General features: G+C 29.8%; 63 protein-coding genes (2 of these 63 cut by a window edge). 13 read left to right on the top strand and 50 right to left on the bottom strand.

What is annotated here, in order from left to right; all coding sequences use genetic code 11:
- The 28 genes from B3B03_RS13125 to B3B03_RS12990 form a co-directional block, all read right to left on the bottom strand.
- Positions 1 to 743 carry the beginning of a phage tail protein gene (locus tag B3B03_RS13125; protein WP_346877551.1) on the bottom strand. 1,411 nt of this gene lie to the left of the window's left edge, so only the first 743 of its 2,154 coding nucleotides appear in the window; the start codon lies at positions 741 to 743; its stop codon lies off the left edge, out of view.
- Positions 744 to 747: 4 nt separating this feature from the next.
- Complete coding sequence (locus tag B3B03_RS13120; RefSeq protein ID WP_346877550.1) at positions 748 to 1,092, bottom strand: hypothetical protein; 345 nt, start codon at positions 1,090 to 1,092, stop codon at positions 748 to 750.
- On the bottom strand, positions 1,050 to 1,382 hold the full coding sequence (locus tag B3B03_RS13115; protein WP_346877549.1) for a hypothetical protein: 333 nt from the start codon (positions 1,380 to 1,382) through the stop codon (positions 1,050 to 1,052). Before B3B03_RS13115 ends, B3B03_RS13120 begins: the two co-directional genes overlap by 43 nt.
- 42 nt (positions 1,383 to 1,424) lie before the next feature.
- A complete protein-coding gene (locus B3B03_RS13110) occupies positions 1,425 to 2,261 on the bottom strand; it encodes a chitobiase/beta-hexosaminidase C-terminal domain-containing protein (RefSeq protein WP_346877548.1) in 837 nt (278 codons plus the stop codon).
- A gap of 4 nt (positions 2,262 to 2,265) precedes the next feature.
- Positions 2,266 to 2,634, bottom strand: a complete 369-nt coding sequence (locus B3B03_RS13105) for a hypothetical protein (RefSeq protein WP_346877547.1) — start codon at positions 2,632 to 2,634, stop codon at positions 2,266 to 2,268.
- On the bottom strand, positions 2,624 to 3,070 hold the full coding sequence (locus B3B03_RS13100; protein WP_346877546.1) for a hypothetical protein: 447 nt from the start codon (positions 3,068 to 3,070) through the stop codon (positions 2,624 to 2,626). Before B3B03_RS13100 ends, B3B03_RS13105 begins: the two co-directional genes overlap by 11 nt.
- The gene (locus tag B3B03_RS13095) at positions 3,057 to 3,368 is read right to left on the bottom strand and encodes a phage head closure protein (RefSeq protein WP_346877545.1); all 312 of its coding nucleotides are present in this window, start codon (positions 3,366 to 3,368) and stop codon (positions 3,057 to 3,059) included. The genes B3B03_RS13100 and B3B03_RS13095 overlap by 14 nt, the downstream gene beginning before the upstream one ends.
- Before the next feature lie 4 nt (positions 3,369 to 3,372).
- Positions 3,373 to 3,645 carry a hypothetical protein gene (locus tag B3B03_RS13090; RefSeq protein WP_346877544.1) on the bottom strand — a complete coding sequence of 91 codons (273 nt, stop codon included), beginning with the start codon at positions 3,643 to 3,645 and terminating at the stop codon, positions 3,373 to 3,375.
- Between the two features lie 13 nt (positions 3,646 to 3,658).
- Entirely contained in the window at positions 3,659 to 4,942 is a 1,284-nt protein-coding gene (locus B3B03_RS13085; protein WP_346877543.1) for a phage major capsid protein, read from the bottom strand.
- Between the two features lie 15 nt (positions 4,943 to 4,957).
- A complete protein-coding gene (locus tag B3B03_RS13080; RefSeq protein WP_346877542.1) occupies positions 4,958 to 5,554 on the bottom strand; it encodes an HK97 family phage prohead protease in 597 nt (198 codons plus the stop codon).
- Entirely contained in the window at positions 5,547 to 6,743 is a 1,197-nt protein-coding gene (locus B3B03_RS13075) for a phage portal protein (protein ID WP_346877541.1), read from the bottom strand. The genes B3B03_RS13080 and B3B03_RS13075 overlap by 8 nt, the downstream gene beginning before the upstream one ends.
- A 56-nt stretch (positions 6,744 to 6,799) precedes the next feature.
- Positions 6,800 to 8,530: a terminase large subunit gene (locus tag B3B03_RS13070; protein ID WP_346877540.1), complete on the bottom strand. Its 1,731-nt coding sequence runs from the start codon at positions 8,528 to 8,530 to the stop codon at positions 6,800 to 6,802.
- Positions 8,517 to 8,831: a zinc-binding protein gene (locus B3B03_RS13065; protein WP_346877539.1), complete on the bottom strand. Its 315-nt coding sequence runs from the start codon at positions 8,829 to 8,831 to the stop codon at positions 8,517 to 8,519. The genes B3B03_RS13070 and B3B03_RS13065 overlap by 14 nt, the downstream gene beginning before the upstream one ends.
- 134 nt (positions 8,832 to 8,965) lie before the next feature.
- Positions 8,966 to 9,673 (bottom strand): HNH endonuclease, encoded by a 708-nt coding sequence (locus B3B03_RS13060; RefSeq protein ID WP_346877538.1) that lies wholly within the window; start codon positions 9,671 to 9,673, stop codon positions 8,966 to 8,968.
- Complete coding sequence (locus tag B3B03_RS13055; protein ID WP_346877537.1) at positions 9,673 to 10,146, bottom strand: transposase; 474 nt, start codon at positions 10,144 to 10,146, stop codon at positions 9,673 to 9,675. Before B3B03_RS13055 ends, B3B03_RS13060 begins: the two co-directional genes overlap by 1 nt.
- Before the next feature lie 291 nt (positions 10,147 to 10,437).
- The gene (locus tag B3B03_RS13050; RefSeq protein WP_346877536.1) at positions 10,438 to 11,019 is read right to left on the bottom strand and encodes a site-specific integrase; all 582 of its coding nucleotides are present in this window, start codon (positions 11,017 to 11,019) and stop codon (positions 10,438 to 10,440) included.
- A gap of 2 nt (positions 11,020 to 11,021) precedes the next feature.
- Entirely contained in the window at positions 11,022 to 11,192 is a 171-nt protein-coding gene (locus tag B3B03_RS13045) for a hypothetical protein (protein ID WP_346877535.1), read from the bottom strand.
- 385 nt (positions 11,193 to 11,577) lie between these two features.
- Positions 11,578 to 13,119, bottom strand: coding sequence for a caspase family protein (locus tag B3B03_RS13040; RefSeq protein WP_346877534.1), 1,542 nt, complete (start codon positions 13,117 to 13,119; stop codon positions 11,578 to 11,580).
- Positions 13,120 to 13,392: 273 nt separating this feature from the next.
- The gene (locus tag B3B03_RS13035) at positions 13,393 to 13,782 is read right to left on the bottom strand and encodes a nitroreductase (protein ID WP_346877533.1); all 390 of its coding nucleotides are present in this window, start codon (positions 13,780 to 13,782) and stop codon (positions 13,393 to 13,395) included.
- A 141-nt stretch (positions 13,783 to 13,923) separates the two neighbouring features.
- The gene (locus B3B03_RS13030; RefSeq protein WP_346877532.1) at positions 13,924 to 15,216 is read right to left on the bottom strand and encodes a hypothetical protein; all 1,293 of its coding nucleotides are present in this window, start codon (positions 15,214 to 15,216) and stop codon (positions 13,924 to 13,926) included.
- Between the two features lie 145 nt (positions 15,217 to 15,361).
- Positions 15,362 to 15,745, bottom strand: a complete 384-nt coding sequence (locus tag B3B03_RS13025) for a hypothetical protein (protein WP_346877531.1) — start codon at positions 15,743 to 15,745, stop codon at positions 15,362 to 15,364.
- A 316-nt stretch (positions 15,746 to 16,061) separates the two neighbouring features.
- Entirely contained in the window at positions 16,062 to 16,271 is a 210-nt protein-coding gene (locus B3B03_RS13020) for a hypothetical protein (RefSeq protein WP_346877530.1), read from the bottom strand.
- Entirely contained in the window at positions 16,271 to 17,572 is a 1,302-nt protein-coding gene (dnaB, locus tag B3B03_RS13015; RefSeq protein WP_346877529.1) for a replicative DNA helicase, read from the bottom strand. The genes B3B03_RS13020 and dnaB overlap by 1 nt, the downstream gene beginning before the upstream one ends.
- A 1-nt stretch (position 17,573) precedes the next feature.
- Positions 17,574 to 18,386 (bottom strand): conserved phage C-terminal domain-containing protein, encoded by an 813-nt coding sequence (locus tag B3B03_RS13010; protein WP_346877528.1) that lies wholly within the window; start codon positions 18,384 to 18,386, stop codon positions 17,574 to 17,576.
- The gene (locus B3B03_RS13005) at positions 18,383 to 18,622 is read right to left on the bottom strand and encodes a hypothetical protein (RefSeq protein WP_346877527.1); all 240 of its coding nucleotides are present in this window, start codon (positions 18,620 to 18,622) and stop codon (positions 18,383 to 18,385) included. The genes B3B03_RS13010 and B3B03_RS13005 overlap by 4 nt, the downstream gene beginning before the upstream one ends.
- 35 nt (positions 18,623 to 18,657) lie before the next feature.
- Positions 18,658 to 18,804 (bottom strand): hypothetical protein, encoded by a 147-nt coding sequence (locus B3B03_RS13000; protein ID WP_346877526.1) that lies wholly within the window; start codon positions 18,802 to 18,804, stop codon positions 18,658 to 18,660.
- A gap of 142 nt (positions 18,805 to 18,946) precedes the next feature.
- Positions 18,947 to 19,381 (bottom strand): helix-turn-helix transcriptional regulator, encoded by a 435-nt coding sequence (locus tag B3B03_RS12995; RefSeq protein WP_346877525.1) that lies wholly within the window; start codon positions 19,379 to 19,381, stop codon positions 18,947 to 18,949.
- A gap of 14 nt (positions 19,382 to 19,395) precedes the next feature.
- Positions 19,396 to 19,584: a hypothetical protein gene (locus tag B3B03_RS12990; RefSeq protein ID WP_346877524.1), complete on the bottom strand. Its 189-nt coding sequence runs from the start codon at positions 19,582 to 19,584 to the stop codon at positions 19,396 to 19,398.
- A 90-nt stretch (positions 19,585 to 19,674) separates the two neighbouring features.
- On the opposite strand from B3B03_RS12990, the gene B3B03_RS12985 reads away from it, so the two are divergent.
- Complete coding sequence (locus tag B3B03_RS12985) at positions 19,675 to 19,875, top strand: hypothetical protein (protein WP_346877523.1); 201 nt, start codon at positions 19,675 to 19,677, stop codon at positions 19,873 to 19,875.
- A 38-nt stretch (positions 19,876 to 19,913) separates the two neighbouring features.
- Here B3B03_RS12985 and B3B03_RS12980 read toward each other — a convergent pair whose 3' ends face one another.
- Positions 19,914 to 20,087: a hypothetical protein gene (locus B3B03_RS12980; protein WP_346877522.1), complete on the bottom strand. Its 174-nt coding sequence runs from the start codon at positions 20,085 to 20,087 to the stop codon at positions 19,914 to 19,916.
- Between the two features lie 147 nt (positions 20,088 to 20,234).
- On the bottom strand, positions 20,235 to 20,453 hold the full coding sequence (locus tag B3B03_RS12975) for a helix-turn-helix transcriptional regulator (RefSeq protein ID WP_346877521.1): 219 nt from the start codon (positions 20,451 to 20,453) through the stop codon (positions 20,235 to 20,237).
- A 154-nt stretch (positions 20,454 to 20,607) separates the two neighbouring features.
- Here B3B03_RS12975 and B3B03_RS12970 point away from each other — a divergent pair, with 154 nt between their 5' ends.
- The 4 genes from B3B03_RS12970 (at position 20,608) to B3B03_RS12955 (ending at position 25,267) form a co-directional block, all read left to right on the top strand.
- Positions 20,608 to 21,006, top strand: coding sequence for a helix-turn-helix transcriptional regulator (locus B3B03_RS12970; protein WP_346877520.1), 399 nt, complete (start codon positions 20,608 to 20,610; stop codon positions 21,004 to 21,006).
- Positions 21,007 to 21,014: 8 nt separating this feature from the next.
- Positions 21,015 to 21,452, top strand: a complete 438-nt coding sequence (locus tag B3B03_RS12965) for an ImmA/IrrE family metallo-endopeptidase (protein ID WP_346877519.1) — start codon at positions 21,015 to 21,017, stop codon at positions 21,450 to 21,452.
- 395 nt (positions 21,453 to 21,847) lie between these two features.
- Complete coding sequence (locus B3B03_RS12960; RefSeq protein WP_346877518.1) at positions 21,848 to 24,040, top strand: KAP family P-loop NTPase fold protein; 2,193 nt, start codon at positions 21,848 to 21,850, stop codon at positions 24,038 to 24,040.
- A 171-nt stretch (positions 24,041 to 24,211) separates the two neighbouring features.
- Positions 24,212 to 25,267: a beta family protein gene (locus B3B03_RS12955; protein ID WP_346877517.1), complete on the top strand. Its 1,056-nt coding sequence runs from the start codon at positions 24,212 to 24,214 to the stop codon at positions 25,265 to 25,267.
- On the opposite strand, the gene B3B03_RS12950 is transcribed toward B3B03_RS12955, so the two are convergent.
- Entirely contained in the window at positions 25,176 to 25,787 is a 612-nt protein-coding gene (locus B3B03_RS12950; RefSeq protein WP_346877516.1) for a sce7726 family protein, read from the bottom strand. The genes B3B03_RS12955 and B3B03_RS12950 overlap by 92 nt on opposite strands.
- Positions 25,788 to 25,908: 121 nt before the next feature.
- Here B3B03_RS12950 and B3B03_RS12945 point away from each other — a divergent pair, with 121 nt between their 5' ends.
- The gene (locus tag B3B03_RS12945) at positions 25,909 to 27,561 is read left to right on the top strand and encodes a recombinase family protein (protein WP_346877515.1); all 1,653 of its coding nucleotides are present in this window, start codon (positions 25,909 to 25,911) and stop codon (positions 27,559 to 27,561) included.
- A gap of 11 nt (positions 27,562 to 27,572) precedes the next feature.
- On the opposite strand, the gene yabG is transcribed toward B3B03_RS12945, so the two are convergent.
- A complete protein-coding gene (yabG, locus tag B3B03_RS12940) occupies positions 27,573 to 28,310 on the bottom strand; it encodes a sporulation peptidase YabG (protein ID WP_346877514.1) in 738 nt (245 codons plus the stop codon).
- Positions 28,311 to 28,516: 206 nt separating this feature from the next.
- Between yabG and adhE the strand changes: the two genes are divergently transcribed.
- Complete coding sequence (gene adhE, locus B3B03_RS12935; RefSeq protein WP_346877513.1) at positions 28,517 to 31,153, top strand: bifunctional acetaldehyde-CoA/alcohol dehydrogenase; 2,637 nt, start codon at positions 28,517 to 28,519, stop codon at positions 31,151 to 31,153.
- A gap of 79 nt (positions 31,154 to 31,232) precedes the next feature.
- Here the strand turns inward: adhE and B3B03_RS12930 are convergent, their stop codons facing one another.
- Positions 31,233 to 32,234, bottom strand: coding sequence for a CotS family spore coat protein (locus B3B03_RS12930; RefSeq protein ID WP_346846977.1), 1,002 nt, complete (start codon positions 32,232 to 32,234; stop codon positions 31,233 to 31,235).
- Positions 32,235 to 32,352: 118 nt separating this feature from the next.
- Here B3B03_RS12930 and B3B03_RS12925 point away from each other — a divergent pair, with 118 nt between their 5' ends.
- Positions 32,353 to 33,492 (top strand): glycosyltransferase family 4 protein, encoded by a 1,140-nt coding sequence (locus B3B03_RS12925; RefSeq protein ID WP_346846976.1) that lies wholly within the window; start codon positions 32,353 to 32,355, stop codon positions 33,490 to 33,492.
- Positions 33,493 to 33,526: 34 nt separating this feature from the next.
- On the opposite strand, the gene B3B03_RS12920 is transcribed toward B3B03_RS12925, so the two are convergent.
- From B3B03_RS12920 to B3B03_RS12905, 4 genes are read right to left on the bottom strand one after another with little or no spacing between them, the layout of a single operon-like run.
- Positions 33,527 to 34,564: a CotS family spore coat protein gene (locus B3B03_RS12920; protein WP_346846975.1), complete on the bottom strand. Its 1,038-nt coding sequence runs from the start codon at positions 34,562 to 34,564 to the stop codon at positions 33,527 to 33,529.
- Positions 34,565 to 34,582: 18 nt separating this feature from the next.
- Positions 34,583 to 35,347 (bottom strand): hypothetical protein, encoded by a 765-nt coding sequence (locus B3B03_RS12915; RefSeq protein WP_346846974.1) that lies wholly within the window; start codon positions 35,345 to 35,347, stop codon positions 34,583 to 34,585.
- 10 nt (positions 35,348 to 35,357) lie between these two features.
- Positions 35,358 to 35,576 carry a hypothetical protein gene (locus B3B03_RS12910; protein WP_346846973.1) on the bottom strand — a complete coding sequence of 73 codons (219 nt, stop codon included), beginning with the start codon at positions 35,574 to 35,576 and terminating at the stop codon, positions 35,358 to 35,360.
- 12 nt (positions 35,577 to 35,588) lie between these two features.
- Positions 35,589 to 36,602, bottom strand: a complete 1,014-nt coding sequence (locus B3B03_RS12905; RefSeq protein WP_346877512.1) for a CotS family spore coat protein — start codon at positions 36,600 to 36,602, stop codon at positions 35,589 to 35,591.
- Positions 36,603 to 36,738: 136 nt separating this feature from the next.
- On the opposite strand from B3B03_RS12905, the gene B3B03_RS12900 reads away from it, so the two are divergent.
- Positions 36,739 to 37,872 (top strand): glycosyltransferase family 4 protein, encoded by a 1,134-nt coding sequence (locus tag B3B03_RS12900; RefSeq protein WP_346877511.1) that lies wholly within the window; start codon positions 36,739 to 36,741, stop codon positions 37,870 to 37,872.
- 170 nt (positions 37,873 to 38,042) lie between these two features.
- Here B3B03_RS12900 and B3B03_RS12895 read toward each other — a convergent pair whose 3' ends face one another.
- Positions 38,043 to 39,110 (bottom strand): mannose-1-phosphate guanylyltransferase, encoded by a 1,068-nt coding sequence (locus B3B03_RS12895; protein ID WP_346846970.1) that lies wholly within the window; start codon positions 39,108 to 39,110, stop codon positions 38,043 to 38,045.
- Between the two features lie 231 nt (positions 39,111 to 39,341).
- Here B3B03_RS12895 and B3B03_RS12890 point away from each other — a divergent pair, with 231 nt between their 5' ends.
- The 3 genes from B3B03_RS12890 to B3B03_RS12880 all read left to right on the top strand — a co-directional run bounded on the left by B3B03_RS12890 (position 39,342) and on the right by B3B03_RS12880 (position 42,943).
- Positions 39,342 to 40,454, top strand: coding sequence for an LCP family protein (locus B3B03_RS12890; protein WP_346846969.1), 1,113 nt, complete (start codon positions 39,342 to 39,344; stop codon positions 40,452 to 40,454).
- Between the two features lie 198 nt (positions 40,455 to 40,652).
- Positions 40,653 to 41,966 carry an LCP family protein gene (locus B3B03_RS12885; protein WP_346877510.1) on the top strand — a complete coding sequence of 438 codons (1,314 nt, stop codon included), beginning with the start codon at positions 40,653 to 40,655 and terminating at the stop codon, positions 41,964 to 41,966.
- Positions 41,967 to 41,980: 14 nt separating this feature from the next.
- Positions 41,981 to 42,943 carry an LCP family protein gene (locus B3B03_RS12880; protein WP_346877509.1) on the top strand — a complete coding sequence of 321 codons (963 nt, stop codon included), beginning with the start codon at positions 41,981 to 41,983 and terminating at the stop codon, positions 42,941 to 42,943.
- Positions 42,944 to 42,982: 39 nt separating this feature from the next.
- On the opposite strand, the gene B3B03_RS12875 is transcribed toward B3B03_RS12880, so the two are convergent.
- The 10 genes from B3B03_RS12875 to B3B03_RS12830 all read right to left on the bottom strand — a co-directional run bounded on the left by B3B03_RS12875 (position 42,983) and on the right by B3B03_RS12830 (position 53,846).
- Positions 42,983 to 44,716, bottom strand: a complete 1,734-nt coding sequence (locus B3B03_RS12875; protein ID WP_346877508.1) for a phospho-sugar mutase — start codon at positions 44,714 to 44,716, stop codon at positions 42,983 to 42,985.
- 32 nt (positions 44,717 to 44,748) lie between these two features.
- A complete protein-coding gene (locus B3B03_RS12870) occupies positions 44,749 to 46,215 on the bottom strand; it encodes a lipopolysaccharide biosynthesis protein (protein ID WP_346877507.1) in 1,467 nt (488 codons plus the stop codon).
- An 11-nt stretch (positions 46,216 to 46,226) separates the two neighbouring features.
- A complete protein-coding gene (locus B3B03_RS12865) occupies positions 46,227 to 46,967 on the bottom strand; it encodes an N-acetyltransferase (protein WP_346846964.1) in 741 nt (246 codons plus the stop codon).
- Positions 46,968 to 47,225: 258 nt separating this feature from the next.
- Positions 47,226 to 47,456 (bottom strand): D-alanine--poly(phosphoribitol) ligase subunit DltC, encoded by a 231-nt coding sequence (dltC, locus tag B3B03_RS12860; protein WP_346846963.1) that lies wholly within the window; start codon positions 47,454 to 47,456, stop codon positions 47,226 to 47,228.
- 87 nt (positions 47,457 to 47,543) lie between these two features.
- Positions 47,544 to 48,704: a D-alanyl-lipoteichoic acid biosynthesis protein DltB gene (gene dltB / locus B3B03_RS12855; protein WP_346877733.1), complete on the bottom strand. Its 1,161-nt coding sequence runs from the start codon at positions 48,702 to 48,704 to the stop codon at positions 47,544 to 47,546.
- Positions 48,704 to 50,218, bottom strand: coding sequence for a D-alanine--poly(phosphoribitol) ligase subunit DltA (gene dltA, locus B3B03_RS12850; protein ID WP_346877506.1), 1,515 nt, complete (start codon positions 50,216 to 50,218; stop codon positions 48,704 to 48,706). The genes dltB and dltA overlap by 1 nt, the downstream gene beginning before the upstream one ends.
- A gap of 19 nt (positions 50,219 to 50,237) precedes the next feature.
- Positions 50,238 to 51,422: a D-alanyl-lipoteichoic acid biosynthesis protein DltD gene (dltD, locus tag B3B03_RS12845; RefSeq protein WP_346846961.1), complete on the bottom strand. Its 1,185-nt coding sequence runs from the start codon at positions 51,420 to 51,422 to the stop codon at positions 50,238 to 50,240.
- Between the two features lie 12 nt (positions 51,423 to 51,434).
- On the bottom strand, positions 51,435 to 51,578 hold the full coding sequence (locus tag B3B03_RS12840) for a hypothetical protein (RefSeq protein ID WP_346846960.1): 144 nt from the start codon (positions 51,576 to 51,578) through the stop codon (positions 51,435 to 51,437).
- A gap of 242 nt (positions 51,579 to 51,820) precedes the next feature.
- Positions 51,821 to 53,374, bottom strand: a complete 1,554-nt coding sequence (locus B3B03_RS12835) for a cell wall-binding repeat-containing protein (RefSeq protein ID WP_346877505.1) — start codon at positions 53,372 to 53,374, stop codon at positions 51,821 to 51,823.
- Between the two features lie 145 nt (positions 53,375 to 53,519).
- Positions 53,520 to 53,846, bottom strand: coding sequence for a hypothetical protein (locus tag B3B03_RS12830; RefSeq protein ID WP_346846958.1), 327 nt, complete (start codon positions 53,844 to 53,846; stop codon positions 53,520 to 53,522).
- Positions 53,847 to 54,222: 376 nt separating this feature from the next.
- Between B3B03_RS12830 and B3B03_RS12825 the strand changes: the two genes are divergently transcribed.
- Positions 54,223 to 55,713 (top strand): 4Fe-4S dicluster domain-containing protein, encoded by a 1,491-nt coding sequence (locus B3B03_RS12825; protein ID WP_346877504.1) that lies wholly within the window; start codon positions 54,223 to 54,225, stop codon positions 55,711 to 55,713.
- A 66-nt stretch (positions 55,714 to 55,779) separates the two neighbouring features.
- On the opposite strand, the gene B3B03_RS12820 is transcribed toward B3B03_RS12825, so the two are convergent.
- Positions 55,780 to 56,775: a LacI family DNA-binding transcriptional regulator gene (locus B3B03_RS12820; protein ID WP_035130868.1), complete on the bottom strand. Its 996-nt coding sequence runs from the start codon at positions 56,773 to 56,775 to the stop codon at positions 55,780 to 55,782.
- Positions 56,776 to 56,932: 157 nt separating this feature from the next.
- Positions 56,933 to 57,671: the end of an isoleucine--tRNA ligase gene (gene ileS / locus B3B03_RS12815; RefSeq protein ID WP_346877503.1), read on the bottom strand. 2,363 nt of this gene lie beyond the right edge of the window; 739 of the gene's 3,102 nt are visible here — the last part of the coding sequence; its start codon lies off the right edge, out of view; the stop codon is at positions 56,933 to 56,935.

The raw sequence follows: 57,671 nt of genomic DNA, 5'->3' as shown, positions 1-57,671 counted from the left end.
CTTTGTATTAGTGGCATAACTTTAACTCCAATTTGAGTTGTTATCATGCTAAAAGATGCTTTTACATCATCTATAGTATCACCAAGAACTACACCTGCATTAACTGCATCATCACCAAGTACAAGACCAAGCTCATGAGCTCTCTTTCTTAAATCTTCAATGCCTTGTGCTCCATTGTTAAGCATTGGCATCATCTCAACTCCAGCTTTACCAAAGAGTTTAGTTGCTAATCTAGCCTTCTCAGTACCATTCTCCATATTAGCTAAAGCCATTATAGCTTCATTCATCATAACCTCTTGGTCTTTTAACTTCCCATTTCCATCATTCCATGATAGGCCTAGTTTATCAAAAGCCTCTGTTGCAGTTTTGCTTCCTCCTGCTGCTGCATCCATCTGCCCAACTAGAGTTTTAACTCCCACTTGCAGCTTTTCAACATCCATTCCATTCTGACCTAAAATGTAATCCCACTCTTGAAAACCTTGCTTTGATATACCTATCTTATTACTAAGCTTATCAATTCTATCTGTAACTTCTGCTGACTTCATTGCCATTCCAAAAAGAGCTGTTCCTCCTGCTACTGCAGCACCAGCAATTGCAGCTCCCCATTTTGCAGCTGTGCCTACACCTTTTAAAAACTTGCCTCCTAACCCTTCTGCCTTTTCATCAGTTTTAGAAATACTTTTATTAGCTTCATCATTATTAACAAGTATAGAGCCCATAAGCTTAAAGATTTCTATTGCCACATTATTAACCTCCTTCCTCTAAAGTTAGTTCTATAATGCCTTTTACCTTATCTTCTATCTGCTCCTTGGTTAACTTCTCACTCTCCCCTGTATTTGAACTTGAACCTCTGCTTTTACTCTTGTATTCTTCAAAGCTTATAAAGGTTTCTTGATCCATTAGTCTATAATCAACTAACCATTGCTGCCATAGTTTTTCTTCTGCATCTTTTTCATAAGCTTTAGATATTAACTCGTAACCTTCTTCAAATTTTAAATTTAATATATAATCTATATTGCTATACCTCTTTAATAAAAGCTCCTCAGTCTCTACCTTATCAACTGTGAAGCTTTGTTGAAAAAAAGTTTCCATTTATCTATACTTGCGACTTCCATAATTTTTTCTGATAAATCAAAAATATCCATAGCGGCAACTTCTTCAACTTTAATTTCTAATGGGCCTGATAGAAATTCATACACTTTATTCTCAGTTTTTTCATCTGTGCATTTACCAAGCACAGTAAAGAACATTTCATATCCAATTGAATTTAAATCAGTTTTCCCATCAACTTTATCTGCAATTTTTTTAAATTCATCTTTAAGATCTAATGACATTATTAATCTAGACATAGCAAATATGTCTTTTGCTTGTAAATTTCTCATAATTAATACCTCCAAATATTAAAATAAGAGGGTAAAACCCTCTTAAACTGTTTCTATTATATAAGTTTCTGTTAATGTTGAACTATCTGGCATACCTTCTTTAAATGCCTTAGCCTTTAATATTGTATTCTTATCTATTGTTATTGAAGTGGAATAAGCAGTATCACTTATAGTTGGTTCAAATCCATTAGTAGTATATCTTATAGTTGCATCTGCTGTAGTTGTTGTAAGAGTTACGGATTTACTTCCTGTATAAGTTCCACCTTTAACATTCGCTACTGGAGTAGCAACAGTTTTCTTCTTAGGGTAATATATCCTATATGGTGGTGTATCCAGGTCATCTTCTGTATAGTGTCCATATACTGTTATCCCTAGCACAGCCTCTTTTTTATCTTCCGTTTTTATATTTAATCCATCTGTACTAAGAGCATTAAACACTTGTATTATTACTGGAATGTCTGAACCAGTTATTGTTCCAATATAAGTTAAATTATCAAGATAATCTTCATCTTTTATTTCACTTCTACCTGAGATAATATAGTACTCTCCGTTTGTAATATCATCTATATCTGCAGCTCCAAGAGCTAGTTTAAGGCTTTCAGGAGTTGTTTCTAATAGGTTCATAGTTTGACTTACTTCCCAACTATCTATTAATTCTAATCCTTGGGCCTTACCAGCAACCCCATCAACTTCTATTTGTCTAACTGTTGCTACTGCTTTAAATTCTCCACCTCCCTGAGTTGCTCCGATTAACTTTCTAGCTACTCTAGCACTCTCATAAGTATCTACTCCAACATAGAAATTTTTAAAGAAGGCTCCTGAACCTGTTAATAAATTTTCTTTTGTCTGTTTACTAAATCCACTTTTAACTTTTCCCATAATATTACTCCTTTCCGTAATATCTTATTTCAAAGCTCTCATTTATTCTTTGAATTGTCTTATCTTCATCATCAATCCACTTTCTATCTTCATTAGAGTATAAAGTGATTGAATGATTTTCATTTGTTAAAGTATACTTATCCAGTAACTCTTCTACTTTATCTACCATAGTTTCAATGTTCCTGGTACTATCGTTTATATCTCTATCCCAGAAATCAATCTCTAAGACCTTAGCTCCGTAGACATCTTTAATTGAATACACAATATATGGGTATGCATCTTTTTGTTTAGCTCGTCTATAAAATACTCTTTCATGTGCTTGTGATAGAATATCTTTGATATCCTTACGTAGTTCTATAGTCTTACTCACCATCAGCACCTCCCTCATATTCATCCTCTTCAATCATTGATAAGGCACTAGCTTCATCTTCCAGTGAACTTAAATACTTTGATTCTATTGAAACTATTTCTGCAATACTCTCGTTTACTGTCTTCTGTAATAATCCATATCTCTGTGATTTACTACTACCTAGCTCCTGAAAGCCTCCATAGAAAGCGTTAGGTTTAATTCCTACTTGTAAGTCACACTCATTTCTCCTTACCCAATACTGAGTATACCTTCCTACATTACCTTTTTTCCTTTTAAACAAGCCATAGTAACCACTCCTAAATTTGTTACAAATAAACTTACCTACATCTCTTAATGCTGCTCTTGTAAGCTCCTCTATAGTATATTGAACTCTATCAACGTTACTTATATACTCAATATTTCCTTTTTTAATTTTAACTACTGACTTAGGAACTGGCATTATTAACAGCTCCTATACAAGTTAATTCTATATTTCCATCTAATCTATCATAGGTCCTTAGTATTCTATACGTTTTATTACCATATTTCACCGATTCTTCCCCTCTATATTCAAAGGCTCTTATTATAAATGTAAACTCAGGTTTTAATCCATTTGCCTGAGCTTGATAAAATTCACTTTGCTTTATGGAAGAAATATCTGCTAATACTTTTCTTTCTATTGGCGTTGAAATTATATCACCAATATCATCTACATTGTTTACATAGGTAATTAGATGTATTGGATTAATAAACTGCATATATTCACCCCCTACATATTTGCATTGCAAGCATATTAAAAGCTGGAGAAAACTTAGTATCTCCAGCCTTATTATTTAATAAATCATTTACACCTGTAGCAATGCAAGCTATTAATTCCTCACTATAATATGAGCCATCTGTAGGCAACTTTGCTCCACCTTTAACAAGATATAATTTTACTGCTTTGCTTTTTAATAATATACCTTTAGTTACCTCTTCATCATCCGTAGTAATACCTAAATAAAGTTTTACATCTTCTACAAGCTTCTCATCCATCTATATCACCTAATTAAGGTGTTGCTACTTTTTTCTTTAAGTAGATTAACCCCTTAGCTCCTACTAGTTTTTTACTCGCAAGCTCTCCAACTTCACCTATGGCCATTTGTCCATCTGCAATCATAAGTGCTTTATGAATCCACTTGTTTTTATCCTCACTCCAGTACTTTTTATAATACATTGCTAAGTTAGAGTTTAATATATAATCCTCTAAATTAATTAATGCTCCGAAAATTTCTCCATCTGATGCATTATCATAACCTGGCAATCTATCTGTTGTTAAAACTTCTCTTCCGTTAAGTATCTTTTGACCTTTTTCATTTATTTTACCTAAACCAATTTTCTGTCCGTTGGTATCAGTCATTCCATTTAAGTACATTTCCCAAGTCTGCTTATTCATCATATATATTTCACTATCCTCATAAGCTTCTGGAATAGCTGCCTCTGCTCTTGCCCATCCTTTAACAGTTCCAATCTCCTTATCAGTAAATTCAATTACTTGATTTGTAGGTAATGAATACTTAGTAAATCCCTTTGGTTGACCTGTACCAGTACCACTAACAATTGCAGTTTCAATAGCCTTAATCATAGCTTTTTTAAGCTGCTTAACTACAGTAGACTCAAATACTCCAAGAGTTACTGTTGATGTTAATAAGCCTATTGCAACCTTAGCCTCTAATGTATGATAAAGAAATTTTATACTTGCTTTCATTTCTGACTTTTGCTCGTCTGAAACTACACTTTCAGATTCAAGCCATGTTGCTGTAGGATTAATATCTGATATTGGAATTTGTACACCACCTTGGAAGGTTGTTTGAGTGATTCTATTAATTAATTTACCCTCTACAGTTAAATCTTCTATTACTTTATTCATAATAGTAGTTGGTATAACTGCTGCAACATCACCTACAACTGTAAGTGCATCTGACCTTTGCTCTTGTCTAAACTTCTCAGGTATTTGTGTTCCATTTACAACATAATTTCTAAATGCCTGTCTATACTCCATTGATCCATAAATATCTTCATCAGAACTTCTTGTATCAGGCTCTGTAGTATTACCTCTATAAGTTGCTAAAGGATTTAATCCACCTACAGGATCAACTTCACCCTTACTTCTTTTTGCTGTATCATCCGATTCAGCTTGAACTTTTTCTTCTAAGTCCTTAATTTCTATATCAAGCTTTCTAAGATCTAACTCTAAACTATCTAATTCCTGTGTTGTTTTTGCTGACCTTATATTAGTACATAAAGCCTCTCTTTTTTCTCTTGCCTTTTGTAACATTTCTAAATAATTCATACTTTCTACCTCACTTTAATTATTATTTTTATAAAGAATTTCTAACTTTCGTTTTTGTAAGTCAAAGCTATCCAGCTGCTTTAAATTATTCTCCAATAGTTCAAAGCTCCTTGCATAAACGGAAGTTGTATCATAAAACGGGGTATCCACCACGCTGACATCATATAATTTTTTAATGTTATTAACTTCTCTAATTGTCTCAAGTTCACCATAGCTCCATACATCACCCTTATCAGCTACAGTAAAAGCAAAAGACATCTTATCAATCAACCCTTCTTGAATTGATTTATAGATGTCTCTGTTACTTTGAGTATCAATTAACTCTGCCCTTATTTTAAGGCCTTTATCATCTTTTATAAGTTGTAAACTATTATTTCTAGTTCTAGCCATAATACACCAAGTATCATTATGATTATATCTTAGAGGTACATCCTTCATATCTGTGTAATCCAATGCACCTTTTTTAATAATCTCTGTAAACTTCCTACTACCATACTCATGTGTTGCTGGTTGGTCGTAGGTTATTGCATAACCTTCAATAATCATCTTGCCTTCTTCATTGTCTATGGCTCTCATTTCAATTAATCTTTGTTCATTTTTTAATTTATTCACTTACCTCACCCTTTCCTGGCTTAGTTTTTGACAATTGATACACATCAGCTATATCTCTATTAATATAGTTAAGGGATTTATTTCTAACATTACCACCTGCAAATGGAGGGTATCCAAATACTGCAAGTATTTGATTATCTGTAAGTGTTCCTATTCTGCTTAAAATATCAATTGCAGCTATTTTATTTTTAGTATTCATAAACATAAGGCCCTGGTTATAAAATATAATTTCATTCCCTACCTCTAGCTCTCTTTGAGTAAATAACTTACTAAAGCATCTGCCTAGACTTATAATCATAGGCTCTAATTTCTTCTCATAAAATGCCTGGTATTCTTCCTCTGTAAAATCTCCATTGAAGATTTTTATTGATACTCCATAATTGGCTAATACTCTTTTATCTATAAATTCTATAGTATCTTTATCTATTAGCTTTGGATCTATTGTAATTGGAGTAAATTCACTCTTTAAATCCACAGGTAGTATACCATTTTTCATATCAGTCATCTTAAGTTCAAATCTTTCTCTTTCTTTCTTTTGTTCATCATCATCCATCATAGTATTTATTTTTAAAATACCTTTAATAGTTAGACCTGCTTTTACACCCTTATCTAAACCTTGAATAATAACATCATTTACCTGTAATAACTTAAGTAATGCTTTATTATTAGGCTGACCATTTGCATCTCCACCTACAAAATCATTGGCAGTAAAATCTTTTCTCCAGTGAATTATGTCGCTATATGGGAATGTGTAAGGCTCTCCATCTGTAAAATAAAATCTTATGAATAGTTTTCCTGTGCTATCTTCTAAATAATTTACTTCAACCGGATTCAATGGCCATAATCCTGTATATTCTCTTTTATAAAATCCATCACCTAAAGGTATCTCTGTAAAAGTAGGATATATATAAGCATTTTTATTAACCTCTCTTAAGTATGTTATTTTCTCTAAAAAGTCACTTGTTGTCATTAATGGATTAGGACCAAATTTAAGTAATCTACCAATAGCACTATTAACTATAGTTTGTAATCCTGTAGCATTATCTGTTCTTATATGTTGAGGATTTAATTTACTCATTTCCGTTGTAATACAGCTAATTGCATTTTGTACTACATCACTTGCAAATATATCTTCACCAAAATTAGTAAAAACAGGAGTATATCCATTCATCATTTTTGCATAAGCCATTGCCCTTTGCTTTTCTTCTCTATTCTTTTTTAATGTACTGAAAATACCTATTTAAATCACCTCCTACTCACAATATCTACATACTCTTTTCTATACCTATCTAAGGTCTCATAACATATAAGCATTGTTACAGCTCCATCTATTTTCTTAGTAACATCACCTTGAACTTTCATTGGCATTCTCTTCGTTCCTGCAGAGTTCCATTTTGCCGTAACATTTTCTAGACAATATTTATCCATTGGATTTTGATTGTAGTTAACTAAGTTTTGCTTTAAATCCATTTCTAAACTATTCATTGCATTTGACAAGTCAAAGCCTTGACTTATTTTCTCTAAATCAAATCCATAGTCTTTCATTTCATTTACAAATCCTTTAGCTTGCCACTTATCGTATCCAGTGTATAAAGTTCTTATTTTATATTTCTTATAGATCATAACAAACCATGCAACCATATCTGATTGATTTACTTCATTATCCTCACATATATATAAATAACTTTCTTTTGCCCACTGCTTAAACTTTTCTCTATCTTCATCATTAACCTCTTCAAGTTTTGACTGAGGAATAAAGTACTTGCTTATAGTGTACTTTATTTTAGTTTTAGGATTATATATAAGCACTCTTCCATTGGTTAAATCTCCTGTCTCGGATAAGTCAGTTCCACCAATAGCAATTGAACCTCTAAGTTCTTCAATATCAAATGTTAACTCATTTTCTATATCCTTAGTTAATAACCATGCTTGTGCATTGTTCTGTTTTACATTGAAATCCTTAGCTAATACAAAGGCTTTTTTACTAGAACTTGTTTTAGCCTCTTCTATCATTCTTCTTAGGAAAGACCACTTTTTTATTTTTCCTAGTCCTGGATTAGATTTACACCAAGATTTTTCATCTTGCCATACTTCCTGTTCATTGTCTTGGGTATACATCCATATTAACCATCTTTCATTTTGCATCTCACCTTTAAGAACTTTTCTTGCATCTCTAAGCCTTCCATCTAAGTAACCATCATTAGTAAATCCTTCTGTAGTAAGTTCAAAATAAAGAGGTTCATCTTGTGTTGATAAAGCCTGTCTTATAGGCATTACTGTACTATCATCTTCCATTTCAAAAACTTCATCTACAGCACCTATTCCAATATTTCTACCTTCCTTAGCTCCTGTTTTTGCACTCAGTTTTTTTATGTTACCTTTATTTTGGTAACTATATTTTCCTTTTTTCTTCTTTTGCTTAGGATTACCAAAGAATATTCCTTTAAGATTTTTTCTTGTCACTTTCTCTAGACTATGACTTTCTTCTCTCATGGCATTTATAGCCTGGAACATTAAATCTGCCTGAGTATCATCATTGGATGCACATAGTACCTTTAATCCTACAGGACCACAAAACCATTCACTTAAACATATAGCACTAATGAGTGGAGTCTTACCATTTTTTCTTCCAACTAAAAAAAGTATATCCTGATACTTTCGGACATACCTCTCTAATTCTTCATCGAAAATTTGTATTGCAAATATTGCCTCTACAAAGGCCTTTTGAAATAGCTCTAATATAAATGGTTTACCTGCATATGGTGCTTCAAAGTGTTTACACTTAGTTTCAATGAACCTTATTCTCTTTGATGATTCTTCAAAGTCAACTTTAATTTTATGAACTCCTTGATATACAGGATCTCTTATTTCTAAGATTAGTTTTTCAAGCTGCATCATAAGTTCATATCCAACTACTATTTCACCTGATTTTATTGCATTGTAATACTCAACTATATAGCTATTATTCAAACTCATTTAAATCATCTTCATCCTCGTCAATGTTTTTACCTAATATGTTAGATAACTTAGATACATAATTTAAATAATTTGCCCTGGCTTTTACTATAAGCTTTGATACTGGTAACTCCTTTTGCATAGTAGGATTATTGGGATTGACCTTTATTAATCCTGTTTCCTTAACTATATCATGGAGATTATTAAGTTCTACTCTGAGCCTGGCACATTCCCAAAGAGCACCATCTAACAAATCAAGTTGATGTTCATCACATCCACTGAATAAAGTTTTAATTCTTTCATATTCTTTTTCAACCTCCATCTATATCACCAACTTTCAAATTTTCTTTCAAAACTTTTCGGAAAAAAGTCAAATTTTTAGTTTGCACGTAAATTTGCTTTCACCTCCAACGGTCCTAGAGGGCATAGTAAAAAAATAATGTGGGGGGATATAAATTATTCCACAAAGTTTTCAAACCACTTGTCGATATAATCTATCCACTCATTTTTATTTTCTTGTCTGTAGTCATTGGAAGCATCTAACCTATTAACACACTCTTCTCTAGTAGCATTGATAAGTATAAGCTCTGCTCCTAGTTCACTGGCTAGTCTCTCTCTATCAATCTTATTAGGATACCCACCAATTATCCAAGCTGTTCTAAATCCTCCGTACCTAGTCCTAACATTATCAATGATATGATTCCTTATAGAGAATACATTGTACTTTAAATTGTCAGGCTTATCATATGGCTGCATAAAGGATACTGCTTCATATAGTTTATCTATATCTACAACTAAATCCCCCTTCTCCATGTGCTCTATAACATAGCTATGCTTACCACTCATTGGTGCACCATACACAATATACACTGCCTTCTCTCTTCTCTTATGTCCTCCACCACAAAATCTCTTATGATGTTTATTGTGACATGTGTGACACCACACCTCTACATTAGCTGGATTAAGGCTTATGTTAGCATATTTATAGTTATCCTCTGTTAGCTCTATCAAATGATGTACTTGCATATGCTTTGATATAACTATCCTCTTCCCACATTTCTCACATATAACTACACCATTCTTTCTTCTGCTTAGAATTATCTGTTGCCTGAATGCTTTCCATATATCTGAGTTATAGAACTTCTTAAGAACTCCTGTACTCATTACCAGTCCCCCTTTTCTGCTTCTTTCTTCTTAAGTTCTAGTAATGCCTTATCTATTTCAACTTTAGTAGGGTTCTCTTTCCATCTACCCTTGTTTCTATTTATCAACCAAAACTTAATTGCAGTTACATCAGGTGGAATCTCTTTTACAACCTCTACAGTATCTAATCTTTCCTTCTGACATTTGTTCCCCTTATCGTCATAGTAAATATCTTTTACTTTAGCAGCTACCGTTTCCTTAGTTTCATATCCAGTAGCCTTTTTATATAATGAATTCTCCACCTTAAAATCGGCTTGATTTTTGCCCCTTTTCAAACTTTCTAAAATGTCTAAATGGTCCCTTTTATAGTTTTCTAAGGTTGCTCTACTAATACCTAAATTAAAAGCAATTTGAGATTCAGATAGTCCCATGGATGCCCACATTTCAACCTCTCTAAGCCTTTTGGATACATCCTCCCATTTACTCTTAGCCACCTAAAAAATACCTCCTTTTTATTTAGACAATCACTTTTTAAAATACTTAATTTTTCTCACTCCTTAACTTTTCCGTTTTCTTTCATTTTTTATTTTAGTATTATTAACGTTGCCTAAGCATTGATTTAACTAGTTTTAACACATGTTCATTAAATTGTGTGACATTTTACATAACTAGATATTCTGTTAAATATAAATGATTTTTTATCTTCTTATATATGCCTCATTTTTTTATACCTTTAATTTGACAACCTTCTATTATGTAAAACAAAGGCTAAAAAAATATAAAAACTATCTTTCCTTATCAGACCTCTTATTAGATCTCTTGAAAGATAGTCCCCTAACCATATCGTCCTTACTGTCCTGTGTAACACCTATATATCTTTTTGTTATAGATATATCTCGGTGATTAAGTAATTCTTGAATAACTACAGCATCTTTGGTATCTTCATAAAGCCAGTAACCAAAAGTCTTTCTTAATGTATGGCATCCTATATTATCCTTATATTCAAATTCCTTTGCTGCATCATTTAATATCTGCCATACTCTTTGCCTTGATATTGGTTTATTTTTTCCTTTTGACCTTTTAAATAAATATTCATAATCTCTTTTACCTTTTATATAATGGTCAAATATCTCTCTTAGGTCTTCATTTACTAATATCCTGGCTTCCTTACCTGTCTTTTCTTCTCTAATATAGATATGACTCTTTCCTCTAACATCTCTTACCTTTAGTGGCAGTAAATCAGATATTCTTCTTCCTAAATAAATTCCTGCCATGAATAAAACATAGTCTCTTTCATTTTTAGATAAAAGATAGTCCTCTATATCCAGGAGTAATTCAAAGTCACGTATAGGCTCAACTGTATTCACACTTACCTCACCTGCCTAATTGCTCCACCATAACCTCGCTTATATGAACTATGAGACATAAGCTCATGTATATCTCTTTCAGTAAGACCTAGTTTTGAGTGTCCCTTATTTTTCTTTTTAATCTTACTAAAAGTTACTGGTTGAGTCTCCTTGATAATATCTTTAATTCTCACACCCTCACCTCTCTTTAAAATAAAAAGAACACCTAATTATGAGTAATTTTCTTACCCTTATAATTAAGTGTTCTATATTTTGCCAACTTCTGCATCTTACATATAATTTAACATTTGTTCTTCAATTTGTCCTCTTATTTATCCCTATTTTGTAATCATTTTTTCATAGATTTTTACCCTGTTTTTTCCTCATTTTATACTCATTTTTGTCCTTATCTTTTCCCTGTTTTGTACTTAAATTAACTCCTAACTTTTCTTAACTAGGATAAAAAATAATATGAACCATCATCCATTGTAACAAATCGTAGAATTAAAAAGTCATTTATTTATCCATTATGAAGGTATATGACTCTTTTGATTATACTCAATAAATCCCAACCTTTACTCAATAAGAAAGTACTTTTTCAGCATTTCTCAAAGCTTCAATATTTTTATAATATTTTTCTACAGTAATATCCATACAAGCAATTCTATTTTCTGGCGTTCTGCTTGCCAAATATTTTTCGTTGTAAAAAAATGAAAAATCATGAATCGTTGCAGCTAATGATGAACAGCATTGACTCCACTCATGAAGTTCTTTAGGTGCTATAGGAAGTGATGTTTCTAGAAAATAATATTTTTCAATAATCGGAAGTATCGGTTCCAATTCATTAATAAGCTCTTTTTCATTTTTGGTATGGTTCAGAAACTCATTATATATCATAATCACTTTTTCAGATAAAGAAATAAGATGAGTTAGTATCTCTTTAGTTCTATTAATTAAGGTATCTACATCAGATGTATTTATTTCGTTAAAGGACTTTAAGAAATCATAATATAAATTTATATTAAAGTGTATATCCTCTATTATAATATCGTTTTCTCCTAACCTGTACCACCATGTTTTATCTTGAGAATTATCTGCCCATGTTGTGCGGCATATATAGTTTGCATTAATAATATCCTCTTCATCAAAGCCAAAATAGCAAAAAATGAGGTTTGCATCATATCCTTGCCATCGTTCTTGAGACCTTATACTTTTATAGACTTCTAAATTTTTGACTTTTTCTACAATTTCATGATTTATTACGGCTATCTCATTAAACTCTAACGGTTTCTTCAAAATAATCTTGACCACATATCTTTTTGCGATACTATTATGTATTGGTTCAACCGCATATATAATGTAATCAGATAGTTCCTCATAAATCTTTGTCCTACAATAAGGTTTATATTCTTCTGCATCAAAAAATATAGTACCACCCATATTTGCTCTAAAAATTGGGGTTTGCTGTATATCTGGATTTCTTCTATTCCAAATATCTAAATACAAAAACAATAACTTTTTTATATCATACAGTGATCGTTTTCCCTTTCGGATAATATATTTATCCATTAAAGCATCACAAAAGAAAGAAGTGAAAAGACTTATTGGTTTTTCTGGGTGTGAATATGAAGATTGATTAGCACTGCTTGAAGCAAATACTGCATAGCCTTTTCCAGCAAAATCATCGACAGTATCATTAATACTGAATACAGAGCATTGATCAACCTTAAACTCACCTGACATGCAAGCGTCCAAACAAATTATTTTATTCTTGGTTGGTGCATTATCTAAAATTGATATGATTTCCTCTGTAGTAATAGGCATGTCACTTAACATAAGATGGTGCTTACCATTACAAGATCCACCATGCCCAGAAAAATAGAAAACAATTGTATCATCAAACGAAACATCAGATAAAAGTTTTATCAATGAACTAACAAACGAATCCCGATAAACCATTCCATTATTTCCACAAACCAATATATTTTCTGGTTCAGCTTTCAGTCCAAAAATCAGCGCACGAGATACAGCCATAATATCATTCTTACAAAATGATAAATTAGTTATATTTTCTGAGATATAATTACTCACACCAACAACTAAAGCATGTAATTTTGCCATTATATCGCCCCTAACATTATAATAATTTTAAGACAATTAAATTATGAAATACTTATAATAAGTTTACTATATTTTACGTTATATTCCAATTCCAATATCCAAAATAGTAATACCTTCCCCCGAATAAAAAATTCATTTACATTCTTTATGAACAGAAATGATTCAACTTGTCGAAAGCACAAAAGTAACTGAGTGGCGTAACTGCATATACTTCATACATATCTAAGAATTTTACGTGCCTATAAATCCACGTCCATTTGATGTCCATGTATACTATAAATATCCTAAAACTATCATAAATTTGTATAAAGCATTTCTCTTTAATTTATAGAATCTATTCTTGTCTATTCTTAATTCTTCTTGAATGTCTTTAACTTCCCAATCATCTCTATAGTAAAATAAATCAATAATCTTTTTGCTTGTATCATCAAGACGATCATAAACATAGTTTATAGCATTAACTACTGTTCTCATATATTCACTTTTAATAATGCTCTTTTCTGTTGGACTACCTAGAGTATTACATTTAACTTTTATCTCATCCCACTTTGTTGCTTCACCAAGACCTGGTAACTCAAGTGATATTAGATAATATGGATAATTTCTAAGCTCTCCCTCTGCTTTATGTTTTAATTTATTGTACTGCTCTTTATCTATCTTCACATGAAATCCCCCTTTAACTTTATAAAATTGTTTTTTATTTGTTTTTAATACATTTGAATTATAAAATAAAAAATACCGAATATTCATTTCTGAATAATACGGTATTTTTTAGTCTATAAAAATTTATTTATAATTTGGAAACTACTTGCATTCCATAACACTAACTAATTTTGAAAATTCTTCTTCTATGCAACTAAAATTATTTTCCTTATTAGAAATATATGTTTCTTCTCTTCTCTTTATTGCTTCATTATTAAAAAACATATTAATATCTAAATCAGGCTCATTCTCTTGGAAGTAATATAAAAAATCTGAACTTAAAATTGGTGTTAGCCTTACATTATCATTATCAAAAATTACTCCTTTAACTTTAAACATTTTAAGTAAGTCTCTTAAATTTTTATCATTACTTAAAAAGAAAGGTATAAAATATCTTCCTTCACCTCTCATCTTAAGAAAAAACTCCATAATTCTCGGTGAAGCAAAATCCCAAGCAAAATTTTCAATACTTTTTAATAGATTCTCTTTAGTCATTCGTTTATTTACCTTATTAATAAGTTGAACATTCTGAGGATTAATAAAATATTTATGGGCTACTACCATTTCTCTTTGAAAATATATTCCTATTGTACTATCCATATATTCAAATAATTCTCTGATTTTATGATGATAACTTTTTTTTGATTGAAATCTAATTCTTAAAACACCAATTAAAAATAGTACAAGATTTTTATGCAAAGTCAAAAAAGTTTCCATTGCTTCTTTACCAATACTAGAATTAAATATATTACTAAAAGTACCATCAACAATTAAATGGGCTTCTTGTTTAGAAATATTATATTTTATATTTCCATTAGTACAATATTCTTTTTTATCAATATTTTTAAACAATTCAAGGCTCACCAAGTTTTGCCAATATCCTGCTTTTAACTCCGTTGTTGATAAAACATTACCTAATCCAGAGTTGTAAAATGTATTCTTATAATTCTCAATTATGTAAAATAAACTATCATAATGGAAATCTTCTCTAATCAATATATCTATAGTACTGAATATATTATTATCTAGACTGGGTAAATCTTTACTATTAACAAATTTATCAATATAACTAGAATAATTCGTATCTAACATTATAGAATAATCAATAGGAAAAACTACATCTTCTCCTCTCTTTTCAAACATTTCTTCTAATAAATCATCATCCATGAAATATAATTTACTAGATTCAAAGTATGGTATAAAAGAACTGTCACTCGAATTTATAATTTTACTTAAAGAGTTAGGATATATGCTTTTATCATACCCCTCTAAAGAAATCATCATATTTTTATCTTTTTTAGCATCTCCCATAGAGCGCCAAATGTTGTAAACTTCACGTGGTAGTTTAGCTGTTGATAATTTTTCTAATCCCACTGTAAATCTCTCGTCATACATATTTATCCCCCATAAATATAATTATTTACCTATAACTAATAGGTATAAGCATATTATAGCCTACTTATACCATCAAAGAATACCGTATTATTCAATTTTCAAAGAACATTTACCATTTTTTCATATATTCTCTACAAATTATAAATTAAAATCTTTTATTTACTATATCTAATGCATTTCTAAATATTAATCCAAAAGCTTTATCTTCTGGTATAGATTTTTTATATTTTTCATAAATATCTTCATATCCACATAACCTCAATGTTAACCAAAATTCATCCCTGCCACATAAGACCTCTCCTGGAATTTCAGTTAAGCAAAACTCACTAAATGCTTTTCTATGATTTATGCCAAAGTATCTAGTTGTTCTATGATATTGAGTTTTATACTTATCGGCTCTCCAAGTTTCACATATAGCAAATGCTAGTGCTCTATTATTCTCCATAATTTCTATCATTTCTATTTTAAATGGCTTCAAAGCCTTATCATATCCTTTGTACACTTTTCTAACTCTATTTTTGCTTCTCACAATTACACTCCTTCACATTTCCTACTAACTTCAACTCCTCATCAAAACAGAGGGAGCGACTTTATTATATATATTTTAGGGGGCTAAAATGCTAACATAATTGTGTGATTAACTACTTTCACCTCACTTTTTTTTAGGTTTTAGTAGTTAATACATCCCTCTGTTTTCATCAAGAGTTGAAGTCTATTTAAAAAATTATTTAAAATGGTTTATCGTCATCATCATCTACTGGAGTTTAATTCAGGATCTCTAGTCAACCTTCCAATGAAAACAACTTTATTCATAATTTATTACTCCTTTGTCCAGTAACCTATTTTTATCTAAATTCATGATTATATACTTTGGCTACATCTTCTTTTTTCACTATTTCTTTAACTGTGTTATGAAGTAGGTGCCTATATTCGCTATAATTAAATTCTCGTGGTTTATACTTAGTTGCCATCTCCATACAAGAGCAATAGTCTAGTAATTCTCTACTCATTTTTAAAAACTCTAAGATATCATTACTTAACTCTTTCATATCCATTACACTGCTAGTTCTCCAAAACGTTGATATTCTCCTCGCCATGCTAGGTTTATAGTCTTAACTTGTCCATTTCTGTTTTTACCAATTATCACTTCTGCAATGCCTTTATCGTCGCTATCTTCGTCATAATACTCATCTCTATATAAAAACATTACTACATCTGCATCTTGCTCTATCGAACCTGATTCTCTAAGATCTGATAGCATCGGTCTTTTATTCGGCCTTTCCTCCGGCTTCCTTGAAAGTTGAGCTAGTGCTACTACTGTTATTTCTAACTTTTTAGCCATATTCTTAAGCTCCCTTGACATCTTTGCTATCTCTTGTTCTCTCGAATAAGTTTTTTTATCTGTACACTCCAAAAGTTGCAAATAATCTATAATAACAACATCTAAGCCATGTTTCTTTTTTAAACTTCTACATCTAGCTTTTATATCTGAAAGTGATGTTGAATTATCATCAATAAAAATATTTCTATTAGCAAGGTCTGCAGCTCCAGTAGATATTCTTTCAAACTCTGCAGGACTTAGTTTTCCTGTTTTAATAGTCTGAAATGGAATTAGGCATCTAGCTGATAAAAATCTTTGCATAAGTTGTTCCTCTGGCATTTCAAGTGAAAATATTCCCACACTGCCTTCCCTTGAAGCAGCCTGTCCAATATTTAGTGCAAATGCAGTTTTCCCCATTGAAGGTCTTGCAGCTATTACTATAAAATCTCCTTTATTCAAACCTGAAATAGTATTATCTAATGATTTAAAGCCTGTGGTTTTACCAAGGATTCTACTTCCATTTTTGAACTTATCTTCAATACTTGTAATTGCATCTTGTAATGCATCTCCAATGCTAACCATTTCTCCATCTTTATTTTTATCAGCTACACTATCTAATGCCATTTCCATAGAAGATGATACCTGGTTTATATCTCCATCATAAGAGTCTTCAATTAACTTCATACCTGCCTTTATAAGTCTCCTTCTCTCTGATTTTTCTCTAACTATGTTTGCATGATTTAATATGTTTTCTCCAAAATTAGATGTTCCACTTAGAGAAGTTAAGTAAGTCATTCCTCCACACTTATTTATCTTTTTATTAGTGTTTAACTCATTTGATAAGGTAACTAAATCAATACTTATTCCCCTATTGCTTAATTCTTTCATTGTGCTATATATTAACTGGTGTTTCTCCATGTAAAAATCACTTTGATTTAATATATCTTCAACCTCATTTAACTTTTCAGAGTTGTTTATAATTCCTCCAAGTACTGTTGACTCTGCTTCTACGCTATATGGCATAACCATTTCCATGCTACATTTCCCCCCAAATAATTTTTAAAGGTTTATTAGGTTCCTTAGGATCTGTGGTTAATTTCTTATTTTCATTTTTTCTTTGGTTTAGATAGGTTTCAAACTTACCTGCAAATAAGGTAGTAGGTACCAAGTACTTTTCCCATTGAGTGCCTGTCCATTCAACAACCATGTTATCAATAACCTTTTTGAAATCCTCTAAGGTAAACCCCTCTTTTAATCTTGCTTTTATTAATTTCTTAGTTGCTTGAGTATTTGTTCTAAAATTTTTATTAGCTTTAGTATTTAAATACTCAATTATTTTTTTTGCATTATCGTCGAGATTTTTATTCTCGACATTATTATTATTAATGGATATAGTAGAAGGATTATTTGTTCCGACTTTCAATCCGACTCCTGTATGTTTTTCATCCGTATGCTCCGGATTATTATCCGTTTGACTCGGATTTCTATCCGTTTGGTTCGGATTTTCATCCGTTTCATTTTTTGATACCAATTCTAAATAATTTTCTGATGTAGTGTAATAAGAATATGTCCCATTGCTCCGTATTGTTACATGCTTTAATACCTTTGCTTCTTCTAGCTTTTTAAGCCTCCTATACATGCTATCTTTTGTTTTTATATTTAAAATTGGATACTCCTCAAGAATGGATTCATACTTTACCCAATAGTATGGCTCTCCATTTATTATTTTCGTTGTCATTTTCTTTGTTTCCCTAAAATCTATAAAATACCTAAGTATTGCTGCATCTACATAGTCTAATCCTAGTTCTATTAACCTTTCTTGGCTAAATCCATGTACTGTATATTTCATATTGCTTCCTCCTCATACTTATACTCATGGATTTTATTAATAGCTAATAAAGAGTCATCAATATAGCTATCTCCTATGTTTGGTGCTTCAATCTGAACTAAATTACCTTTAACTATATCCAATGTATTTATAGCATCAATTGCAAAAGTTAAAGCTGCTGCATCTAATTTAAATCCTTCCCCTTTGCTTATATCTCTAATATGACTTAAGTACACCACTATATCATCTTTACTCATAACACTTTCCCTCCTACACCTTGTCCGTTAATGTTCTATAAAGAATCTGTAGTTTCCAATACTTCTATCAGTTCTTCAACTTCTTTTTTATTCAGTTTTCTTATCAAAATATCAGTTACTACATCTGCAAATTTTTCTTGAAGATATGTTATATCATCAGGTAAAAAAACATTAACTTTCAATATGTTCACCTCATTACAGCATTTCTCGTCTATACATAATATTCAAATTACCTATTCACGTGATAACTCTTATATATGATATAGAATAGATTTCTTACAAATTTATCAACCTGCCAAAATAAATACTTATACTATGATAAGTTTATTTTGCAAATTTCAAGGCCATTATAGCCTCTTCAACATCTTCTAATTCCTTTAATATTGCCTTCCAACGGTCCTGTTCATTTTCACTTATAACTCCATCACAAGTTATATTTATTAATTCGTCCTTGCAATTTACAAAGTCATTTACCTCTTTTAAAAGTCTTAATATCGCAGTTGGTAAATCCTTTAGCTCTATCTTAGGTAAGTATGTTTGTCCAACCTCTGCACTTGTCTTTAAATGCTGATATGCGAGATACCTTGAGTCATATATTTCAATCATCTTGATTACAATTTTATCTGGTGGAACTCTTTTTCCACTTTCATAGCATCTAAGACTTTCAACAGATATATCTGTTAGTTCTGCAGCCTTCTCTTGAGTAAATCCTGAGGACTCTCTTGCTATTTGATAAATGTTTCTATATTCATTTGACATTAACATCACCTACTTTATTTTTTAATAAGTTTATATTCATTTAGCTCCTCAGGTCCAACACCTTTGTATATGAGCTTATAGTTTTCAAATGATATATGTCCCAATGCGCTATTTCTTGCATCACACACATATGCATAATTAGGATCCATCTTTCTCAATATGCATCTTATAGAACCAAATTCCATGTATAATCTAATTTCCATATAAATCCCCTTTCATTTTTCATATAACTAAAATTAATTTGTATACCTCTGTCATATATGGTAAAATTTTGGTGAAAAGAGGTGATATTTATGAATAAAAACGACTTACATTCAAACTTATTAAAATCAATTGAAAACTTTCAATTAGATTATAAAGAAACATTAAATAATTCCAACACAGATGAAAAAACATATAATCTTCTTTATGATCTAGGTGCTGATATCAAACACTGTTTTGATGATTTCAAAGACAATATAATTAATTATGTGTCTGAAAATCAGCATAAATAATTAACCACACCTCTTTGGAAGTCACAATTCCGAAGGGGTTACCATTGTTTTAACTTAACATTTATAGATCTAATCAAATCAACATGTTGTCTTATAGAATTAGAAATTTCTAAAACTAAGCTTGAATCACAAAACATTTCTTCTTGAAGTTTTTCAAGCTTAGTAATTTGGTTTTCAATAACTTCAATCATTTTTTCATTTTTCATTTCCAAATCCCCTTTCATTTTTCACATAATTACCACAAATACCTAATTTTTAGTAGACAAGTAGTCTTGTATGATATTTATGGAATATTTATGTACTTTAAGTACATTCTTATAATTTCACTTTTGATTTAAAATTAAATTATGCCATTCAACTTATACAATTGGTAAGTTGCCATCAAAAAAAATTAAATTTATATCTTTAGGTGAAAGTTTCAATAATTTACTTATATTAATAATTTCACCTATTGTAAAATCAGACATTTTCAACTCTTTTCTATTATAAGTTTTAGTTGAAATACCTATCTTTTTAGCCATGCTTTCTTGTGTAAAACCATTTAATGTTCTTTTACTCTTAAGTAAATTTTCTTTCATTCTTTCACCTCCTCTTACCAATCGGTAATATTATAATAACTTACCAAACGGTAAGTGTCAATATATTTTTTATAATTTTGGTAAGTTTTTATTACGTTAATGTAATATTATTTATAATATTGGTAAGTAGTTAATTTAGAAAGGAGTTGAGTATATGACTATAGGTGATAAAATATTATATTTAAGACAAAAGTTAGATATGAAACAAAAGGAATTAGCTGACAAAGTAGGAATTACAGAAGCGACTTTATCAAGATATGAAAATGGTAAGAGAAATCCTCGAGGTGATATAGCTGCTAAATTAGCTAAAGCATTAGGTGTAACTACAGACTACTTATTAAATGAAAATTCTAATGATGTATCTCGGCATAAAGCTTCAACTCCAACTAAAAGAGAACAAAAGGATCATGATACATTTATGGAAGATGCCAAAGCTCTATTCATGAACGGTGAGCTTGATGAAGATGATAAAGAAAAAATATTTAAGGATATAAGTGATTTATTTTGGGAATCTAAAAAAATTAATAAAGAGAAGTCTAGTAAAAAGAAGTAGGTGGTCTTATGAAAAACATACCATTAAGGGTTAAAAACCTAGTTAAAAAGTATGGAACCAGGGACCCCTTTCTTTTAGCTAGTTGCCTTAATCTAAATGTTAAATTTTTAGAATACTCGGATAACACTAAAGGATATTATATAAAAGTTGGGAAAAATAAATTTATAATTATAAACTCCAATTTAACTGAAGAAGAAAAAAGAGTTGTCTTAGCTCATGAAATTGGACATGCTGTAATGCACTCTTCTAAAGAAATACATTTCTTACGTGAAAACACATTATTTCCTAAAGGAAGGCATGAAAACGAAGCCAATAAGTTTGCTGCAGAGCTACTTATTAATTTAAATAGTATAGATAAATGTTACATACAGGAACTAAGCTTAGAGCAACTTGCTAGATTTATGATGGTTCCTAAGGAGTTAATAGAATTGAAATTTCAAAGATAGGGGTTATTTATTATGTCTATAAACTTTGTTGCAATAGATTTTGAAACTACAAATAGTAATCGCTCAAGTGCCTGCTCTATAGGCTATACAATAGTTTAAAACGGTGAAATAGTTACTACTGATGAGCCCCTAATTAAACCAGTTCCTTTTGAACTCAACCCAATGAACGCAATGATTCATGGCATAAAAAAGAAGATGTTATTAATAGTAAAAATGTTATAGAAATTTCGAATGAAATTTCTCATTTATTTAAGGATAATGTTCTTGTAGCTCATAATGTCTCTTTTAATATGAGTGTTCTTAGATATAGTTTCGAATATTTTAATTTTCCATATCCTGAATATAAATATATATTCACATATAAGCTAGCTGAAGTAATCTATTATATGATAGAAATGTATGATAAAGGAGATAGAAAAGTGTATTTAGAGGATACCCCGATAAAAAAGCAAGAAGATGATTTGCTGCATAGAAGAAATTTTGCAAAACGATTAGGTAAATCATTATTAGAAACAGATACGAAAGACGGATATTGCATAGGGCTATTTGGACCGTGGGGGAGTGGAAAATCCTCGGTTATTAATATGGTTTTAGAAGAAATAGACATTTTGAAAAATGATAAAGAGGAAAAACCTATTGTTATGTATTTTAATCCTTGGAATTTTTCCTCAACAGATCAATTACTACAACAATATTTTCTTATGTTGGCTAATAAGTTTTCTAGCCAAAATGATAAACGCCTAAATGCAATTGGAAATGAAATTCAGACATATTCAGATATGTTGGACTCCATTGGTGGAGTAGGAAAGATTTTAGGTACGGGTGGAAAGATTGCTGTACGCTTATTGAAACGCAAAAGTATTGTTGAAACAAGAGATATTTCAAAACAAAGAGAGATTATTGTAAAAAAACTGATGAACCAAAAACAAAAAATAATTATTATCATCGATGATATAGATCGGTTATCGAACGATGAAATTAAACTTGTTTTCCAATTGGTAAATGCAGTGGCAAAATTTCCTAATACGATATATCTTCTATCGTTTGATAAAGAAATTGTAGCAAGAGCATTGACTGAAGTGCAAAATTATGATGGAGAGAAATATTTAGAAAAAATCATTCAAGTTCCAATAGAAATTCCAAAGGTTACAAATGATTACCTTTGGGAGACACTTTTTATAAGATTAGATCAAGTTTTGAATAGTCATAAAGGTATAATTTGGGAACAAGATTATTGGGGGAGAATTTTTAGTGAATGTATTTCTAACTATATTGACAACATTCGTGATGTTGTACGTTTAATAAATGTATTAAATTTGAAATGTGACATGCTCAATAGTGATGTAAATTTTGTGGATTTAGTTGCTATAACAGTTATTGAAATAAAACTACCAAAACTTTATAGATGGATTAAAACAAATCAATCTAAACTGGTTGGTGGAGAATCTGAGTTAATTCGCTTATACGGAAAAAAATCACAAGAAATTGAAAAAATCAACTTGGAAGAAATGAGGAATTTAGATGAAGGTAATGTAGAAGAATATTATTGTCTTTTGAAGTTATTGTTTCCATACTATGCATCTAAAACAAGTGATAATTCATTTTATGAGGATAACTTATTACGGAAAAATCGAAGAATAGGGCATGAAGAGATGTTTGAAAGATATTTTGCATTAGAAATTGATGAAAAATCAATTTTAAAGCAGGATTTTGAATATGCTATATCAAAGATGGATGAACCCGAACTAGAAGTATACTTAGAAAAAATCAATAGCAATAATGCTGTAATTAGCTTTCTAAAAGAATTGTCTGCTTCTAAAGATGAAATTAAAATAGAAAGAGTTCCAGTATTGATAAAAGTATTATTTAATAGCGCGGTTACTTTTAATGCGAAAGAAACAAAACTTTTTTTTACCTTGTCTGCTTATAGTATGGTTTTATATCGTATAGAAGAGCTGTTTTTAAAAATAGAAAATGATGAAGAGCGTTTTGAGCTATTAAAAAATCTAATTAACGCATCTAATGAAATAAATATTTCTATACTATCAGACTTAATAAATAAAATAGAGTTATCTCATGGAAGATTGGCTGCAGATGTTGAAAAAATAGGGAAAAAAATAATAAATCTTGAACAGTTAGAAGTATGTGAGAAATTATTTTTTCAAAAAATTATCGAAATTAGTAAGAAGAAGTGTTTGTTAGATTTATATAATTCATATATGATTTTGTATTTATATGAGTGTTTTGAAAACGATAGTTATATAAATTATATGAATAAAGTCTTACAGAATGATTTGAATAAACTGAAATTTTTAGGCCTTTCTGTCCAGAAATGGACAAGTGGTTCGGTAGTTAGTTGGAATGTAAATTCAAAGTATACAAAATTTTTAAGTGAAGATGTAATAAAGACAGCCATATATACTTGTCTGAAAAATAATGACATCTGGAAACTAAATGAAGAACAGATACATAAAGTAATCGCGTATATTTTATGGAATGAAAAAGTTTTAGATTGGGATGGTAATGTTGACGATAAAAAAGTGATTGAACGGATTGATGAAATTAAAAATAATTTTGATATTGAGTAAAATTACAACTTTTGACTGTCAAAACCTAAGATTTTATAAGAGTATTTGTGAAAAGAGTCAAAATTAATAAAATAATATATTTCTATATACTTACGACAGATAAAACTAAGCTTACAGTTATATCTGTCTTTTATATATGTATTTATTAAATAATTATAAGAGGTGATATTTATGAAAAAATTTGTTCCTATCCTAAAATGGAAAGCTGGTGAAAGAAGTGGACTCTCAAATCTTAATGAAAATGTCAAAGAAGCAATTACTCCTATTATTGAAATAGTTGATGATTGTTCACCTGAAGTTGTTATTAAACAACTTATTAACTCATTAAATAAATCTGTATATTTTGATACTTGTAAAATCGAAGATTATGGAAAATCACTATTAGAATCTTTAATAACGACTGCCACTTCTCAAGATATAAACTGTATTCCTATTCTTTATCCATATGACCTAGAAGACCATTTTGAAAGATTCTCATCATTCTCTGATACCATAGCTATAAAAATTGAACTTCCTGTAGATATTTCTTCCCCACCTGCTCCATCTATTATTAGAGCTATTAATGCATTGAATGATAATTCAAAAAATTTCGATTTAATTATTGATATTGGTAATGTAGAGAATTCTAGAGAAGCAGCTAGACAATATAGTGAAGTATGCCAAACACTACTTGACTCAATAGATAACTTAGAAATTTTTAACAATATAATAATAGCTTCAACTTCATTTCCTGAAAACATATCTTCAATTGCAAGTGACTCAATTACTGAATTTGAAAGATATGATATACAAATATTTAAAAAAATACTTTTTCTAGAAGAATTGGAACATTTAAGAGGTAAATTAGTATATAGTGACTATGGTGTGACTAAATATCAAGATACTGAGATAGATTTTTCTAAAATGAATAGTCCAATTATAAATAAAATTAGATATACAACTGATGATAAGTATATTTTATTTAAAGGTAAAAATAAAAATCTTACTAATCCAATAGCCGTAAAATTTCCAGAACTTTCAGCTAGATTAGTAAGATCAAAGTACTATTATGGAAAAAATTTTAGTAATGGTGATTTAGAAATATATAATCGTAGTAATGGTAGTCTAGGGCCTGGAAATGGTACCAATTGGGTAGCTACATGTATAAATCATCACATAACTGTTGTAGTGGAACAGCTCTCCAAGATTTACGACTCTTTAGACACTTTCTTATGTAGTTCCGTATAACTTGATTATCAACTGATGATACTACTACATCACAAAGAGCAGATCTGGTTTTGCTCTTTGTTCCTTTTTCTTTACCATTCTCTTTTAATAATTGAATCAATTCATCCTTCCATAGTAATTCTAATGCCACTCTTAAATCTATATTTTTATTAATTTTTTCTTTCCTTTTACGTCTAAGAACTAACTCATTTTTATTTTGATGAACATAATAAATTCCCCACCATTTTGGTACAATATTTATTACTTTATCTAAGTGGTTTTTGCATGTAACTATAGACATAGTGTCAAAAACTTTATTATAAGATTCCATCTGATACTGCAATCTTTCCAATGTATCTCTCTCACTCTTTATCTCAAACCCATGTAACTTACCGTTTATCACTGCAATATCTACCCTTGAAAGTCCTCTACACACTTCCATTTCATCTATAACCTTTGTTGTTTTATCTGTAACAAAATCTTCTCTCTTTAAAAAATTAGAATATAAAACTTCTCTTATATCTGGATCATAAATACTCATTATACACCCTCTCCTATTAATAATTATATTGTCAACCATAGATTAAGTAAACATTTTAATATAAAATGTATTATAAGAATATCTTTAAATTATAATTTATTATTTTAAGGAAGTGAATTTAATGAAAATAGCAATTTACGCACGTAAATCTAAATATAGTCCTACTGGTGAATCAGTAGAGAATCAAATTCAACTATGTAAGGAATACCTTCAAGCTAAATATAAGTCTGAAACTCTTGAAATTAATGAATATAAGGATGAAGGCTACAGTGGAGGTAATACTAATAGGCCAGATTTTAAAAAGCTTATAGCTAAAATTGAAGACTATGACATGCTAATTTGTTATAGACTTGATCGTATAAGTAGAAATGTTGCTGATTTCAGTAGCACCCTTACCCTACTTCAAAATAATAAATGTGATTTTGTCAGCATTAAAGAACAGTTTGATACAACAAGTCCAATGGGAAGAGCAATGATTTATATATCAAGTGTATTTGCCCAGCTTGAAAGAGAAACTATTGCAGAACGTATTCGTGATAACATGATGGAACTTGCAAAAATGGGGAGATGGTTAGGTGGAACAATTCCTATGGGCTTTGACAGTGAGCCTATAACCTTTATTGATGAAAACATGAAGGAAAGGTCTATGACAAAGTTAATCCCTAATGTTGAGGAATTAAAGGTTATAGAACTTATATATGAAAAATATCTACAGTTGGGTTCAATGGGTAAAGTTGTTACGTATTTGCTACAAAATAATATAAAAACTAAAAAAGGTAAAGATTTTACTCTAGGATCTATAAAGCTAATCCTCACAAACCCTATTTATGTTAAAGCCAACAAGGAAGTTGTTAACCATCTAAAGACTCAAGGAATAACTGTTTGTGGTGATGTTGATGGTAAAAAGGCCCTTCTTACTTATAATAAAACTACCGGAATATCTAATGATGTTGGTACCAAAACAATGGTAAAAGATAAATCAGAATGGATTGCAGCTGTTGCAAATCATAAAGGAATTATACCAGCCCATAAGTGGCTCCAGGCACAAAATATAAAAGATAAAAATAAAGACTCCTTTCCTGCTCTCGGAAGAAGTAATACTACTATAGCTTCTAGAGTGTTAAGATGTGATAAATGTGAATCTACTATGGGAGTTTCTCATGGACATGTCAATCCATCTACTGGTAATAAACATTATTACTATAACTGTACATTAAAGAAGCGTAGTAAAGGTGTTAGGTGTGATAATAAACCTGCTAAAGCAGCTGAGGTTGATGAAGCAATTCTTATAACTTTAGAGAATATGTTTAAAACTAAAAGCTCTATCATTGATAATCTAAAAGCTAAAAATAAAACTCGTAGAATTGAAATGATATCTTCAAATAGGGTTGATGTAATTAATAAAATTATTGAAGATAAAACCAAGCAAATTGATAATCTAGTTAATAAGCTATCTTTGGATGATGACCTAACTGATATATTATTTAAAAAAATTAAGGGCTTAAAGGCTGAAATAAAAGAATTAGAAGATGAACTTCTGACTTTAACATCTGAAAATATAAAATTGAATGAAGATGAAGTAGTTCTTGACTTTACAGAAAAGCTTCTTGAAAAATGCTCTATAATAAGAACTTTGGATATATTAGAACAACAACAAATAGTGGATGCTCTTATACCCCTTGTTACGTGGAATGGAGATACTGAGGTATTAAATATATATCCTCTCGGCTCCCCTGAGCTTGAACTTAAAGAGGCAGAGAGTAAAAAAAAATAGGTTTTTTACTCTCATGTCTTCAACCTATGTATCATTTTCATATAGTTAGCACCTGCATCAAGCAATGCTTCGTAGTTTGATTGACAGGCACCTGCAAAAATAACCAAATCATCATAATTTGAATTATAGCTTCTTAATAAAGAAACACATTCTACAAAGTATTTTGAGTTTCTATAGTTTCCAAGATCCATATAATCTGATATATTCTTACTCATTCCATCATGACCCGTAATTACAACTATATCTGGGTTTATTTCCTTTACTAAATCTAGTATCTGGGAGGGCTGATCCTTTTCTGCTATGACTTTACCTACAGCCTCAATGGATAATTGCTTATATGTTTTTAAACAAATATCTAGGTATTGAGGATCACCATCAATATGAAGAATTTTACCTGGTCTTCCAAAGAATAATTCACTATTTTTAAAAGATGTACCTTTCTTTTCTTTTCTGTTTATCTCAGTGTCTATAACTCTTAATGCAGCGGAACTCCCTCTTGTATATGACCTTGATAGTAAAACTTTCTTTAGAGCAGTATTTACTTTTTTATTAAATACTTTATCCTTCTCCCCAACTCCCTCACTGTCAATAACCTCTAAATCATCTTCTATGCTATCTGCCTCAATTCTTATATTTAACCCCTTTAATAAATATTTTTTAACACCCTCATCATCAATTTCTATATCTATTATTTTAAATACTATATCTTTATTATAAGATTTTCTTACTACTCTATCACCTATATTCACCTATATCTCTCCTCATGATTTCCTCTTTATATCATATGAACTTTACTTAATAATTGTGAGATATTAAACCTATGGAACTCGGTAAACAAATATAAAAATATAGTAAAAGATTGATAAAAGTTTAACTAAATATGTTGAAATATTATTTTCATGGGTTATAATATAATTAGTTAAATAAATAACAAAGTTTAGGGGGTATATACTAAATGTCTACTGAAAAAATTGATACAAAATCTGTTAAGGAGTCTAAGAATGATTTCATTTCAAACTCTAGCAATTCAGCTGATAAAGCTATATCATCTGTGGATTCTGAAATTAATAACCTTGTTAAAAATGCTCGTGATGCCTACGAGGAATTTTTAACCTTTGATCAAAATTCCATAGATAATATAGTTAAAAAAATGACAATATCTGCCCTAAGTAAACACCGTGAACTAGCTAAAATGGCTATAGATGAGACAGAAATGGGTGTATATGAAGATAAAATAACTAAAAATATATTTGCCTCTGAGTATGTATACAACAGTATAAAAGATTTAAAAACTGTGGGTATTGTGAATGAAGAAGAAGATTATATGGAAGTTGCAGAACCTATAGGCGTAGTAGCAGGAGTTACTCCAACTACTAATCCTACTTCCACTACAATCTTTAAATCCTTAATAGCTATAAAAACTAAAAATCCTATAATATTTAGCTTTCATCCTAGGGCTCAAAAATGCAGTATAGCTACTGCTAAGTTGCTTTTGGATGCAGCTATTAAAGCAGGTGCTCCTAAGAATTGTATTCAATGGATTAGTAGTCCTTCCATTGAAGGTTCACAAAAACTTATGCTTCATCCTGGAGTAGATATTATTCTTGCAACCGGTGGTCCTGGTATGGTTAAATCAGCTTACTCTACTGGAAAGCCAGCTCTTGGTGTTGGTGCAGGAAATGTTCCTTGCTATATAGAAAAAACAGCCAATATTAAAAGATCTGTTAATGACTTAGTACTATCAAAATCCTTTGATAATGGTACCATTTGTGCCTCAGAACAGGCAGTTATTATAGATAGAGAAATTAGTGATGAAGTAATTTCTCTCTTAAAAGAACGTAACTGTTACTTTCTTAATAAAGAAGAAATGTTAAAACTTCAAAAGGTTGCTATAGATGGAAAAAGGCAATCTATGAATCCAAACATAGTAGGTCAAGGAGCTACAAAAATCGCAGAAATGGCTAATATTAAAGTTCCAAAGGACACAAAGGTTCTAGTATGTGAACCTGGCGGAATCGGTGCAGATTATCCTCTTTCAAGAGAAAAGCTTAGTCCTATCCTTTCAATGTTTATAGTTGATAGTACTGAAGATGGAATAAAAGCCTCTGAAGATATGATTGCTTTTGGTGGTCTAGGTCACTCTGCTGTTCTTCATTCTACCAATGACCAGGTTATTGAGGAATTCTCTAGAAGAGTTAAGGTTGGTAGAATAATAATAAACTCTCCTTCCTCTCAAGGTGCTATAGGAGATATTTATAATGTAAATATTCCTTCATTAACTTTGGGTTGCGGAACCATGGGTAGAAATTCAACAACTCAAAATGTTAGTGCAAACAACTTAATAAATATTAAACGCGTAGCTAAAAGGAGAGTTAATATGCAATGGTTTAGAGTTCCGGAAAGAATTTTCTTTGAACCTGGGTCTCTTTCATACCTTGAAAAACTTAAGGGTAAAAGAGCCTTCATCGTAGCAGATAAATTCATGGATAGACTTGGATATGTATCTAAAGTAATGGGACATCTTAAGAAAGCTAACTTTGATGTAAATGTGTTTTTAGACGTAGAGCCAGACCCATCTACAGAAACTGTCATGAGGGGAACCGCTCAAATGAATAGCTTTGAACCGGATGTTATAATAGCCCTTGGTGGAGGGTCAGCAATGGATGCTGCTAAAGGTATGTGGCTCTTCTACGAAAATCCTGATATAGACTTTAATGGTCTTAAACTTAGATTTATGGATATAAGAAAAAGAGCTTTTAAGTTTCCTTCTCTAGGTAAAAAGTCTAGATTAGTTGCTATTCCTACAACCTCTGGAACTGGGTCTGAGGTTACAGCCTTTGCTGTTATAACTGATAAAGAGAATAATATAAAATATCCATTAGCAGATTATGAGCTAACCCCTGATATTGCTATAATAGATCCGGAGTTAGTTATGACTGTACCACCATCAGTTACAGCAGATACTGGGTTAGATGTTTTAACTCACGCTATAGAAGCTTATGTATCTGTCATGGCTTCCGATTATACGGATGCCTTAGCTCTTAAAGCTATAGAGATTGTTTTTAAATATCTACCTATTGCATATAAAGATGGAAGTAATGCTCTTGCTAGAGAAAAGATGCACAATGCTTCTTGTATTGCAGGTATGGCATTTACCAATGCATTTTTAGGAGTTAATCATAGTATAGCTCATAAATTAGGTTCAGAATTCCATATACCTCACGGAAGAGCAAATGCTATCATGCTTCCACACGTTATAAACTATAATGGAAGTAATCCAAGTAAGTTAGTAGCCTTCCCTAAATATGAATATTATAAAGCTCCTGAAAAGTTCATGGAAATAGCAAAGTTTTTAGGTTTAGCTCACTCTACCTGTGAAGAAGCTGTAAATAATTTGGTGGAAGCTATCAGAAACCTAATGCTAGAGTTAAATGTTCCAACTACCCTTAGTCAATGTGGTGTTACTAAGGAGCATCTAGATTCTGTACTATATTCATTAGCTGATGAAGCTTTTGAAGATCAATGTACTATCTCAAACCCTAGACTACCTCTAGTTTCTGAAATTGCAGAACTAATTAAGGATGCCTTTTAATAAGGATTTAAATTAAAAATGAAAAGTTGTGGTATATCACATATTCCACAACTTTTTTATCTTCTCAAGGATAATCTCCTTAAATATTATAGAATTCTTTAAATTGTCTCATAAAACTTTCAAATTTTTCTCTTTCTTGTATAAGCTCCTCCATTTTCTTATTAAAAGTGTTTTGTACCCAATTTACTTCATTATAATAATACCTATTACATATTCTCCAATATCTTTGAGGGAACATCAAGAATGCATATAGCACCATATATTCATCATCTTCTATTGGAGATATTTCATTATAATTATCAATTATAAGCTTTGCTAACTCAAAATCCCATTCTCGTCTCTTTAAAACTTTAATCATAAAATTAGATAAATCAAAAGCTCTGACCTCTCTTTTACAGTAATCGAAATCTATTATACTTACTTCATTTTTTTCGTCTACTATTATATTGTGATAAGTAAAGTCATGATGACAAAAACTTTTTTCTTCCTCAGATATCCTACAAATATTATAATAATTAGATTGATTTAGAACCTCTAGGGCCTTTTGCCCTAAAACTTTATAATAATCCATTGATTTTATATAATTTAAATCAAACTCCGTCTTATGATTCCTTTTCTTTCTAACCATTTCTTTCATCTTATCAAAGGATTTTATTCTTTTTTCCATTAAATGAGGCCATCTTCCTAAGTCAGATTTTAATTTACTATTCTCAGATGGTTCATATCCCTTTGACGCTAAATGAAAATTAGCTAGAGCTCTAGATGCCAATATTAAATCATCATCACTATGGAAATCACATTCTCTCCCTTCTATCCATTGAGATAAAGTATAAATATCTTCGTTTACTAGAGCATATGGTTTTTCCTCTGTATTAAGATAATATCTATCTATGTTCTTAAACCCATTATTGTATAGATGTTCTTTAGCTCCATATACAAAGAATAATTTTTGAGTACCATAGCTTATTTTCTTTAAGCACCTGACACCTTTATTAGTTTTTAATTGATATACACCCTTATTAGGTTTAATATTTTCAATTTTAATATCAAATTGACGTTCAATTTCAAACTCTCTCATCATAATTTCGCACCCCCTCTATAATTTATATGTATCAACAGCATAATTTAGAATAGCCATAACATATTTGAGTTTAAGTGAATAGTATGGATTATAATACCTATTGTAAAGGAGCATTTATATGAATATTGGTATAGACATTAGAGCTGCCAAGTGGTACAGGGGTACAGGTATAGGAACTTATTCCTATCAGCTCATAAACGCTATTAATAAAATTGATACCTTAAATGAATACACCCTCTTTAGTGATTGTAATTCTACACCCATAAACTTTAACTCTAATTTTAAAATTTGCTCTACTCCTAATATAAATACTAATAATTTTTGGGAAAGTGTAAGTCTTCCTATAAATTTAAACAATGAAGATTTAAACATATATCATGTACCTCAAAATGGTATTGGCTTACCTTTGGATCATAATCTTCCTTTTGTTATCACTCTCCATGATACAATTCCAGCACATATGCCAGAAACAGTTGGTGATAAATATCTTAGTCTTTTTAACAGTTCCATGGAGAATATAGTAAATAGATGTGATGGTATAATTACTGTTTCTAATTTTTCTAAGGAAGATATATCAAAGGATTTTAATTTCCCAAAAGAAAAAATATATGTTACCTATTTAGCTAGTGAAGATATCTATAAACCCCTTGATAAAATTCTATGCAGTACTATAATAAAAAAATACTATTCTTTACCTAAAAATTATATTTTGTATACAGGTGGTTTCAGTCCTCGAAAGAATATTTCTGGCCTTATAGAAGCTTTTAGTAAAATTCATGGTAAACTACCTAATGAAATGAAATTAGTCATAGCAGGAACTAAGGGTAAATCCTATAGTATTTATAAGAATCTTTGTGAAAAGTTAAAAATTACTGACAAAGTCATATTTCCTGGTTTTATAGCAATGGAACATATGCCTTATCTATACAATAATGCAGCCCTTCTAGTTTATCCTTCCTTTTATGAAGGCTTTGGACTTCCTCCTCTAGAGGCTATGGCATGCGGTATTCCTGTAGTTGCATCCAATGTAACTTCTATACCTGAAATTTTAGGTGATAGTGCACTACTATGCTCTCCCTATTCTATAGAGGAACTGGGAGAAAGTATTTTAAAGACACTACTAGATAATGTATTGAGAAATGATTTAATTAATAAGGGTTTTATGAAAGTAAACTCTCTATCCTGGGAGAGAACCGCAATACAAACTCTAGATAGCTATAAAAAAATAACTTCATCAGATAAAAAGGAAGATACATAGAGTATCTTCCTTTTATGCTACATCCTAGGGGGGGCTAGGGTGTAGCCAATTTGTAAATATTTTTGAATGTTTCTACCATATCTTGTCTTTCCTCTATATCTTGCACTTTTTTTTGTATTTTATACAGGTAACTATTGAATTTCCAAAGTTTTTTTCTATAAAAATAATCTCTAGATATAGAGTAAAATCCTTCTGGGAATAATAACATTCCATAAAGCACTTCGTACTCTTCCTTTGATATAGGTGATATGGAATTATATTCTTTTATAATTTGTTTCAACATATTGAAGTCATAGCAACTATTCTTTGTGGTCTTATTTATAAAATTACATATATCATGAACTCTTAAATCTATTATGGAATAGTCAAAATCTATAAAATATCCTTTATTATCCTTTATTAAAATATTGTGATAAGCTAAATCATGATGACAAAGAATAAAATTATTTTTCACCTTACATAGCTCCATGTAAGGTGACTTTTCTAATACTTCTATACTCTTTTTCATTCTTTCAAGGAAATAATCTACGTGAGTAAGAAATATTTCATGAAACTCATTTTTATTCTTATAACTTAAAGCCATAGTCTTCATATTTTCTAAATCCTGAAGCTTTTCCTTATAACTATTTATAAGTTTAAAACCTTTAAATCTGCTACAATCCTTAGAAAATCCTATATCTCTTGATGCTTCATGCATCTCTGCTAGACTCCTAACTGCTATATTAATATCTAAAGGATTATTGTATTCACACTCTCTGCCTTCTATCAAATCCATAACTACATAGGTACTGTCCTTCCACACTGTGGTGATATGTCCCATATTATTTCGATAAAAATTTATGACTCTATCAAATCCATTGTTTGTTAGATAATCTATACCGTATACTATAAAATATAAATCTTCCTTGGTATAATCTATTTTCTTTAATATTTTATTTCCCTTATCTGTTAACAGAATAAATACCTTTCTTAATGGAATTACATCCGTTACTAAAAAATCATAACTATTAAAAAGTTTTATATCTAAGTTGTATTTACTAAGCCATTCCTTATAAGAAAATCTATTTTCCATAATATTTCAGTCACCTCCTTATATTAAAGACATTTCATCCTCTTTAATACCATTTAATAACCTTCTTATATACTCCTCTTCATTCCAACTTTTTTTATTCTTCTTATATTTCTCATATATCTTAATAAATTCATAGGGATAAGATAACAGTGCTCTAATGAATACTTTACTACTTTCACCCAATCCTTCTAACTTACAAAATTCATCTATACACTTATTAAAATCCACCTTAAATCCCTTTCTCTTAAGCTTTACTAAAAAATAATAGCAATCCATCTCTACCATGTTATATGCTATGTCATCGAAATTTACAATTTCTATGGTTTCACTTTTTCCTAGATTATCAAAATCTACATTAGTTAAACATATCTCTACATTATCCATACTTCTTGCAACTAACTCCATATAGTCATTATTCATTATTGTATCAATAACCTTTTCACCCCTAGCTAAAACTCTGTCTCCTCTTTCTAAAACTATCTCTTCTACTCTATCTATTGGTCCATTTTCTTTAATTTTTTCTAGGCTACGCCTAAATTTTTTAAGCTGAATTTTATCATCTTCAATGAGCTTACAAGTGTGATTATTTATTCTTTTTCTTAAATATCCATTAAAGCCACAAGATAACTTATGGACTTCATTTATAATGTTAATTTGGTTTATTACTTTTTCCTCTAATATGCGTCTACTTAAGGTCTCATTGCTTTTCAGCATAAAATTTACTTTTTTAACACCCTTAGTACATAAATATTGCTGAAAGCTATCATAAAAAAATCTATTCATTTTAACACCTCTACTTACGTTTATTTTTTTCTACTTTATTTATCTTCTTCAGTATTTCTTCTTTCTCCATTTCAAGCTCCATCATCTTCTTTTTTCTTTTTTTTATTTTCTTTAATTCTTTAACGTAAGCTTCCATATCCTCTAATCTTTTATCATAATCCTCTATGGTTTTTAGTTCTTCCAGCTCTTCAATAAATTCATCATAATTTTTGTTTTCATTCTTACTCACATAACCCCCTCCTTAAAGATTATCTAACTTAAATTCTCTAAAGCTATTTATAAATTCCTGTCTTTCTTCTCTGTCATCGTCATAGGCTTTTAATTTTCTTAAAAAGAAATCCTCTCCCCACATTTTTTTCTCCCAATAATATTGAATACCTCGTTGCCAATAATCTTGAGGAAATTCCATAAATGCAGCCATGATTTTAATATCATCTTGTTCTAACCTATGGGTTGATTTATAAGCTTTTAATATAATTTTTACTCTTTCTTCATTCCATCTTCCATACTTCATAGCCCTAATTAAAAGGCTAGATAAGTCATGTAAATGTGTATCTAAAATACAATAGTCAAAATCAATGATATTAACCTTATTATCCTTGCCTATTAATACATTGTGGTTGGCATAATCGTGATGACAAAACCCCCCTAGCCTTATCTCATCAAGGATCTTAATTTCATAATTTGTATCACAAAGATTATTAATTGCTCTGTCACATCTCTGAAGCTCCTCTTTCATCATACTTAAATAGTACAAGTCAACATCTGTCTTTTTGTCTCTTCTATCTATAATATCTTTGAAGCTCAATATTTCTCCCTTTCTTGTCCTATACACTTCTATCCACTTAAACCAACCAACTCTAGGTTTCATATCTCTACTTACTATAAATCCTTCACTACATTTATGAAGCTGTCCTAATTTTTTAGCAGCTATAGAAAGTTCAATGGGATTTTCATAAGAACTCTCCCGCCCATTAAGCCATGGCGTTACATAGGCAAAGTTCTCATGGAATTTTATATAATCCATCCCTCTTGTTGTTCTTATTATGTTTGGTACATACTGAAATCCATTGCTATCTAGATGTTTCATAGCTCCTAATATGAATAAAAAATGTGGAAGTTCATATTTTACTACCTTTAGACAATATATCTGTTTACCTGCCTCTACTCTATAAACGCTTTTTATTTTTTCTATAGAAGTTAGTCCAATGTTATATTCTTTTTTCAATATTTCTGATATCTCTAAATCTTTCAAAAAAACCTCCTCCATAAACCTTCTATAGGTAATATATGATAACTCCAATAAATGTGTGTTTAGTTTTCAAGTATTTGTAACACTTATTTATTCCCTGATTAATATGTAATATATGGTTTTAAAAGGAGTGAAATTTATGAAGTTAGCCATAGATGGTAGAGGCATAAACTGGTATAACGGAAGTGGTATAGGAACATATACAGAAAACCTTTTGAAAAACTTACTTAACATAGATAGAAATAATTTTTATCAAATTTATTGGTCTGGTGAAAACTATGAAAGTTATCAAAAGGAAAATACTAATTTAGTTATGTGCTCAAAAAAATATCAAAGATTCTTTCAGGATAATTTTTTCCCTGAAGACTTAAAAAGAGAAAATATAGATTTATATCATATTCCACAAAATGGTATAGGGTTGACTCCTGAAGTTCATTGCAAAACAGTAGTTACAATTCACGATTTAATTCCCTATATAATGCCTGAAACTGTAGGCAGAGGCTACTTATTAAAATTTTTGAAAGAGATGCCTTATATCGCAGAAGCTAGTAACGGAATTATTACAGTATCAGAATACTCAAAACAAGATATATTAAGATTTTTCCCAATAGATGAGAGTAAAGTATTTGTTACTCCCTTAGCTGCCGATAAAAAATATATGCCCTTAGACAAAGAGCTGTGCAAAAATATAATAAAAGAAAAATATGATATAGATAAACCTTTCATTCTTTATGTTGGGGGTTTTAGTAAAAGAAAAAATGTATATTCCCTTATAAGTACCTTTAGTAAGTTAGTAAACCATATGGATAAAGAATATAATTTAGTAATTGTAGGCTCCTATAGAGATGAATCTCAGGAGCTAGTAAAATTAGTTGATAAACTTAATATGAAACGATATATAAAATTTACAGGTTTTGCACCTGATGAAGATTTGCCTATTTATTACAATGCCTGTGAATGCTTTGCATATCCTTCATTATATGAAGGTTTTGGATTACCACCACTTGAAGCAATGAGTTGCGGTACCCCAGTAATTTCTTCAAATACAACCTCTATCCCAGAAGTAGTTGGACATAGTGGTATTCTAATTGATCCACATAGTGATAAAGCTCTTTTAGATGCCATGGAACTTATGCTTGGTAGTGAAACCCTTCGAAATGAATTTAGCAAAATATCACTTTTAAGAGCAAAGGAATTTTCTTGGGGAAATACAGCTATGAAAACTTTAGATATCTATAATGAAATCTATAAGAGAGCCCTGGAAGAAAGGTGATGCTCTTCTAGATGACTTTATTTTAAATATATATTTTCCGTTCTCATTGAAACATATAAAACCCTACAGTCAATATACACTGTAGGGTTTTATATGTTTGAAAAAATTTAATTATTAAGCTTAGTTTTAGTAAGATATTATTCTCCTCTAAAACTAAGCTTAAATTCATATTACAAGAACTCTTCTAATTCCTTTTCTTCCTTCATTTCATTAATCAGATGCTTTAACTCTTGATCCTTATTTTTATCCATTACTAAAATAACATCCCCTGCATCTACAATAACTAAGTCTTTAATTCCAAAACCTATAATTAGATTTTTCTGTCCAAATACTGCACAGTTCTCACTGGAATTTAAGTATGCAGAACCAACTATCCTATTACCATTGTGTTCATCTAAAAATCTAGTTAAGGATGCAAAACTTCCAATATCATCCCACTGAAATTCACTTTTTATTACATATCCTTTTCTAGTTTTCTGCATTATTCCAAAATCAACTGAGATACCATCGATTATCTTATATTCTCTCTCTATAACTTCTTCTTCATCCTCTTCTCCAACATGTTTATAAATTTCACTTACAGAGCTATACATCTTTGGTAAGTACTTTTGCATTTCTCTTAGAAATACATCCGCTCTCCATACAAACATTCCAGAGTTCCATAGATAGGTACCTTTTAAAATAAAATCCTTAGCCACATCTATATTGGGCTTTTCTGTAAATCTAGCTACCTTATAAGTTTTCATAGAGCTTACCACTGGGTCTCCCATTTCAATATATCCATAACCTGTTTCTGGCCTACTAGGCTCAATGCCTATAGTTATAAGCCCTCTTCTTTTTTCTGCAAGCTCTACTGCATTCCTCAAGGTATCTATAAATTCCTTTTCTCCCTCTATATAATGGTCAGATGGTAACACTACCATAACAGCATCCTTATCTCTCTTTAACAGCTTGGCTGCTGCAAGACCTATGCAAGTAGCAGTTTCTTTATTGCTAGGCTCTATAAATATATTTTCTTTATTTAGTTGAGATAATTCTCCATGAATTTTTTCAATATATTCTTTATTAGTAACTACAAATATATTTTCTTTATTTATTAAAGGTTCTATCCTTTTTACTGTATTAGTCAAAAAACTATCTTCATTGAAAACTTTTAAAAACTGCTTGGGATTATTAGAGCGAGACAGTGGATACAACCTTGTACCTTTGCCTCCTGCCAAAATTAACGCGTATAACACAAGTATCACCTTTTATATTGCTTATTTTCATAATATGAACTTTAAAAGAAATTTGTGAAGAATAAAAACTTCTTTTGATATACCATTATAAGAAATTTTATCGTATAATTATAGAATAGTTTATGGAATAAATTTAATTTTGTAATACTTTTGTAATCTCTATATATACCATAGTTGTTAATATATAATTGACATCTAGTATAAAAAATACTTAGAAAGGGTGGTTTTACATTGGGTGATGATAAGACTTCTATTAATAGAAGAACCACTGTCAATAAAACAGCATCTATAGATGCTAAAAAAAATAGCTTAAAGAAAAAAAGAGCAAAGCAACGTAAACGACGAAGAATTATATCCATTACAATAATCTCATTAATTATATTACTTATTATATTCTTAGTAAGTATAAATTCTACTCTAGGTAGAATGAAGCGTACTACAATCAATGATGACAATTTAGAAATTAGTGATAAATTTAAAGAGGGCAATAATAATTATATTCCATTTGAAGGAATTATAAATATAGCACTATTTGGAATAGATAAAGAAGAAGATAATATTCAGCGTTCTGATGCCATAATGGTAGGTACACTAGATACCACAACTAATAAAATTAAAGTTACTTCATTTATGAGAGATACCTATGTTAATATTCCAGAGTATGGTTATGATAAACTTAATCATGCTTATGCCTATGGTGGACCTGAACTTGCTATATCTACTCTAAATAAAAACTTCGATCTTAATATAACAGATTATGTTACTGTAAACTTTGAAGAATTGCAACAAATTATTGATGCTATCGGTGGTATTGATATGAGTCTTGATGCAAGCGAAATTAAAGTTCTAAATGAATATCTAGATTACTTAAATGACTTCTACAAAAAACCTATCAAAAATGTTTATGTTAGTAAAAATGGGAAAGTTCATTTAACTGGATTTGAAGCACTTGCTTACACTCGCAACAGAAGTACAAATGGTGGTGACTTTGATAGAACTGCTAGACAGAGGCACGTTATGGAGGAAATGTTTAATAAAATCTCTAGTTCCGGTGTAGCAAAATTAACTTCTATGATAAATAAACTTCTACCACTTGTTGAAACTAGCTTATCTAACTCTGAAATTGTAAATCTCAGCACGCAAGTACTAACCCTCGGAAACTATAATATTGAACAAGAAAGATTCCCCAGAAATGGATATTGTGAAGATTCTTATATTAATGGTATTTTTTATCTATGTTATAATGAAAATATAACAAAAGAACAAGTTTACGAATATATTTTCCATGACAATAAAATGTGGGATTCACTTAATAATAATAAAGACGCTAATGATAATAACTAATATTATTCTGTAAACTGTTTGACATTAAATCCCACCTACCAATATATACGTTTCATGTAATTTTATTTGAATTATTTCGAACTATCTACTTAATTGTTATTTTTTACAACAATTGAGTGGATGCCAACTTATTTTATTATATATTTAATTTTAATGTTTATATAATTAAATATAAATTCAACTTAGGATGTGATAATTTTGGAAGATTTAAAAAATAAAGAAAAAATGAGAAAAAAAAGAAGAAAAAAGCATTTACCAATAAAGATATTTATCGCTTTGGTAATAGCACTTGTTTTATTATTAGTTACTGGGTGGTTATATGGAAATAATCTACTGTCTAAAATAAAAAGAACTGAAATTAATGAAAATGATCTTGGAATAAAAGATGAAGTTAATGAAAAAATTCAAACTAATAATATTAAAGATATAGTTAATATAGCAATTCTAGGAGTAGATGAATCTGAGAATGATGCAGGTCGTTCTGATGCAACTATGATAGCAACCTTTGACCCTATTCATAAGAAATTAAAGATTACATCCATAATGAGAGACACCTATGCAGATATACCTGGTTATGGAAAAGATAAACTCAATCATGCCTATGCTTACGGTGGTCCTCAACTTTCAATAAAAACTCTAAATCAAGATTTTGGACTTAATATTAAAGATTATGTGAAAATTAATTTTGAAGAGCTCGAAGGACTTATAGATGCTATCGGCGGTATTGATATGAAAATGGAATATATGGAGAAGTACGAAGTTAATAACTATATAGAACGTTACTCTGAAGCCAGAAATATTACAGAGGAAAAACTAGTTATGGATGAGAAAACCGGAAAATATCATCTAACTGGATTCCAAACTCTGGGTTATTGCAGAATTAGAAGTATTGGTAATGGTGACTTTGATAGAACAGAAAGACATCGTAAGATTATGACTGAAATGTTTAATAAAATCTCTAAAGCCGGCACTGCAGAGCTTGCTTCCATGGCAACCAAACTATTGCCTTATGTAGAAACCAGTCTATCTAACAAAGAAATAATTAATCTAGCTACAAATGTACTTAACCTAGGAACTAAAAATATAGAACAAGAAAGATTCCCAAGAGATGAATATACTCATAACTCAAAAATTAATGATATATTCTACTTATGCTATGATGAAGATTATACCGAGGAGCAAATTCATGAATATATTTTTAATGATAGAAAAATGTGGCTAGAACCTAACCCAAAGGTATATAATCACGATGCTGAACACTCACATGGTAATGAAATATCAGATTATCAGAATACAAATACCGAAACTATAGCTCCTAATACCAATGTGGAAACAGAGGCTCCTACTCCGAGTAACAATGGCAATACTATTGAAAATAACACTAATGATACAGGTAACTCCTCAAATGGTGATGGTTCCAATAATGTTGATAACACTGAAGGTGAAAGAACATCTACAGATACCCCAGTGGAACCACCTACAGAAGGTACTGACCAAACAACTAATCCTTAATGGGAGGAAAATTTATGAATAAAGATAAAAAAATAAAGTCTAAAAAAAAATCTAAAGGATTAACCACTGGCAAAAAGGTACTTATTATAATAGCAACGATCTTAATATTTTCCTTATCAGCTTTAGGTAGCTATTTACTATCTATGGTTGGTAAATTAAACAATGTTGGTTTAGATGATTCAGACTTAGGAATAGAAAAATCTAAGAATACATCCTCTAAAATTAAAAATATAGTTTTATTTGGTATTGACCAAACTGAGGGAGATATTGGACGTTCAGATGCAATAATAATTGCTACTGTTGATTCTCTTCATAAAAAATTAAAGTTAACCTCTATATCAAGAGATAGTTATGTTAATATAGAAGGTCATGGATATGATAAATTAAACCACGCTTATGCTTATGGTCAAGAGGAACTTGCTATAAAAACTATTAATAAAACCTTTGGTTTAGATATTACAGACTATGCAAAAGTTAATTTTAACAACCTTAAAGATATTATAGATACTTTAGGTGGCATAGATATTACTGTAGAAGATTCTGAACTAGGGGATTTAAACGGAGTAATTTCAACTTCTGGTAGACAACATGTAAATGGAACTCAAGCCTTAGCATACTCTAGAATAAGAAAAAATAGTGGTGGCGATGATAGTAGAACTGAAAGACAAAGAATGTTACTTACAGAAATATTTAACAAAGTATCTACTGTAGGCATTCTTAAATTACCTTCGATGGTTAATGATATATTACCTCATGTTCAAACTAGTCTTTCAACTTCTGAAGTTTTAAGTCTGGGAACTAAGGTATTAACCTCTGGAATCACTGATATAGAACAACTAAGATTCCCACTTGCAGAACATAGTAAAGGTGATAAAATAAACAATATATATTATACTACCTTTGATGAAGAAATTACAAAAGAACAAATACAAAAATATATATATGAAGATATAAAGCCAGAAACATCTTCTAATTAATAAGAGCTACATGGATTAAATTCCATGTAGCTCTTGCTTTTATTGTGGTAAAAACTCTTTTATACTATTTAAAACAGCATCTTCTAATTTTAATAAATTCCTATCTGAAACTTCATTGTTCTCCCCAGTTACACCTAAGTATATTTTCATCTTAGGTTCTGTTCCTGATGGTCTTACTACAAAATAGCATCCATTGTAGAAGATGAATTTAATAACATTTGACTTTGGTAAATTTATAACTTCTTTACTAGAATCTTCAACATTAATCCTATAACTTAGTTTATAGTCTTCCTTAACAGATATTTCATAATCTCCAAAACTTCTTATATTCTCACTTCTGAAATACTCAATTATCTCTTTAATTTTTTCTTGACCATCCTTACCTTTTAGCTCTATGGATATTAACTTTTCTTTATAATATCCATAACTTTCATATAGTTCTATTAATCCTTCATATAAAGTCTTACCTATGGATTTATAATAAAGAGTCATTTCACATATTAAAGCTGCTGCTATAACTGCATCCTTATCTCTAACGAAATCCCCTGCTAAATATCCATAACTTTCTTCAAATCCTAATAAGAATTTATTATTACATGGAGCTTTTTCAAAGTTTCCAATAAGCTCTCCTATATACTTAAACCCTGTTAGAACTTCCTTAATCTGAACGTGAAATTTCTTGCATATAGGTTTTATCATATCTGTGGAAACTATAGTTTTAATTATAGTGCCTTTAGAATCTAAATTTCTTGTTTCTCTTAAGGATGATACTATATAATTAGTTAATAATACTCCTACTTGATTACCCGTAAGAACTCTATACTCTCCTTTATTATCCTTCACCACAGCCCCTATTCTATCGCAATCAGGGTCTGTACCAAGAATTATATCAGGATCAAAATCCCTTGCCATTTCTAAAGCTAGCTTAAATACTTTACTATCCTCTGGATTTGGATATGGTGCTGTTGGGAAAGCTCCATCTGGTAGTTCTTGTTCCTTAACTACTGCTACATTCTTATAATACAGTTCATCTAGTACTCTTCTTACAGGAATATTGCCAGTACCATGAATAGGAGTATATATTATTTTGAGATCCTTACCATGATTTTTTACTAGCTCTTTTCTTATGGTAAGCTCCTTAACTCTTTCTATATATGAAGTATATATTTCTTCCCCTATATAGTTAACTATTTTTTTTTCAACTGCTTCCTTAGTATCCATTACTGTAACCTGAGCAAAGGAATCAATATTATTTACAAAGGTTATAATTTCATTAGCTGATTCATCTGTAACTTGACATCCATCATCACCATAGACTTTATATCCATTATACTCTTTAGGATTATGTGAAGCTGTTAATACTATACCACCTTGACAGTTTAACTCTCTTACAGCATAAGAAAGCATAGGGGTAGGAGTAAGCCTATCATATAAATATACTTTTATTCCATTACCAGCTAAAACCCTGGCAGCATACTCTGAAAACTCCTTAGACATATGACGAGAATCATACGCTATTGCAACCTTTGGAGAAGTATATTTATCGTTTAAATAATTAGCAAATCCTTGTGTTGCCTTTCCTACAGTATATATATTTAACCTATTACTCCCTGCTCCAATTATTCCTCTTAATCCTCCTGTTCCAAACTCTAGATCTTTATAAAATCTATCTTCTAGTTCAGTTTCATCAATAATGTTTTTTAATTCTGCTCTAGTTTCATCATCAATTTCAGGTGAATTAACCCATAAATTATATTTATCTCTATAATTCAATTATACCCCTCCCTATTATATATTTTACGTTCCTATACTTTTATTTTTTTGTCTTTAAATATCATATCTTTCATACTTTTAATAGTATTTCTATATAAGAATAAAACTATTAATATAACTATAACGCCAATAATTACTGTAATAATAGAAAATTCCATAAAACTTGAATGTAAAGCAAGAATTGATATAGCTAATATAGATTTTGAGGTTCTCCCTATACTATAATCTACCTTATAAAGTCTTCTAGATATTAAAGTTCTTGCATAATAAAATACTATATATGCAATTCCTGTAGAAATACCAGCCCCCTTAACTCCTAACATTGGTACCAAAATACTATTTCCTATAACGTTAAATAGACAAGCTATTGAAGCTATTATTATGTGATATTTAGGTTTCTTTTTAAAATTTATACCTCCTACTGATACCTCTGACATTGTGTATAATACAGGCATAAATACTAAAAATGGCATTATGTAAGATGCAGATCTATACTTATATCCTAAAAGCAATACAATTACATCTTTAAACAATATTAGACCGATTCCCACTCCAAACATAAAAAAACTAACTATATCATTGATATTTGAAAAAAACTTTGTATCCTCTGGAGCTTTTTCGTACTTTTCAAAAGCCACTGGTATCCAAAAGGTTGCAAATGATGTCTGTAATATGTTTAATATGGCTATTATACTATTAGCTGAGCTATATATTCCAACTTCATAATCACCGTAAAAAGCTTTTATTGCCATCTTATCAGCAGATTGGAATAACCATGTAACCAATACTGTAAAAATTAATGGTATTCCGTATTTTAAGATATCTAATTGGGAATTTTTAAGTTTTTTATCTTTAATGTTCTTAAAGTTCCAACTATCTCTCTCAGTAAATATAGATATACCTGCTACTACAACATTAGAAATCAAGGTTGCATAAGCAAGAGTTAAGAAACTATTATTATATATCATAAAGAACAATGCTATAGACATAAGATAACTAAGTTTTTGCATTACCTGTAGCATAGAATATAGTCTTCCCTTTTGCTTCATTCTTACTGTCAAAAGTGAAAATCTGCTTATAGAAGCTAAAGTTATATTTAATATAAGTAATATTATAAAATTTGGATTATATTCAGATATTATATACTTTGATATAGGAATTTTAAATATAATTATTATAATTGATATTAATATATTTAATAAAAAAGGAATCTTTATACTTTCAAATAATAATTTATTTCTATTTACTTCATCCTCTTCATAAAAAAATCTTACATAAGATTGGTCTAATCCACAGGTTATAATTAACATAAGTATACTAGCATATAAATTGAACATTCCAAACTTACCATATTCCACAGGGTCTATTATCCTAGTTATAATTGGAGATGATATAAGTCCTATGATTAATACTAGCCAATTCCCTACAGAGAAAGATATAAACTTTCCAAGTAAAGAATTCTTTTTTATACCACTTAATTTTAAATTTAAATTACTCATAATTTTTAAACCTACTGATTCTCTAGAAGTTGATCCCCTGGTACATCTCTTAAAACTTTTGCTGGACTTCCAACTACTACTTTTCTAGCTGGTACATCCTTTGTAACTAAAGACCCCGCTGCTGCAAATCCTTCCTCTTCTACAATCTTACCTGGAAGTACTACTGCTCCAGCTCCAAGTCTACCACCATTTTTAATTGTAATACCTTTGAACTTTCCAAATCTCTCCTTTGAACGGGCTGCATAATTATCATTCGAAGTTACAACACAAGGTGCTATAAATACATAATCCTCCACAGTAGAATATGCAGTTAAATATACATTAGTTTGAATCTTACAATTTGATCCCACAACGCAGAAGTTTTCTACAGTTGAGCCTCTTCCTATAACTGTTTTTTCTCCTATAGTTACATTTTCTCTTATAGTTGCCATGTCTGCAATTAATGTTTTATCTCCTATGATTGCTCCTCTATAAATTATAGTAGTAGCACCGATTAAACACCCTTCTCCTATGGTGCAGTTTGGTAACTTCTCTTCATCTTTAAATATACTGTTTATTCCCCTCATCGGAGTTTTACCTATAACAGTATTATCATCTATCCTAACATTATCTTTTATTATAGTATCCTCATGAATAACTACATTATGACCAATAATGCAGTTATCTCCTATAGTAACGTTATCTTCAATAACTGTAAATTTTCCTACCTTAACATTGGTACCAATGGTGGCTTTTTCCGATATATAATTCATAAATTACACTTCCTTTTTTTCTTTTAATTGATTTATATTGTCTTATGAATCATAAGCTTTGATACAAATCCATATATAACCTATTATGCACTCTATTTCTTATTCCTATCTAACAGATATATTATATCCTATTTCACAATTATGTTCTATAAAAATAAAACTCATCTCTATTTATATAAATAGAGAATGCTAAGATATTTTAATATACATTAACATTCTCTACTTATAAAACCTTTATATTTATGTTGATATTTTATATTAAACTCTACTACTTAGAAATGCACTCAAATTATTAGTAGTAGCCATATCTTTTCTTTCTAAATCTGTTGGTTGAAGCTTAATACCAAATACCTCTTCTATTTTTAGTAACACTTCTATAATTCCTAATGAATCTAATAATCCAGCCTCAAATAAATCTAAGTCTAAATCCTCTCTTATTTCATCAGTTCCAGTTACTTCTTCAAATATGTCTAATACCTTTTCTTTCATTTAATTTTCCTCCTAAAACTTAATTTATCTAATTTTATTATACATTCTATATATTATATATTTATCAATATTATTAAATTTTTATCTTTATTTATGAGTAAATAAGTACCCTGAGAATAACAATAATCCAAAAGAAGCTACATGGAAATTAATTAAAACCTGAACTCTTTGAAACCATTTCTCTTTTTTATATTTTTTATAAAACTTAGATTTTCTTTGTAATATATCTGTAAGTACCAAAACACTACCTTGATATATTCCATATATTATATAGAATACTTCTAATCCATGCCAAACTCCCATTATAAGCATAGTTATCATTTGAGCAAAATGAGATGCCCTAAATCTATCTTTAAATCTTTTCTTTCTCATAGAGTTTAAAAGAATTCTAGAGTATAGATAATCTCCAAACCACCTTGAAAGAGATATATGCCATCTTGTCCAAAACTCCTTCATATCCTTACTAAGAAATGGTTTGTCAAAATTCTCTGGTGTTTTAATACCAATAATATAGCTTGTACCCACTGCGAAAGAGCTATATCCCGCAAAATCAAAGAATAAATATAAACTATAAGCATACATATAGTTCAAACTATTTAAGAATGTTATATCCGTTGGAATTTTACTCATCCATAGAGTATTTATAATATACGCTATTACAAACTTATATCCTACTCCCCTAATTATTCTTTTCAATCCTTCAAATAAGTAATTATTTATATAATCCTCTTTCTCTATTTTAGTATTTATATTTTCTTCAAACCTTCTATACCTATCAATGGGACCTGAACTTAATGTTGGGAAAAATATAATAAAATATACTAAAGTAGAAAACTTAATTCCTTTTATAGTCCCATCATATATCTCTATAATTATCTGTATAGCCTTAAAGTTCAAATAAGATAATCCAATAAATCCTATAGGCCCATAGATTGATTTAACTGATACCTTTGTTATTATTATTGGTAACATTGATAAAAATAGTACTAAGTAATATATAAATTTATTATCTGTTCTATCCCGTATCTCTAAGTATGAATTGATTAATATGATTTCTCCTAGTAAAAACATTATAAATAATACAATTCCTACTGACTTTACTCCTATAATCACTCCTACCATAAATATGGATAATAATATACCATAGGGTTTTATATTCTTGCCCTTTATACCCAAGACTATAGCTGGAATAAGTGATAATAATAGTATATACAGATAGAAATAATCTCCATACTGTGTTAACTTTATCATTTTATTTCCTCCATAAGTCTTTTTCTATCTATTTTCCCATTAGTATTTATAGGGAATTGTTTTATTATCTTAATATTTCTCGGAATCATATAAGATGGTATATACTGCTTTAATTCATCTTTTATTAATATAGAGTTTCTAAGATTACTTAATCCGTTATCTTCATTTAATGTAACTGCACCCATTACATGAGATATCTTGTCATCCTTATATATAGGAAATACTGCACAGTTATTAACAATATTTACTCTTCTTAAATTATTTTCTATGTCTTCAAGCTCTATTCTAAATCCATTTAGTTTTATTTGGAAATCCTTTCTTCCGCAATAATAAATCATATTACCATCATAGTAAGCTAAATCTCCAGTTCTATAACCTCTAAGTAGTTTACCTTCTATATCTTCGTTGAAAAATACCTTTTTAGTAATTTCCTCATTCTTAAAATATCCCTTACTTATGCTATTTCCAATAGCTAGTAATTCTCCTTTTTCTCCTTCTGTCACAGTATTACCATTTTCATCTACAATTTTAAGAATAGCACCCTCCATTGGATATCCTATTGGTATTTCTCTACTATCTTCAATCATTTCTTCATTTACATCAACTGCTGATAATAATACTGTTCCCTCAGTTGGACCATATCCATTTATTATCCTAGCTCCAGGAAATCTTAACATAAGTTCTCTTACTAGCTTCTTAGATAATACCTCTCCAGCAAATACGAATGTGTTTAGTTTAGGCATTAATTCCTTATTAAAATTACTGTCTTTAATACATATTTCAGCCAATGCAGGTGTAGAAACCCATATCTTTATGTTTGAAGTCTTTAAAGCATTAAATAATCGTTTAAAGTCCTCTAGTGTATCTTTTGATAAGCTAAATAATGTTTTACCACAAATCAACCCTAAATAAATTGGTATTACTGATACATCAAATGAATAAGATACTTGATTCATAATCACATCATTCTCTTTATTTATTTTAAGAAATTTTTCAAACCAATTTGTAAAAGAGTCTATATTATTTTTAGTTATCTGCACTCCTTTTGGTAAGCCTGTACTACCTGATGTAAATAATATATAGGCATTCTCATTTTCTTTTAGCCAATTATCCGGAGATACTATAGCTCCCTTATATCTTTTTATTTCTGTTAACATTTCTTCTTTACTAAAAACATTATCATTATCTATAAGACTATTTGTAAAATTTACTATAACTTTAGGATTCACCTCGTTTATTACCTGATTAACTCTTTCTATAGGAAACGTTACATCCAAAGGAACATATGCTCTACCAGATTTCAATGCTCCTACAATTAATACTAGTATAAGATTATCCTTATTACCGTAAATAACAATAGGTGACTTATCATCTCTATACTTTTCTATCATGTATGCTGCAAATTCATCAGAAAGCTTGTCTAGCTCTTCATATGTAAGTTTTTCTTCATCGCAAATAACTGCCATTTTTTTATCTATTGAATACTCTCTTATTTTAAGTAATAAATTCACTTTTGTTACCACCTTTATATTAATCTTTAAAATGATTACTCATTTCTTCTGATACATTTAGCCAGCCTTTCCATCCTAAATGCATTACATCAGTTAAATAATACTTTTCATATTCATGCTTTTGTAAGTTTAATACATCAAAATTATTATCTTTAGCTATACTTTCTAATTTATTATAAAACTGTGTTCTTTCCTCCTCTAAAATTCCTGTATAATCATAATACCAACCATTTACATTCATTAAAATTATATATGGTTTAATGCCTAAATCCTTACATACACTTAGTAGAAACTTAAAATCTTCAAATTCTGCTGAATCTAAAATATCTATATCTTTATATGCATTTTTAAGACTAGACTCTTTATCTTTTAAATATTTATTGTAATATTCATCAGATGCATTAAACATATTATTAGAAACCTTCTCCATACCCTGGCTCTCAGCAATTTTATACTGCTCCTTAAAGTCTATTGATTTTACAGTATTAACATTAGATTTGTCTGGTAGTGATTTCATCTCTTTTAAAAGAGCAATCTTATCTCTAGTTTCAAGTAACTTCTGTTTTGTTTTAAAATAAGGTAGAAGACAATTATATTTTACTTTATCAATGAAAGTTTCTCCTATAAATAATTCTGCATAGACTCTCTCCTCTTGATATATATCAGAGTCTTTTAACAAAGTAGCAACTCTCTTTGCTAAATATGTTTTATTTTCCTTTGATATTTTAGGATTATTTAGAAACTGATAGAATTGCAAATCAGAAAATAATGGAATAAATTTTTCACTACCTATGCCATCCTTATTCCAAAACCATTGTAGCGAAGCTACCAATGCTACCTTAGAATTATTATAATTGTCACCTCCACCTAGCATAATTGCATGTTGAAGATCTTGAACATGTGCACTTCCAAATATACTTATGTCATATTTACTATCATTAAACGGAAATAAGTTAACAGGATTTTGTGGAACAGGATTGTTTAATTCTGATGATCCCAATAGCATTAAATCATTGTTTTCTAAAGATATATCTCTAAATTCAACTCCATTTTTCTTAATATCTCCACCATAAGCATGCTTAATGGTTGCTAAATCTTTACTACTTTTTAATTGTTCAATTTCTCTGTTTACTATTAAATTAAATATAGAAATAAATATTATTGCTACTATTATTGGTATAACTATAATAAATGATTTTTTCATAACTTCCTCCTACTAGAACTGATTATAAATAAATGGTATTTCCTTAGCTTCTTGAAGTACATAAAGTAAATACGCGCTAATTAAGAATAAAGTTAACATAATCATTGCTAAGATCTCACCTTTATTTAATTTATACTTCTTAAAAAATTTCTTCATATTATCTACCACCTAATTTCCTATTTTATATGAATATATAAAATTATATTTTAATCAAGAATTATAAGTAATGTGTTTATCTAATTCCTTAAAACAATTTTACATACTTAGTATTTTACTACAATATATATAATATAATCAATATAATGTATTATTTTATAACTTTTAATAAATAAGATTTATTAACTTTATTAACAATATAAAAATTGACCTAAGACTAACTATCTTAAGCCAATTCTTAACTATATCCCAGATTCATGAATATATGACGGTACTTTTGGATTAGATGTTAATCTTATAAATAATTTACTTACCGATTTATAACCTATCCCTTCTCTTATCATATCTTTATTATCTAATTTATACTCACTACATGCATTAAGAACTTTTTTCTTTTCTTCATTATTATCTGCAACACTTTCTATTAATTGATGTCTTGAAATTCCTGAGATTTTATCCTCTCTAGCTAAAAATCTACAATCTTTTATAAGTCCATTTACATACAAACTGTTAACTGTATTTCCTGTAGCTATGTGTTGCAGATGGGTTTCATATTTATAACTATGGGTAATGTGTGTTACATTTTTAAAGGTATTTTCAAAATACAATACAGTATCTTTTAAAAGTTCGTTATTTATTTTATCTTCTGGTTGATTTAGAAATACTACATTTTCTAATTTTACCCCTAAGCTACCTATTGCTGCTTTAAATTCATTGTATCTTAAATTTACCTTCTGCTCATGTGTAAGACCCTTGTATCTTTCGTAATTAAATACGTTAGATCCACTTCCATCTGTAACTAGAACCATATAAACATTGTTACTTCCTACAGACTTTATAGCATCTATTACAGTGCTTCCCCCAAAAATAGTTTCATCATCTTGATGTTGCACATAGAATACCACTTTATCTCCGTATAAATAACTCTTAGCACGACTTATAGCAATATCACTTATATTTCCTAAAACAGTAGCACTGTTAGCACCTGCAATTATACTCTTATCCGAATCATCCGAAACTAAAACTACAGGTTCCTTTAATACTGAAGCTGTTAATGCATCAACTAATACATGGGACTTGCTTAAATTAACATGACTTTTATCGTGGAAAAATTGATTAATAACATTCCTATTAGTATCAAATCTATCTATTCCATCAACTCTAGTAGAAAAACTATTAAAATTAGCGCTCATAACTCCAGTACCACCTATAGAGTAAGCTTGTACATTTTTTCTATACTTAGTTGAATTACCATCTGTTAAGATTACAGGATTACCTTTCCTTGCTGCTACTGGTGCTATACTCATAGCATCAGCTTCTCCATTAATTCCATTTACATAATATATTTCTTCTATATCATTTATTTCTTCAATTTTATTTGCTATTAAAATAGATGTATCATATCTATCTTTTCCACCAATCCTTATAGCCTTTTTACCCATCTCGGTTATCTTTGACTCTATATTGGAGGAAATTACGCCCTTTCCACCTACAATGTATACAGTACTTGCTTTTTTCAGCCTGTTAAGCGTTACTTCTGGTAGGCTATTGGATTGAGTCAGTAAGATTGGAGAGTTTACTGCACCACTTAACCCACTAGCAGAAAGTCCGTCTGCTAATGAATTTCCATTAACTAAAATAACAGAAGAATATTGCATTTTAGATGCAATAATAGATGCTGTTTCATACCTATCTATACCACAAATATAGTCCATATCTATTCCATATGCACTCATTATATTGAATGTTAACAATATAAATAAACAACCTAATATCTTTGTCCAACATCTTATCATATCAACTTCCTCCAAATATCGATAAATTATCAGTATAATACTATTATTATATCATATATTTACAAGTTACATCATAATTTTCCTATATTGACTTGTTTCATTTAAACAAAGAGCAAAACATAATAAATATATTTTGCTCTTTCCTTTATGCTATTTCTTCATTACTATATTTATTATTCTCTTCAAATCTGAATTGCCCATAAGCAAATCCTTTAAACATATCAAAAGTTAAATCATTAACTTTCTGATCTTCTTCAATCCAATTAGTAAATAATTTAAATGGTTCTTCACTAAAATATTTTGAATTTACTCTTGGGAATCCTTCTAATAGATTAAATCCTTCTTCCATAGCCCTTTTCACTTCTTCTAGATTATATCTAAAGTAGTATCTATGGTCACTATTTAAAATCTCCCCTATTACAAAACTATTGTTCTCTTCACTTTTCCATATAAGATTAATTTTATTACTCATTATAATCTCCTCCTTCTCTCAGTCTTCTTATAGTTAAAATATTTTCTTCATCATAAAATTTTATTATAATCCTTTTAATACCACGTTAAAATATCTTCTTTATTAATTCTATGTTTTTATTATTATATTTATTTCATTTATTTCTATTTTAAATAAAATAAATTTCATGGGTATAAATACTTAATTTTTTAACCAATAATTAAACCTTTATTAGTATATAACTATGTGACCCTAATTTCAAATATATTTATCATCACTATTATATTTTTACCAAATTTTATTTTTCAATGCTTAACCTATTGCATAAAAATTAAATGATGCTATAATTAGTTTTGGTTAAAAAATTAACAATGTTATGAAATTAGGAGGGATTTTATTGTTTACTTTTGATACATCGTTAAAAAAGATTAAGCATGAGGTTCTAAAACAAATTGTCCTTTTATCTATTAATGATAATCTAAATACCAAAGAAATATTCAATATTCATAAATTTATAGTTGATAAAGATACTCCTGCATATAGATGCTGTATTTTCAAAGAGCGTGCCATAGTAAATCAAAGAGCTAAACTGGCTGCTGGATATATGCCTATAGGGGATGAATATAGTGATCTTATTGATATTAAAAATAACGAACAAATTATGTACGTCATAGAGGCTGCTTGTGATAGATGCCCCATAGACAAATATACAGTTACAGAGGCTTGTAGAGGTTGTATTACTCATAAATGTAAGGAAGTATGTCCTGCTAATGCCATGATGACTGTAGGTGGTAAATCATATATAAATCAAGAGTTATGTAAAGAATGTGGACTTTGTAAGAAAATTTGCCCTTACAATGCTATATCCGAAGTTCGTCGTCCTTGTAAAACTTCATGTCCAACTGGAGCTCTCAAGGTAGATGAAATCACTAGACGTGCTATTATTAATGAAGATGACTGTATTCAATGTGGAGCTTGTATGACAGCTTGTCCTTTTGGTGCTATATCTGATAAAAGTCTTGTAGCTCCTGTATCTAAAAAATTATATCAGAAAAAGCACAACATGATTGCAATCGTTGCCCCATCAATTTCAGGTCAAATGGGCAATAATGTTTCAATAGGTCAAATTAAATCTTCATTGAAAGCTATTGGATTTTCTGATGTGTTTGAAGCATCTTGTGGTGCAGATATGGTAACAATGCACGAAGCTAATGAATTTGTAGAGAGAATGGAAAATGGACAAAATTATATGACTAATTCTTGTTGTCCAGGCTTCTTTAGCTACATTGAGAAAAAGTTTCCTACTGAGGTTTCTCACATCTCCAATACGGTATCTCCAATGATTGCAATGGGACGTGCTATAAAAAATGAAACTCCTGATGCTAAAATAGTATTTATCGGTCCATGTACAGCTAAGAAAGCTGAAGCTAAAAGACCGGATGTAGCTGGAGTTATTGACTACGTGCTAACCTTTGAAGAGCTTTGTGCTATATTAGATGCTTTCAATACCAATCCTGAAAACTGCAGTGAAGAGACCCTTGAAGATGGCTCAACTTTAGGTAGGGGCTTTGGTATGGCTGGTGGACTTACTGCTGCTATAGAAAATTATGTTGGCACAGAAAATATTAATATAGAATTTAAACCAGTAAAAGTTTCAGGTTCTACAGAAATAAAAAAAGCTTTAAACATGGCAAAAACAAATAAACTACAAGGTAATTTTATTGAAGGAATGATGTGTAATGGTGGATGTATAAATGGTGCTGGAGTCTTTTCAGATCCTATGACCACTAAGGGAACCTTTATTAAAGAAGGTAAAAGTTCATCTATAAAAAATGTATCTGATAATAAGGCTAATAAACTTATGGGGAAAGTATCCTTAGATAGATAAACAATAAAAAAGTGGATTTTAAAATCCACTTTTTTATTGTTTAAATTATTTTATATTTAATTCTATTTATTTCTTACAAGAATCTCTTTCAACTATGTTATATGGTAATCTATAATAAGTCTCTTCAACTGGAATTTTATTTACAAGCTTTATAAGAAGTCTCATTCCCACAGAGCCCATATCGTATAGGGGACGAGAAACTGTAGTAAGCTTAGGATAAAATACTCCTGATAATGCTATATTATCAAAGCCTATAACATTTATATCTTCTGGTACCCTAATTCCTTTTTCTCTTAAAGCATTTATAACTCCAAGAGCTGATTGATCACTTCCACATAAAACTGCATCAACCTTATTATCTTTTATAATATGAGTGATTCCTTCAAAGCCGTCCTCATATTTTAAACTTCCAAGATAAACTAGTTTTTCATTGAAACAATTCTCTTCATCCATGGCGTCTTTATAGCCATGATACATCTTTTTATATTCAGTAGCATTCTCTTTAATGTATCCTATATATGCTATGTTTTTATTATTTTTTGAGAATAAATAATTTACAGCATCATAGGCAGCAGTATAACTATCTATACCTACACTAGGAACATCCCCTTCATCATCCATAGCACCTATTGATACTACAGGAGTGCCAACAGATTTTATAGCTGCCTTTATCTCTTTATCTAGACGGTCTCCCATATATATTATACCGTCTACCATCTTCTCTCTTAATATATTAAAACTTTCTTTTTCTCTACTCTTGTCTAGATCAGTATTACATAACATTATATTATAATTATAAATACTTGCTAAGTCCTCTGCCCCTCTTACAATCTCAGGGTAAAGGGAATTTGATATATCTGGTATTATTATACCAATTGTGCTTGACCTTTGAGTCTTTAAGCTTCTTGCTAAAATATTTGGTCTATAATCTAACTTGTCTATTGCATCTAGAACTCTTTGCTTTGTCTCTTGATTAACTACATCTATATCATTTAGTACTCTTGAAACTGTTGCAATAGAAACATTTGCTTCTTTTGCTACATCTTTAATTGACGCTGCCACTATATATCACCTCTCTTATTATTCTGCATATTTTTTAATACATATATACCTTATTTATACTATAAAGTAAAGTATAATTATAAAGTTTAGATGGAGCAATCTATTATCATATTAACTCCATCTAAACTACTTAATATTTTAATTTAACATATTATTACTAAACTCTTTCTACATGTAACAATAACTTTTCACCATTAATTTTAACTTCATTTATAGCCTTATCACTATTATAGGCTACGGTTAATGCTAATGTATCTTTCTTTATTTGATTTTCAAACTTTCTTATTACATTCTCTAAGACTTCATTTCCAGCAAAGTATAAGTTTATCTTGTCTGAAACTTCAAATCCTGTTTCTTTTCTCATGTTTTGTATTTTGCTTAGAACTTCTCTTATGTGACCTTCTTCTCTAAGTTCTTCTGAAATATTTGTATCTAATACTACACCTATTTCACCTTCTCCAGCAAAAGCAAATCCTTCTAAGCCCTGCATTGTTACAAGTAGATTTTCTTTATTTAACTCTATTTCAGTTCCATCTACATTTATTGTAACCACATTACCATTATTTACTCTTTGTGCAAGATCCATTTGATTCATTGAGGCTATACCTTTTCTGATTCCTGGAATCATTTTTCCGTAAGCCTTTCCTAGTACTGGAAGATTAGGTTTTATTTCAAAGTTAACATATTTAGAAAGGTCTGATCCTAGTTCTACTTGTTTAATATTAAGCTCATCCTTAACTATGTCTCCATAATATTCTGGAAGTGAGTCTACAGATACAAGCATTTTTCCAAGTGGCTGTCTATTCTTAATATTAGCCCCATTTCTTGCACTTCTTCCAAGCTTAACTATCTTATACGCCTTATCCATTTCATCTTCTAATACCGCATCTACATCA

Source organism: Clostridium sp. UBA5712 (assembly GCF_002419845.1).
GTDB classification, from domain to species: Bacteria; Bacillota; Clostridia; order Clostridiales; family Clostridiaceae; genus Clostridium_J; species Clostridium_J sulfidigenes.
This window is presented reverse-complemented; position numbering and strand designations above follow the sequence as displayed.

Bases quoted from the DNA above. Each gene is read 5' to 3' on its own strand.
- B3B03_RS12975 (WP_346877521.1), bottom strand. From the start codon at position 20,453: ATGAAAGAAAATTTACTTAAGAGTAAAAGAACATTAAATGGTTTTACA.
- B3B03_RS13095 (WP_346877545.1), bottom strand. From the start codon at position 3,368: ATGCAGTTTATTAATCCAATACATCTAATTACCTATGTAAACAATGTA.
- B3B03_RS12865 (WP_346846964.1), bottom strand. From the start codon at position 46,967: ATGAATTATATATCGGAAAAAGCCACCATTGGTACCAATGTTAAGGTA.
- B3B03_RS13065 (WP_346877539.1), bottom strand. From the start codon at position 8,831: ATGGAGGTTGAAAAAGAATATGAAAGAATTAAAACTTTATTCAGTGGA.
- dnaB (WP_346877529.1), bottom strand. From the start codon at position 17,572: ATGGAAATGGTTATGCCATATAGCGTAGAAGCAGAGTCAACAGTACTT.
- B3B03_RS12920 (WP_346846975.1), bottom strand. From the start codon at position 34,564: ATGGAAAATAGATTTTCTTATAAGGAATGGCTTAGTAAATACAACTTA.
- B3B03_RS13100 (WP_346877546.1), bottom strand. From the start codon at position 3,070: ATGCCAGTTCCTAAGTCAGTAGTTAAAATTAAAAAAGGAAATATTGAG.
- B3B03_RS12965 (WP_346877519.1), top strand. From the start codon at position 21,015: ATGAAAAACATACCATTAAGGGTTAAAAACCTAGTTAAAAAGTATGGA.
- B3B03_RS13040 (WP_346877534.1), bottom strand. From the start codon at position 13,119: ATGGCAAAATTACATGCTTTAGTTGTTGGTGTGAGTAATTATATCTCA.
- B3B03_RS13085 (WP_346877543.1), bottom strand. From the start codon at position 4,942: ATGAATTATTTAGAAATGTTACAAAAGGCAAGAGAAAAAAGAGAGGCT.
- B3B03_RS13110 (WP_346877548.1), bottom strand. From the start codon at position 2,261: ATGGGAAAAGTTAAAAGTGGATTTAGTAAACAGACAAAAGAAAATTTA.
- B3B03_RS13105 (WP_346877547.1), bottom strand. From the start codon at position 2,634: ATGGTGAGTAAGACTATAGAACTACGTAAGGATATCAAAGATATTCTA.
- B3B03_RS12840 (WP_346846960.1), bottom strand. From the start codon at position 51,578: ATGAAGAAATTTTTTAAGAAGTATAAATTAAATAAAGGTGAGATCTTA.
- B3B03_RS12970 (WP_346877520.1), top strand. From the start codon at position 20,608: ATGACTATAGGTGATAAAATATTATATTTAAGACAAAAGTTAGATATG.
- B3B03_RS12985 (WP_346877523.1), top strand. From the start codon at position 19,675: ATGAATAAAAACGACTTACATTCAAACTTATTAAAATCAATTGAAAAC.
- B3B03_RS13120 (WP_346877550.1), bottom strand. From the start codon at position 1,092: ATGGAAACTTTTTTTCAACAAAGCTTCACAGTTGATAAGGTAGAGACT.
- B3B03_RS13090 (WP_346877544.1), bottom strand. From the start codon at position 3,645: ATGGATGAGAAGCTTGTAGAAGATGTAAAACTTTATTTAGGTATTACT.
- B3B03_RS12995 (WP_346877525.1), bottom strand. From the start codon at position 19,381: ATGTCAAATGAATATAGAAACATTTATCAAATAGCAAGAGAGTCCTCA.
- B3B03_RS12945 (WP_346877515.1), top strand. From the start codon at position 25,909: ATGAAAATAGCAATTTACGCACGTAAATCTAAATATAGTCCTACTGGT.
- dltC (WP_346846963.1), bottom strand. From the start codon at position 47,456: ATGAAAGAAAAGGTATTAGACATATTTGAAGAAGTAACTGGAACTGAT.
- B3B03_RS12900 (WP_346877511.1), top strand. From the start codon at position 36,739: ATGAAGTTAGCCATAGATGGTAGAGGCATAAACTGGTATAACGGAAGT.
- B3B03_RS13030 (WP_346877532.1), bottom strand. From the start codon at position 15,216: ATGTATGACGAGAGATTTACAGTGGGATTAGAAAAATTATCAACAGCT.
- B3B03_RS13075 (WP_346877541.1), bottom strand. From the start codon at position 6,743: ATGGCTTATGCAAAAATGATGAATGGATATACTCCTGTTTTTACTAAT.
- B3B03_RS13060 (WP_346877538.1), bottom strand. From the start codon at position 9,673: ATGAGTACAGGAGTTCTTAAGAAGTTCTATAACTCAGATATATGGAAA.
- B3B03_RS12960 (WP_346877518.1), top strand. From the start codon at position 21,848: ATGTATGATAAAGGAGATAGAAAAGTGTATTTAGAGGATACCCCGATA.
- B3B03_RS13115 (WP_346877549.1), bottom strand. From the start codon at position 1,382: ATGAGAAATTTACAAGCAAAAGACATATTTGCTATGTCTAGATTAATA.
- B3B03_RS12915 (WP_346846974.1), bottom strand. From the start codon at position 35,347: ATGAATAGATTTTTTTATGATAGCTTTCAGCAATATTTATGTACTAAG.
- B3B03_RS12990 (WP_346877524.1), bottom strand. From the start codon at position 19,584: ATGGAAATTAGATTATACATGGAATTTGGTTCTATAAGATGCATATTG.
- B3B03_RS12870 (WP_346877507.1), bottom strand. From the start codon at position 46,215: ATGAGTAATTTAAATTTAAAATTAAGTGGTATAAAAAAGAATTCTTTA.
- B3B03_RS13010 (WP_346877528.1), bottom strand. From the start codon at position 18,386: ATGAAATATACAGTACATGGATTTAGCCAAGAAAGGTTAATAGAACTA.
- B3B03_RS12955 (WP_346877517.1), top strand. From the start codon at position 24,212: ATGAAAAAATTTGTTCCTATCCTAAAATGGAAAGCTGGTGAAAGAAGT.
- B3B03_RS13005 (WP_346877527.1), bottom strand. From the start codon at position 18,622: ATGAGTAAAGATGATATAGTGGTGTACTTAAGTCATATTAGAGATATA.
- adhE (WP_346877513.1), top strand. From the start codon at position 28,517: ATGTCTACTGAAAAAATTGATACAAAATCTGTTAAGGAGTCTAAGAAT.
- B3B03_RS12950 (WP_346877516.1), bottom strand. From the start codon at position 25,787: ATGAGTATTTATGATCCAGATATAAGAGAAGTTTTATATTCTAATTTT.
- dltD (WP_346846961.1), bottom strand. From the start codon at position 51,422: ATGAAAAAATCATTTATTATAGTTATACCAATAATAGTAGCAATAATA.
- B3B03_RS12830 (WP_346846958.1), bottom strand. From the start codon at position 53,846: ATGAGTAATAAAATTAATCTTATATGGAAAAGTGAAGAGAACAATAGT.
- B3B03_RS13020 (WP_346877530.1), bottom strand. From the start codon at position 16,271: ATGGATATGAAAGAGTTAAGTAATGATATCTTAGAGTTTTTAAAAATG.
- B3B03_RS12835 (WP_346877505.1), bottom strand. From the start codon at position 53,374: ATGATAAGATGTTGGACAAAGATATTAGGTTGTTTATTTATATTGTTA.
- B3B03_RS12925 (WP_346846976.1), top strand. From the start codon at position 32,353: ATGAATATTGGTATAGACATTAGAGCTGCCAAGTGGTACAGGGGTACA.
- B3B03_RS13070 (WP_346877540.1), bottom strand. From the start codon at position 8,530: ATGAGTTTGAATAATAGCTATATAGTTGAGTATTACAATGCAATAAAA.
- B3B03_RS12880 (WP_346877509.1), top strand. From the start codon at position 41,981: ATGAATAAAGATAAAAAAATAAAGTCTAAAAAAAAATCTAAAGGATTA.
- B3B03_RS12930 (WP_346846977.1), bottom strand. From the start codon at position 32,234: ATGATGAGAGAGTTTGAAATTGAACGTCAATTTGATATTAAAATTGAA.